Source organism: Longimicrobium sp. (assembly GCF_036399255.1).
In the GTDB taxonomy this organism is placed as follows: Bacteria; Gemmatimonadota; Gemmatimonadetes; order Longimicrobiales; family Longimicrobiaceae; genus Longimicrobium.
Genome location: NZ_DASWNM010000091.1, coordinates 57672 through 109149, shown reverse-complemented (window position 1 = coordinate 109149; position 51478 = coordinate 57672). Strand labels below are relative to the sequence as shown.

42 protein-coding genes and 1 pseudogene (1 of these 43 running past the window's edge) are annotated in these 51478 nt (G+C 70.6%); 21 read left to right on the top strand and 22 right to left on the bottom strand.

Annotation, left to right across the window (positions count from 1 at the left end; genetic code table 11):
• Nucleotides 1–782: 782 nt before the first annotated feature.
• A complete protein-coding gene (locus VGC13_RS16570; protein ID WP_331126388.1) occupies nt 783–4730 on the top strand; it encodes a hydantoinase B/oxoprolinase family protein in 3948 nt (1315 codons plus the stop codon).
• Nucleotides 4731–4948: 218 nt separating this feature from the next.
• Here VGC13_RS16570 and VGC13_RS16565 read toward each other — a convergent pair whose 3' ends face one another.
• Entirely contained in the window at nt 4949–5173 is a 225-nt protein-coding gene (locus VGC13_RS16565; RefSeq protein ID WP_331126387.1) for a hypothetical protein, read from the bottom strand.
• Nucleotides 5174–5876: 703 nt separating this feature from the next.
• Nucleotides 5877–6620 (bottom strand): hypothetical protein, encoded by a 744-nt coding sequence (locus VGC13_RS16560; RefSeq protein WP_331126386.1) that lies wholly within the window; start codon nt 6618–6620, stop codon nt 5877–5879.
• Nucleotides 6621–6829: 209 nt separating this feature from the next.
• On the opposite strand from VGC13_RS16560, the gene VGC13_RS16555 reads away from it, so the two are divergent.
• Nucleotides 6830–8140, top strand: a complete 1311-nt coding sequence (locus tag VGC13_RS16555) for a divalent metal cation transporter (RefSeq protein ID WP_331126385.1) — start codon at nt 6830–6832, stop codon at nt 8138–8140.
• A 109-nt stretch (nt 8141–8249) separates the two neighbouring features.
• Nucleotides 8250–8933, top strand: a complete 684-nt coding sequence (locus VGC13_RS16550; RefSeq protein ID WP_331126384.1) for a metal-dependent hydrolase — start codon at nt 8250–8252, stop codon at nt 8931–8933.
• 38 nt (nt 8934–8971) lie between these two features.
• On the opposite strand, the gene VGC13_RS16545 is transcribed toward VGC13_RS16550, so the two are convergent.
• The 5 genes and pseudogenes from VGC13_RS16545 to VGC13_RS16530 form a co-directional block, all read right to left on the bottom strand.
• On the bottom strand, nt 8972–9793 hold the full coding sequence (locus tag VGC13_RS16545) for an SDR family oxidoreductase (protein WP_331126383.1): 822 nt from the start codon (nt 9791–9793) through the stop codon (nt 8972–8974).
• 207 nt (nt 9794–10000) lie between these two features.
• The gene (locus VGC13_RS16540; protein ID WP_331126382.1) at nt 10001–10384 is read right to left on the bottom strand and encodes a hypothetical protein; all 384 of its coding nucleotides are present in this window, start codon (nt 10382–10384) and stop codon (nt 10001–10003) included.
• Nucleotides 10385–10504: 120 nt separating this feature from the next.
• Nucleotides 10505–10849, bottom strand: a pseudogene (locus VGC13_RS33665) (DUF3037 domain-containing protein); the annotation flags it as partial.
• 8 nt (nt 10850–10857) lie between these two features.
• Nucleotides 10858–11652 (bottom strand): hypothetical protein, encoded by a 795-nt coding sequence (locus tag VGC13_RS16535; protein WP_331126381.1) that lies wholly within the window; start codon nt 11650–11652, stop codon nt 10858–10860.
• Between the two features lie 201 nt (nt 11653–11853).
• The gene (locus VGC13_RS16530; protein ID WP_331126380.1) at nt 11854–14304 is read right to left on the bottom strand and encodes a zinc-dependent metalloprotease; all 2451 of its coding nucleotides are present in this window, start codon (nt 14302–14304) and stop codon (nt 11854–11856) included.
• 140 nt (nt 14305–14444) lie between these two features.
• Here VGC13_RS16530 and VGC13_RS16525 point away from each other — a divergent pair, with 140 nt between their 5' ends.
• The 4 genes from VGC13_RS16525 to VGC13_RS16510 all read left to right on the top strand — a co-directional run bounded on the left by VGC13_RS16525 (nt 14445) and on the right by VGC13_RS16510 (nt 18902).
• Complete coding sequence (locus VGC13_RS16525; protein WP_331126379.1) at nt 14445–15239, top strand: AraC family transcriptional regulator; 795 nt, start codon at nt 14445–14447, stop codon at nt 15237–15239.
• A 122-nt stretch (nt 15240–15361) separates the two neighbouring features.
• On the top strand, nt 15362–15841 hold the full coding sequence (locus VGC13_RS16520; protein ID WP_331126378.1) for a hypothetical protein: 480 nt from the start codon (nt 15362–15364) through the stop codon (nt 15839–15841).
• 672 nt (nt 15842–16513) lie between these two features.
• The gene (locus VGC13_RS16515; protein ID WP_331126377.1) at nt 16514–18064 is read left to right on the top strand and encodes a serine hydrolase domain-containing protein; all 1551 of its coding nucleotides are present in this window, start codon (nt 16514–16516) and stop codon (nt 18062–18064) included.
• A 466-nt stretch (nt 18065–18530) separates the two neighbouring features.
• A complete protein-coding gene (locus tag VGC13_RS16510; RefSeq protein WP_331126376.1) occupies nt 18531–18902 on the top strand; it encodes a type II toxin-antitoxin system HicB family antitoxin in 372 nt (123 codons plus the stop codon).
• Between the two features lie 57 nt (nt 18903–18959).
• Here the strand turns inward: VGC13_RS16510 and VGC13_RS16505 are convergent, their stop codons facing one another.
• From VGC13_RS16505 to VGC13_RS16490, 4 genes are all read right to left on the bottom strand, one after another.
• On the bottom strand, nt 18960–19790 hold the full coding sequence (locus VGC13_RS16505; RefSeq protein WP_331126375.1) for a PDZ domain-containing protein: 831 nt from the start codon (nt 19788–19790) through the stop codon (nt 18960–18962).
• Nucleotides 19790–20467: an anti-sigma factor family protein gene (locus VGC13_RS16500; protein ID WP_331126374.1), complete on the bottom strand. Its 678-nt coding sequence runs from the start codon at nt 20465–20467 to the stop codon at nt 19790–19792. Before VGC13_RS16500 ends, VGC13_RS16505 begins: the two co-directional genes overlap by 1 nt.
• Entirely contained in the window at nt 20464–21003 is a 540-nt protein-coding gene (locus tag VGC13_RS16495; protein WP_331126373.1) for an RNA polymerase sigma factor, read from the bottom strand. The genes VGC13_RS16500 and VGC13_RS16495 overlap by 4 nt, the downstream gene beginning before the upstream one ends.
• 583 nt (nt 21004–21586) lie before the next feature.
• Nucleotides 21587–22159, bottom strand: coding sequence for a pyridoxamine 5'-phosphate oxidase family protein (locus VGC13_RS16490; RefSeq protein WP_331126372.1), 573 nt, complete (start codon nt 22157–22159; stop codon nt 21587–21589).
• A 212-nt stretch (nt 22160–22371) separates the two neighbouring features.
• Between VGC13_RS16490 and VGC13_RS16485 the strand changes: the two genes are divergently transcribed.
• On the top strand, nt 22372–23298 hold the full coding sequence (locus VGC13_RS16485; RefSeq protein ID WP_331126371.1) for a DMT family transporter: 927 nt from the start codon (nt 22372–22374) through the stop codon (nt 23296–23298).
• A 302-nt stretch (nt 23299–23600) separates the two neighbouring features.
• Here VGC13_RS16485 and VGC13_RS16480 read toward each other — a convergent pair whose 3' ends face one another.
• The 3 genes from VGC13_RS16480 to VGC13_RS16470 all read right to left on the bottom strand — a co-directional run bounded on the left by VGC13_RS16480 (nt 23601) and on the right by VGC13_RS16470 (nt 26277).
• On the bottom strand, nt 23601–24359 hold the full coding sequence (locus tag VGC13_RS16480; protein WP_331126370.1) for an energy transducer TonB: 759 nt from the start codon (nt 24357–24359) through the stop codon (nt 23601–23603).
• 290 nt (nt 24360–24649) lie between these two features.
• The gene (locus VGC13_RS16475) at nt 24650–25420 is read right to left on the bottom strand and encodes a TonB family protein (protein ID WP_331126369.1); all 771 of its coding nucleotides are present in this window, start codon (nt 25418–25420) and stop codon (nt 24650–24652) included.
• Between the two features lie 185 nt (nt 25421–25605).
• Nucleotides 25606–26277 (bottom strand): uracil-DNA glycosylase, encoded by a 672-nt coding sequence (locus tag VGC13_RS16470; RefSeq protein ID WP_331126368.1) that lies wholly within the window; start codon nt 26275–26277, stop codon nt 25606–25608.
• Between the two features lie 253 nt (nt 26278–26530).
• On the opposite strand from VGC13_RS16470, the gene VGC13_RS16465 reads away from it, so the two are divergent.
• On the top strand, nt 26531–26707 hold the full coding sequence (locus VGC13_RS16465; protein WP_331126367.1) for a hypothetical protein: 177 nt from the start codon (nt 26531–26533) through the stop codon (nt 26705–26707).
• 495 nt (nt 26708–27202) lie between these two features.
• On the opposite strand, the gene VGC13_RS16460 is transcribed toward VGC13_RS16465, so the two are convergent.
• The 3 genes from VGC13_RS16460 to VGC13_RS16450 form a co-directional block, all read right to left on the bottom strand.
• Nucleotides 27203–28228, bottom strand: a complete 1026-nt coding sequence (locus VGC13_RS16460; RefSeq protein ID WP_331126366.1) for a carboxypeptidase-like regulatory domain-containing protein — start codon at nt 28226–28228, stop codon at nt 27203–27205.
• A 797-nt stretch (nt 28229–29025) separates the two neighbouring features.
• Nucleotides 29026–30441: an amidase gene (locus VGC13_RS16455; protein WP_331126365.1), complete on the bottom strand. Its 1416-nt coding sequence runs from the start codon at nt 30439–30441 to the stop codon at nt 29026–29028.
• Nucleotides 30438–30809 (bottom strand): hypothetical protein, encoded by a 372-nt coding sequence (locus VGC13_RS16450; RefSeq protein WP_331126364.1) that lies wholly within the window; start codon nt 30807–30809, stop codon nt 30438–30440. The genes VGC13_RS16455 and VGC13_RS16450 overlap by 4 nt, the downstream gene beginning before the upstream one ends.
• Nucleotides 30810–31283: 474 nt before the next feature.
• Between VGC13_RS16450 and VGC13_RS16445 the strand changes: the two genes are divergently transcribed.
• The 12 genes from VGC13_RS16445 to VGC13_RS16390 all read left to right on the top strand — a co-directional run bounded on the left by VGC13_RS16445 (nt 31284) and on the right by VGC13_RS16390 (nt 45370).
• Complete coding sequence (locus VGC13_RS16445) at nt 31284–32630, top strand: HD domain-containing protein (protein WP_331126363.1); 1347 nt, start codon at nt 31284–31286, stop codon at nt 32628–32630.
• A 103-nt stretch (nt 32631–32733) separates the two neighbouring features.
• Nucleotides 32734–33870, top strand: a complete 1137-nt coding sequence (locus VGC13_RS16440; protein WP_331126362.1) for a sensor histidine kinase — start codon at nt 32734–32736, stop codon at nt 33868–33870.
• A gap of 32 nt (nt 33871–33902) precedes the next feature.
• Nucleotides 33903–34763 (top strand): dienelactone hydrolase family protein, encoded by an 861-nt coding sequence (locus VGC13_RS16435; protein WP_331126361.1) that lies wholly within the window; start codon nt 33903–33905, stop codon nt 34761–34763.
• Nucleotides 34764–35084: 321 nt separating this feature from the next.
• Nucleotides 35085–35834: a hypothetical protein gene (locus VGC13_RS16430; RefSeq protein ID WP_331126360.1), complete on the top strand. Its 750-nt coding sequence runs from the start codon at nt 35085–35087 to the stop codon at nt 35832–35834.
• Between the two features lie 545 nt (nt 35835–36379).
• Complete coding sequence (locus tag VGC13_RS16425; RefSeq protein WP_331126359.1) at nt 36380–36868, top strand: Rrf2 family transcriptional regulator; 489 nt, start codon at nt 36380–36382, stop codon at nt 36866–36868.
• Between the two features lie 102 nt (nt 36869–36970).
• Nucleotides 36971–37366 carry a carboxypeptidase-like regulatory domain-containing protein gene (locus VGC13_RS16420; protein ID WP_331126358.1) on the top strand — a complete coding sequence of 132 codons (396 nt, stop codon included), beginning with the start codon at nt 36971–36973 and terminating at the stop codon, nt 37364–37366.
• A gap of 111 nt (nt 37367–37477) precedes the next feature.
• Nucleotides 37478–38617, top strand: coding sequence for an alkene reductase (locus VGC13_RS16415; RefSeq protein ID WP_331126357.1), 1140 nt, complete (start codon nt 37478–37480; stop codon nt 38615–38617).
• A gap of 77 nt (nt 38618–38694) precedes the next feature.
• Nucleotides 38695–38877, top strand: coding sequence for a hypothetical protein (locus tag VGC13_RS16410; RefSeq protein WP_331126356.1), 183 nt, complete (start codon nt 38695–38697; stop codon nt 38875–38877).
• On the top strand, nt 38874–39884 hold the full coding sequence (locus tag VGC13_RS16405) for an SDR family NAD(P)-dependent oxidoreductase (RefSeq protein WP_331126355.1): 1011 nt from the start codon (nt 38874–38876) through the stop codon (nt 39882–39884). The genes VGC13_RS16410 and VGC13_RS16405 overlap by 4 nt, the downstream gene beginning before the upstream one ends.
• 453 nt (nt 39885–40337) lie before the next feature.
• Complete coding sequence (locus tag VGC13_RS16400; protein ID WP_331126354.1) at nt 40338–41708, top strand: MFS transporter; 1371 nt, start codon at nt 40338–40340, stop codon at nt 41706–41708.
• 466 nt (nt 41709–42174) lie between these two features.
• Nucleotides 42175–44028, top strand: coding sequence for an ABC transporter ATP-binding protein (locus tag VGC13_RS16395; RefSeq protein WP_331126353.1), 1854 nt, complete (start codon nt 42175–42177; stop codon nt 44026–44028).
• Between the two features lie 211 nt (nt 44029–44239).
• A complete protein-coding gene (locus tag VGC13_RS16390; protein ID WP_331126352.1) occupies nt 44240–45370 on the top strand; it encodes a tetratricopeptide repeat protein in 1131 nt (376 codons plus the stop codon).
• Nucleotides 45371–45480: 110 nt separating this feature from the next.
• Here the strand turns inward: VGC13_RS16390 and arsS are convergent, their stop codons facing one another.
• The 5 genes from arsS to VGC13_RS16365 all read right to left on the bottom strand — a co-directional run.
• Entirely contained in the window at nt 45481–46533 is a 1053-nt protein-coding gene (gene arsS / locus VGC13_RS16385; protein WP_331126389.1) for an arsenosugar biosynthesis radical SAM (seleno)protein ArsS, read from the bottom strand.
• 141 nt (nt 46534–46674) lie between these two features.
• Nucleotides 46675–47022 (bottom strand): arsenosugar biosynthesis-associated peroxidase-like protein, encoded by a 348-nt coding sequence (locus tag VGC13_RS16380; RefSeq protein WP_331126351.1) that lies wholly within the window; start codon nt 47020–47022, stop codon nt 46675–46677.
• A 768-nt stretch (nt 47023–47790) separates the two neighbouring features.
• Complete coding sequence (locus tag VGC13_RS16375; protein WP_331126350.1) at nt 47791–48465, bottom strand: DUF5666 domain-containing protein; 675 nt, start codon at nt 48463–48465, stop codon at nt 47791–47793.
• A 310-nt stretch (nt 48466–48775) separates the two neighbouring features.
• Nucleotides 48776–49561 carry a DUF5715 family protein gene (locus VGC13_RS16370; RefSeq protein WP_331126349.1) on the bottom strand — a complete coding sequence of 262 codons (786 nt, stop codon included), beginning with the start codon at nt 49559–49561 and terminating at the stop codon, nt 48776–48778.
• Between the two features lie 157 nt (nt 49562–49718).
• On the bottom strand, nt 49719–51478 hold the 3' portion of the coding sequence (locus VGC13_RS16365; protein ID WP_331126348.1) for a transglycosylase SLT domain-containing protein. Its footprint extends 682 nt past the window's final position; only the last 1760 of its 2442 coding nucleotides appear in the window; its start codon lies beyond the right edge, outside the window; the stop codon is at nt 49719–49721.

Here is a 51478-nt window from a genome sequence, read left to right as displayed (position 1 = left end):
GAGTGCGGGAGTGCGGGAGTGCGGGAGTGCGGGAGTGCGGGAGTGCGGGAGTGCGGGAGTGCGGGAGTGCGGGAGTGCGGGAGTGCGGGAGTGCGGGAGTGCAAAGGTGATGATTCGAGTCGATGGATGACGTGCCGTCCGCCCGCGGGAGCGAATGAATTCGCCGCGGGAAATTCGCAAAGTCCGCCTTCGCGGACTCGGCGGCCCGGCGGTGTGCGGCGTCCCACGCACCTGCGCGTCCGCAGCCAGACAGGCCAACATCCAGCCGCCTGACTTCCTGAGGGAGCGCCGCGCAGAACCTTCCTGCACTCCACACCCGGCGCGCGACCGAAGGACCTCGCCTCGGCCCGCGCGTGGCCGGCCAAGAGCACGACGAGGCTGCGGCTACAGTCCGCGGAGGCGGACTTTGCGTCCTTCCAGCGGCGAATTCATTCGCTCCTGGTGCGGACGCCCGCCGATCTTTCCGCTCCCACTGGCATCTTCCGCTCCCATCGCCTCTTCCGCACCCACCGATTCTTCCGCTCCCACCGATCCTTCCGCTCCCCCTGGTATCTTCCGCTCCATCGGCTCTTCCGCACCCATCGCTCCTTCCTCAATCGTCCGACCTTTCCATCAACCACTCCGATTCCATGAACCACCCGACTCCCCCCGGACCCTGATTCTCTCATCCGCGATTCTCTCATCCGCCGGGAGGCCGCGCCTCCTGCAATCACGTCGTCCATCCGCTATTCTGTCCGCGCTCTCACTTCCGCACTCACGCACTGACGCACTCCCGCACTTCCTTGCCCTGGCACATCTGGATCGACACGGGCGGCACGTTCACCGACTGCCTGGCGCTGGACCCGTCAGGCGCGGTGCGGCGGGCCAAGGTGCTCAGCAGCAGCGCTCTGCGCGCCGTGGTCGCGGAGATCGAATCCGCCGACACGCTGCGCATCAGCGAGGACTGGGGCGCGGCGGCGGGCGTGGTGGACGGGCTGGAGCTGCGCGCGCTCTCGGGCAATGCGCCGCCGGTGCGGATCGCGTCGTACGACGCGGCGAGCGGGCGGATGCGGCTGGAGCGCGGGATGGAGGGGCTGCGGCCCGGCGCGGCGGTGGAGGTGCGCTCGCCGGAAGAGGCGCCAGTGCTGGCGGCGCGGCTGGTGACGGGCACCGCGTACGGCGCCCCGCTGCCGCCGCTGGCCATGCGCCTGGCCACCACGCGCGGCACCAACGCGCTGCTGGAGCGGCGCGGCGCGCCCACGGCGCTGTTCATCACCCGCGGGTTTGGCGACCTGCTGCGGATTGGCACGCAGCAGCGGCCGGACCTGTTCGCGCTGGACGTGCGCCGGCCGGAGCCGCTCTACGCGGAGTCGATTGAGATCGACGAGCGGCGCGCGGCGGACGGCGCGGTGCTGCTGCCGCTGGACATGGAGGCCGCGCGGGCGGCGGCGGAGCGCGTTGCATCCGCAGGCATCTGCTCCGCGGCCGTCGCGCTGGCGCACGCCTTTCGCGACCCCGCGCACGAGCGGGCGCTGGCGGAGGTGCTGCGCGCGGCGGGGTTCCAGCACGTGTCGCTCTCGTCGGAGCTGGCGCCGTTCATCGGGCTGCTGGCGCGGGCGGAGACGGCGGTGGTGGATGCGTACCTGGGGCCGGTGATCGGCGGATACCTGGACGGCGTGCGGCGCGCGCTGGGCGGCGGGCGGCTGCACGTGATGACCAGCGCCGGCGGCCTGGTGCGGCCGGAGGACTTCCGCGCCAAGGACTCGCTGCTCAGCGGCCCCGCGGGCGGCGTGGTGGGCGCGGCGCTGGCCGGGCGGCGCGCCGGTCACGCGCGGGTGATCGCCTTCGACATGGGCGGCACCAGCACCGACGTGGCGCGCGTGGACGGCGACTTCGAGTACGTGTGGGAGCACGAGGTGGGCGGCGCCCGCATCGTTGCGCCCGCGCTGGCGATCGAGAGCGTGGCGGCGGGCGGCGGCTCCATCTGCGCCTTCGATGCGCAGGGGGTGCGCGTGGGGCCGGAGAGCGCGGGCGCATCCCCCGGCCCCGCCTGCTACGGGGCCGGCGGCCCGCTGACGGTCACCGACTGCAACCTTCTGCTGGGCCGATTGGACCCGGCGCGCTTCGCCATCCCCGTCGATCCCGCCCCTGCCGCCGCGGCCGCAGACGCCCTGGCCGCCCGGGTCCGCGCGTCGGGCGAAGCGGTGGAGCGGCAGGCGCTGCTGGCGGGGTTGATCGACATCGCGGACGAGCGGATGGCGGACGCCATCCGGGGCATTAGCCTGCGGCGCGGGTACGATCCGTCGGAGTACGCGCTGGTGGCGTTTGGCGGGGCGGGGGCGCAGCACGCGTGCGGCGTGGCGTCGCGCCTGGGCATCGGCACCGTCATCGTGCCGACGGACGCGGGGCTGCTGAGCGCCATGGGCATTGGCCACGCGCCGCTGGAGCGCTTTGCCGAACGCCAGGTCCTGCGCCGCCTGGACGAGGTGCAGGATGAAATCGCGTCGGTGTTCGATGCGCTCAGCGCCGAAGCCGCCGACGCCGTCGCGCGCGAGGGCGTGCCGCGCGACGAGATCGCCGTCCGCCGGCGGATCGCGAACCTGCGCTACGTGGGCCAGGACTCCACGCTGACGATCGAATGGAACCGATCGGTCCCGCTGCGCGACGCGTTCGAGGCGCGATACGCCGCCGTCTACGGCCACCGCCCCGCATCGCGCCCCATCGAGGTGGAGTCCCTCCGCGCCATCGCCTCCACCACCATGGCGGACGATCCGCCGCCGCCGGCCCCGGAACCCCACGACGCCGCCCCCGCCGCCACGCGCGAGACGTGGATCGGCGGCGCGTGGGTGCAGGTACCCGTCTACGAGCGAGACCGACTGGTCCCCGGCGCCCGCCTCGCCGGCCCCGCGCTGATCGCCGAGCGCCACAGCGCCACGTACGTCGCCGCGGGGTGGAGTGCAAGCGTCGACGGAGCGTCAAACTTGATCCTGATTGACGAAACACCCCTCCCCCGCAGTTTGGGGGAGGGGTCGACCGCCGTCGCGAGGAACGAGCGAAAGGACGGTCGGGGGAGAGGGCCCGCCGTTCCCCAAGCCATCCGCCTGGAGCTCTTCGTCTCCCGCTTCCGCGCGCTGGTCGGCGAAATGGGCGAGATGCTGCGGCGCACCGCGCTGTCCACGAACGTCAAGGAGCGGCTGGACTTCTCCTGCGCGCTGCTGAACGCGGCGGGGGAGCTGGTGGTGAACGCGCCGCACATCCCCGTGCACCTGGGCGCCATGGGCCTGTGCGTCCGCGCCGTCCGCGACGCCGTGCAGATGCGCCCCGGCGACGTCATCGTCACCAACCACCCCGGCTTCGGCGGATCGCACCTGCCCGACGTCACCGTCATCACCCCCGTGCACGACGACGGGGCGGTGCTGCTGGGCTACGTCGCCAGCCGCGCGCACCACGCGGAGATCGGCGGCACGCGGCCCGGATCCATGCCGCCCGCCGCGCGCACGCTGGCGGAGGAAGGCGTCGTCATCGCCCCCATGCACCTGGTGCGCGGCGGCGAGGCGCGCTGGGATGCCATGCGCGACGTGCTGGCCGGCGGGTCGCATCCCTCGCGATCCATCGACGACAACCTGGCGGACCTGGCCGCCGCCGTGGCCGCCAACCACCGCGGCGCGGAGCTGCTGCGCGCGCTGGCCCGCGAGCACGGGTGCCGCGCCGTCGCGGACTACATGGACGCGCTCAAGCAGCGCGCGGAAGCGGGGATACGCGACGCCCTGCGCCGCATTCCCGACGGCGCGTACACGGCCGAGGAGCGGCTGGACGACGGCGCGCCGCTGTGTGTCCGCATCACCGTGGAAGGCGACCGCGCGACGATCGACTTCGGGGGATCGGCGGGGGTGCACGCCGGAAACCTGAACGCCACGCCGGCCATCGTGCGCAGCGTGGTGCTGTACGTGCTGCGCCTGCTGGTGCGCGAGCCGTTGCCGCTGAACGAGGGGCTGCTGCGCGCGGTGGAGCTCATCGTCCCCCCCGGCCTGCTGAATCCGCCCTTCGGGACCGATCCGTCTCTCGATCCCGCGGTCGTGGGCGGCAACACCGAAGTGAGCCAGCGGCTTACGGATACGCTGCTCAAGGCGCTGGGCCTGGCCGCCTGCAGTCAGGGGACCATGAACAACGTGCTGTGGGGATCGGACCGCTTTGGCTACTACGAGACGGTGTGCGGCGGTACCGGCGCGGGGCCGGCGTGGGACGGCGCGAGCGCGGTGCACAGCCACATGACCAACACGCGCATCACCGACCCCGAGGTGGTGGAGCACCGCTACCCCGTGCGCGTGGAGCGCTTCGGCATTCGCGCGGGCAGTGGCGGCGCCGGCGCGCACCGCGGCGGCGACGGCGCGGTGCGCGAGCTCACCTTCCTGGCGCCCATGTCGCTCTCCGTGCTCACCCAGCACCGCGCCGAGGGCCCCTACGGCGCGGCTGGCGGAGCCCCCGGCGCCCCCGGCCGCCAGCGCCTCATCCGCGCGACCGGCGAGGTCGTCGAGCTGGGCTCGGTGGATGGAACGGAGGTGGAGGCCGGCGACCGGCTGCTGCTGGAGACGCCGGGAGGCGGCGGGTGGGGAGCGCCGGGTTATGCCTTCAGGATTACACCACAGGATCACCCTCCAGCTTACCTCTGCGCCGGGCGTTTGCTGTACCTGCTGATGTCGTCGTGCGAAACGACATCCACCAGGACGAGATGTGATCCTTCGGGAATGTAGATGATCCGGTCTCCCCTGTTCACGTAGGCTTCCCAGTAATGCTTGTCCGGCTTGATGGAGTGCGCCTTCAGGCTGGGGTGAGCCGGATTGTCGAATAGTAGCCTGGCGCGTGCACTGACTTGCCGTCGCGTGCCATCCTGCAGCTTCGCGACGGCCCCTTTGTACTGCTGGGTGATTTCGAGCGTCTGGAACGCCGGTGCAGGCTGACGCACCGGTGTTCAGGCGAGACTGTCGAGGTGAGCGAGTGCCGCCTCGCGAGAATCGAACTTCTCGACTCGTCCCTCGCGGCGGTCCGCCTCCGCCTTTTGGATGCGTGCCTGCATCTCGGGATGGTCGAACCAGTGCCAGTCACCGTGCCTGATGCGTCGAAGCGCTGCGGCAAAGCGGGTCTGCCACGACTGCTTCAGGACCGGCTTCGTCGGCTCCCGCTTGGTCTTCTGCATCGGATTCTCCTCAGACCGGGCTCGCCAAAGGCGTTCAATGGTTGAACACCTTCGGGTTGAATGCTATTCGAACTGGAACGTCTCTGTCAACGGGATATCTCCAGCCACCACGCGCCTGCCCGTATCTGTAGCTGGTTGCAGGCCAAAGTGTTCCGCGGATCTCCCGCGATCGATCTGGTGAAGTACCTGGCCGATGTGACTGTTGGATACGTGCGCTTCAAGCAGGGGGCGCCCGCCGTGGCCCGCCCATCGACATCGCCGCGATCACAACGCATCAGGGCTTCAAGTGGGTGGAGCGGAAGCATTATTACCGGCAGGAGTTGAATCCGGCTATCATTGAATGAACCTCGAGACCTGGGATGCTCATGGACGATCATGCCGGAAACCCGTCAGGCCCGGGACGCTCGACCTCGACGCCCAGAGGGGGATCAAAGCCGCCGATCCCACCCGTGCCCAAACTCAGCGAAGGCCAGGTGAAGGATCTGCAGGATTGGGCTCGCAAGCACCTTCCCCCAGCAAAGATGAAGTAAGCATTGGCCCTCTCCCGGCACTGGAGCGGGCCGATTTTCATGCCTCGGCGATCGGCGGTTGGTGGGTCTACCCGTCCCCGGACGCTCAGCCTCTGAATCCGGCAGAATCCCCGAGGTTGATGCGGGCCCCCACCGCGGCTGGTGGGGGCCCGCGTTTTATCCGCCGGTCCGGCTTACCGCGTCTCCGGCAGCGTCTGCACCACGTTGCCCTGCGCGTCCAGGAACTCCAGTCGCGGCACGTCCAGCGAGTCCACGGCCATTCGGATGCGCGTGCGGCCGGCATGGTCGTGGATCCGCATCCCCGCGACGCCCTGCTCCTGCCCCACGAACACGCGGTTGATCTCCCACTTTCCCTCGCGCTGAAACCGCACGCGGAGCGCCCGCCGCGCCGCGTCGCGCTCCGCCTCGGGAAGCCGCTCGATGGAGTCCTGCGCGGCGAGCCACTCCTTGGTGGTCCCGATGGGAAAGTCGGAGATGCGCAGCCCCGCGCCGTAGTAGCCCGGGCGCTCCATGTAGTTGAGCGCCACCACCTGGTCGCTTTCGAACCGGTCCATCGACAGGTGCCCGCCGGCGCTCACCCCGTCGGGCGTGCGCTCGCTCCAGTGCATCAGCCCGCCGGACTCGTCGCCTTCGCCGTTGAAGAAGATGATGCCGTTGTAGCCCTCGCGCTCCCCGTGCTCCCGGCCGTCCATCCACACCCCCGGCAGCCGGTGCTGGTTGGCGATCACCAGCGCCAGCCGCCCGTCCGGCTCTACCACGTTGATGCGCTCCACGTCGATCTCCTGGAACCGCTGCCGCTGCGCCGACTGGAACGCGGTGCCGCCCAGCAGCAGAAAGCCCAGCAGCGACACGGCGGCGTAGCGGCGCAGAAAACTGACTTCGCGCTCCAGGCGGGCGAGCGTGGCGTGGTCATGCATGCGGGCGTTCTCCGGGATGGGTGGATGAGGTGCGGGCGGTTGCCGCGCCGTGAAGAGTGCGATGCGTGCCGGACGCCGGACGTTTACATCCGCGGGAGGGATCCGCTCATCCGTTCCCGGCCGGGCGGAGCAGATGCTGGCGGCGTGCCCCGCCGCATGCATATCATGTCGCCACATCCCGCCGTACGTCCTCCCCAGCGTCCCGCCGCATGAAGCGCTTCCTGCAGATCCTGTTCTGGTCCGTGATCCCGGCCGCGTTCATCGGGCCGGGGACGGTGACCACGTGCGCCTCCGCGGGTGCGGGGTTCGGCTACGCGCTGCTGTGGGCGCTCACCTTTTCCACCATCGCCACGGTGGTGCTGCAGGAGGCCAGCGCGCGGGTGACGGTGGTTTCGGGCCGCAACCTGGCCGAGGCCATCCGCGACCGCTTTCGCGGCGGCGCCACGGGGCTGCTGGTGCTGCTGCTGGTGCTGGGCGCGGTGGTGCTGGGCAACGCCGCGTACGAGGCGGGCAACGTGCTGGGCGCCTCCGCCGGCGCGGCCCTGGGCTCGCCCGTGGACGCGCGCGTGGCCACGCTGCTCATCGGCGTGGTGTCGGCGGCGGTGCTGTGGGTGGGCACGCCGCGCGTGGTGACCACGGTGCTGGCGGCGACGGTGGCGTTCATGGGCATCGCCTTCCTGGCCACCGCGTTCCTGCTGCGGCCGCCCGTGGGCGAGGTGCTGCGCGGCAGCCTGGTGCCGGCCGTCCCCGCGGGGTCCGGGCTGCTGCTGCTGGGGCTGGTGGGCACCACGGTGGTGCCCTACAACCTGTTCCTGGGCTCGGGGATCGCGCGCGGGCAGAACCTGCGCGACATTCGCTTCGGCCTTACGGTGGCGGTGGTGCTGGGGGGATTGATCTCGATGGGAATCCTGGTGGCCGGCGCGGACGTGGAGGGCACGTTCAGCTACGAGGCGGTGTCGGCCACGCTCTCCACGCGGCTGGGGGGGTGGGGCGGGCCGCTGTTCGCGTGGGGCCTGTTCGCCGCCGGCTTCTCGTCGGCGATCACGGCACCCCTGGCCGCGTCCGTCACCGCGCGCGGCCTGTTTGGCCAGGACACGGACCGGTGGGAGCCGCGCGGATGGCGCTACCGCGCCGTGTGGATGGGGGTGCTGGCGGTCGGCGTGGGGTTCGGCCTGGCGGGGATCCGGCCCATCCCCGCCATCATCCTGGCGCAGGCGCTCAACGGCGTGCTCCTTCCGTTCGCCGCGGTGTTCCTGCTGGTGATCGTCAACGACCGGGGGTTGATGGGCGACGCGGGGATCAACGGCCCGGTGGCCAACGCGGCCACCACCGCCGTGGTCGCCGTTACGCTGGTGCTGGGCGTCTCGGGCGTGCTGCGCGCCGCGGCCACCACCCTGGGCCGCACGGCCACGGAGGGGCAGATCCTGGGCACCGCCGCGGTCATCGCCGCGCTGCTGCTGGTCCCGCTGTTCCTGTGGGTGCGGCGCGCGCGGTCGGGCGCGCGCGCGGCCCTGGCCTGACGGCGGAGGAATCCCGGCGCGGTATCGGGCGATTCCCTGCATCGCCAGTGGCCGGGCGCTGGCTAGATTGGCGCGCTCGATCTTCCCCGTCCACACATCCACGAGACTGATGCTCCTGGGTCACTACGGCGCCGCGTTCGCCGCCCGCCGCACCGCTCCGCGAACCTCGCTCGGTGCGCTCACCTTCGCCGCGCAGTTCCTCGATCAGCTCTGGCCAATCCTTCTGCTGACGGGCGTGGAGCACGTGCGCATCGTACCGGGGCTGATGGCGGCGAGCCCGCTGGATTTCGTCTCGTATCCCGTCTCGCACAGCCTGCTGACGGCCGCAGGATGGGGCCTGCTCCTGGCCGGCATCTACTACGCCCTGCGGCGCGACGGGCGCGGCGCCGCGGTTCTCGGCGCGCTGGTGGTGAGCCACTGGCTGCTGGATGCGCCCATGCACCGGCCCGACCTTCCGCTGTGGCCGGGCTCGCCGGTGCTGGTGGGCGGCGGCGCATGGAACTCGGTACCACTCACCATCCTGCTGGACGGCGGCGTGTTCGCGGCGGGGCTGGCGCTGTACCTGCGCGGCACCCGGGCCCGCGACCGCATCGGGAGCTGGGGGCTGTACGCCATGGCCGCGGTGCTCGTCTTCTTTTTCGTCAGCGGGTTCCTTGCGCCCCCGCCGTCCGGCGAGCGGGAGCTGGCGTTCGGGGCACTGGGCTTGTGGCTGTTCGTCCCTTGGAGCTGGTGGGTGGACCGGCATCGCGTCCCCCGGCACGCCGCCGCGCGGCCCGCGGGCCTCTCCGGCTGACGACGATTCGTGCGCGAAGGAGGCCGCGCCAGGGCGATTCACCCGATGCCGTACAGGCGCATCACCACGCGCTCGAAGGCGCGGCCGGAGAGCAGCGTCCGTCCCAGCACCGTCGCCAGCCGCTCGCTTGCGGGCCCCACCATGTAGCGCATCCGGGGCGAGGGCGTCCGCAGGATGCGGTGCACCAGGCGCGCGACCTCCTCGGGCGGCGCGCCGCGCTGCTCGTCGCGCGCCACGATCTCCAGCGCCTTGCCGAACGTCCCCGCGTACGGCGAGCCGTCCCCCGCGCCCGCGGCCACCCGGCGCGTGGCGGTGATGCCGGTGCGGTAGTTCCCCGGCTCCACCAGCACCGCCCGGATGCCGAACGGGCGCACCTCGCCGCTCAGCGCCTCGGTGAACCCCGCCACCGCGAACTTGCTGGCGCTGTACGCCGCCTGAAACGGCAGCCCGATGCGCCCGCCGATGGAGCCGATGTTCACGATGTGCCCGCGCCCCGCGGCGCGCATGGCGGGGAGCACGGCGCGGCACACCCGCCACACGCCCAGCAGGTTGGTCTCGATCTGCGCCCGGGCCTCGTCCGCCGTCGTGTCCTCCACCGCGCCGGCCAGCGCCCAGCCGGCGTTGTTCACCACCGCGTCGATGCGCCCCGCCCGCTGCAGCACCGCCGCCACCGCCGCATCCACCGAGGCGTCGCTGTCCACGTCCATCACCACCATCTCCACGCCCCCGTGCGGAGCCGCGGCTTGGCGCCGGCTGGTGCCGAACACCCGAAAGCCCTGCTCCGCCAAGTGCCGCGCGCACGCCTCGCCAAGCCCCGAGGAGGCACCCGTGATCAGGACGACTCGGCCGCTTGCGTTCATGGGATGTAATCTCCTGGATGTGGATGGACGATGGCCCAACGTGTCGCGCGTGCCCTGCTTTGCGTGAACGGGAGTGCGTATCCTGTGCGAACCCGGCCGGAAGATGCATCCGGCGGCCCGATGCGAAAAGGAGGGTGGCGGCCACGAACAGAAAACGGCTCCAGCGGTGCTGGAGCCGGGTTTCTCGGTCACGGCGATTCGCTCTGCTTAGAAGGCGGTCGTCTGAAGAATCTGAAGTTCGCGCGCGATCGTGTCGAGTTCCCCTGCGGCAGAATATGTGTAGACTTTGGGTTGCGTCCCATTGAATGCTCCTTCACTGCTGATTATCTCGCGGGCCATCTTTCCTAACTCATTCCCTTCTCTTGATCTGACGATAACAGAAATCGCCGATGAGGCCGTAGCCCTAAGAGTTTGCTCAATTTTTTGAGCGATCAGACGTGCATCGTCCAACGTCTTTCGTTCATTTGAATCATGTGTTTCCATTGCATCTACAAGAATCACGTCCTTCAACCGCAAAGGATACCAGACGGGAACACTAAGATCTGAGCGCGTTTTTCCTTCGATCTGTGCGTTCTCCGTAAAATCCCGCACCGGTTCATATCCAAGTCGTTGAAGACGCGTGCGAACGGACCGTACCACTCGACTGCCGCGGCGCCGACGGGGTGCCGCGGTATCTGATACTGAATGGAGATGTAACTCCACGTATCGCGAGAAAAGATTGTCGGCTGCCACACCAGCATCCACGGCCAAGATGCTACGAACGCGAGAAAATCGGAGGACGCTCGTCCACTCTTGATGAGCTCGCGTCAATGCGTCAACACCACTCTCTCGGATTGCTTCTCGGACACTCTCGTACGCGTTTTCCAACAGAAGTTGCGCATGCCGTACCGGTACATTGGGGAGGGTCGATTCAACACGCCTAAAGTCATTAGTGATCCGTAGCGCGACATCTTCCGTGCTGGGGTCGTATACGATTAACCCAACGTTCAGCGCTTCATCACGCTGATCGTCAGCGCACTTGATAATCGCATAGTTGATATACCTTTCTCTAGTCATTTCAGATCTCAGCAGTTGAGATCGATACTCGGGAAACGATCCATTACTCGGGTTACAACGGTGCGCGTCTGTGATCCGCGCCAAACTGCCTCCTCTGGTACTTCACTCGGCGGAATCGCTGGATCAGCCCACTCCTGAAGTGGGGCCAACTCAAGATGCTTAGCCAACACTTCACGATCGAGTCCCTCTACCATGACAAAATACGACCCGAACTCCAACTCGTTTTGTACGATCGACCGCATTGCATAGCTCTGAGGGAGCATTGCAGCAGGCAGAGTTCCGCTTTGCCTGAACTGCCCCCATGCAAGCCATCCGTTGTCGATGTACATCAGCAAGAACTTCTCGCCACTCGCGTCAAAGTCCGGCAAGACAAGCAAGTTGTCCTCCCTGCGGTCGTTGTTGAACTGCACAGTGTCGAGTACTGTCACGCCAGCTACAGATTCCGGGTTTGCGATTGCAGACCTTGAAGGCATGAATGGGAATTCGAATTTCCCTTCCTGCCATTCGCACCAAAACGCGGTTCCCGCTCGCACATCCGCAAGTTGCCCGCCAGTTGAATCTAGAAATTCCCGCGTCAAGTTTATCAAGCCATACGGGGGCGTGGGCAAGTTTATAGATTCGGCGATTTTATAACCCAGCCATTCGCCTAACAAGCGGCCCCCGCTTTCCTCTGCCCTGCTGAGAATCTGTGGTTTTACGCAGAGATGCAGGGTCTTCCCCAAGCTGTCTCGGGCGTATGCCTCGAAAGTTAGATTTCCACGCACGATTACCCGGACAAACTCGGTCGGGATCAAAGACTCCATGATGCCAGGCGGCTGAGAGGGCAATTTTCACGTCACACCTGGACGCAACTTGCCAAAGTTACAGCCCCTTGCACACCGCTGTCCACAAAGGCCGAAGAAATTATCCGCGTTCCGAAGATAAGCCGAAGACAATAATGCCTAGTCCGAGCGGAGAAAGCAAGGGGCTTGGGGTCGTCAAGACGTATCCTCCAGCTACATCGGTCATTCGGGTTCCGCCTCGTCGCCAATGGGTTGGCCGGGGGGCAGGTCGGGGAGCGGAGCGCGCTGGTCGGGGACGTACGGGCGGTCCAGGAACCGGCCGATCTCGCCCGCCAGCAGCGCGCGGTGGGCGCCTTCGGCGTTCTCGGGGATGGCGTCGCGGGTCCAGTGCGCGCGAATCCCCATCAGCTTTTCCTGCGCCAGCGCGCGCACCTGCGGCATGGGCGCATCCGCCGCCAGCGACATCAGCCGCCGCACCACCACGTACTCGATCCCCCGGTCGATCTCGGCCAGGTACGGATCCGTCTGCTCGCGCCCAAAGGTGGCCGCCATCAGCCGGTCCAGCGTCCACTCCAGCCCGGGAAGCGAGCGGTCCATGGCGTTCTGCTCCACCAGCCGGGCGGCGCGCTCGGGGTTCAGGATCAGCCCCACCGTCAGGTCCGCCGCCGACACCGCCGGCGACACGGCGTCGAACGTCATCCCCGTGTAGCGCCCGAACATCTCGCGGTGCGTGTCGTAGGTGAACGGCCGCGGGGGGATCAATCCCAGGATGGTGCGCGGCATGGCCAGCTCCGCCGGGTCCATGGTCCCCAGCAGCGCCTCGAACGCCGCCCGCTGCACGTCGCCGCTCACGGTGCGCAGCGGCACCTGCTCGTCGCCGCGCAGGGCAAAGGTGTACTCCTGCCCGCCCAGCACCTTGGCCGCCGCCTCGGTGGCGTAGCGGTGGTGCAGGTACAGCGGCACCAGCACCTCCTCGAGCGTGGCCAGGGGCCGCCCCGCCCGGATGGCCCGCTCGCCGAAGCGGTCCAGCGCCACCCGCCGCACCCGCAGCACGCGCCGCAGCTCCTCGGCCGCGTCGGTCCCGTTGTCCCACAGGTGCGCCTGCGGGTGCACGCTCCCCGGCGAGCGCGCGTCCTGGTCCGTCAGAAAGGTGATGCCACGCGCCCGCGCCTGGGCCAGCATGGCCTCCAGCGCCGGCCGCTCGTCCGTCCCCGCGGGAAAGTCCTGGTACCCCCAGGTGATGGCCAGCTTGTCCCAGTCCCCGATCTGTGCCGTGTACGCCTCGCTCAGGTCCAGCGTGCCGTCGGGCCGCAGGCGCACCAGGGGATGGGGATAGTCCATCACCGAGGCGCGGTTCTGCGTGCTGCTGACGTAGTTGTGCGCCAGCCCCAGCGTGTGCCCCACCTCGTGCGCGGACAGCTGGCGAATGCGGGCCAGCGCCATCCGCTCCAGCTCCGGCGGCACCTCGGTCCCGGTGGTGTACGGCGACAGCAGCCCCTCGGCCAGCAGGTAGTCCTGCCGCACGCGCAGGCTGCCCAGCGTGACGTGGCCCTTGATGATCTCGCCCGTGCGCGGGTCGGTGACCGTGGATCCGTAGCTCCAGCCGCGGGTGGAGCGGTGCACCCACTGGATCACGTTGAAGCGCGCGTCCATGGGGTCCACGCTGTCGGGCATCACTTCAACCCGGAACGCGTCGCGGTACCCCGCCGCCTCGAACGCCTGGTTCCACCACCGCGCCCCCTCCACCAGCGCGCTACGGATGGGCTCCGGCGCCCCCGCGTCCACGTAGTAGACGATGGGCTCCACCGCCTCGCTGACCGCCGCGTTCGGATCCCGCTTCTCCAAGCGGTGCCGCGAGATGAAGCGCTGCACGATCTCTTCGCCCACCGGCGTGGAGAAGTCGTAGTAGTTGATGCCGAAGTAGCCCGCCCGCGGGTCGCTGCGGCGCGGCTGGTACCCCGGCGGCGGCAGCGCCACGAACGAGTGCCGCTGCCGCAACGTCAGCGCCTCGGGCGTGGGCGCCACGTCGCGCACGTACCCGCCGGGGTTGTCGCCCGTAAACGTCAGCGTCGCCTCGATCTCGGTGTTGCGCGGAAAGGCCCTGGTGTTCTGCAGGTACAGGGCGCTGCGCGTCGCGTCCAGCCGGTAGTCGCCCTGGCGGGCACGCTTGAGCGCCGGGACCACGCCGTGCGCGTCGCGGAGCACGAAGTCGGTGGCATCCACCAGCACCCGGCCGTCCTGCTCGGCCTTGACCTCGAAGCCCCACAGCACCGACTGCGCGAACGACTCTTCCACCGCGCGCCGCTCGGCCGGGTTCTGCGTGGAGGCGCGGTAGCCCTGGTTGGGCTGCACCATCAGCACTCGCGGCCCCACGCGGTCGAAGCGCACCAGCCGCTCGCCCTGCAGCTGCCCGCGGTCCAGCCCGATGTCGTTGGAGCCCAGCCCCGCCGGCAGCGAGACCACGTAGATCAGCTCCTCGCCCGTGCGGGGGATCTCCATCCACACCCTCCCCGTGGACGCCTCCCAGTAGACGGGAAGAAAGCCGTCGCGCTTCTCCATCGTCCGCGTTTTTTCGGCGATGGAGGGAAGCGGCGCCTGCGCGCGCAGCGAAAGCGGGGCGAGCGCCGCCAGGCACAGCGCCGCCACGGCCGTGAAACGCGGGATGGATTGCATCGTAGAGTGCGGGGGACCGGGTCGTCGAACGGGTGTACGAAGCGCAAACAATAGGGTGCAACCCCGTGCTCGGCAACGGCTTTGACGTCCCGTTGCAGATGACCGCCACGGAATGGACACCGCGCGAGACAAGTGGACGCATGCAGATCGATTCCGAGGGCCTGCGGCTGGTGGTCACCGACTACCGGGGCGGGGAACGGATGGCGCCGCACTGGCATCCCGGCACGCAGGTCAGCATGGTGCTGCGGGGGGCGGTGGAGGAAGGCGTGGGCGGCCGCGAGCACCAGGGCACGGCCGGCGCGGTGCTGGTGAAGCCCGCCGGCATCGTGCACCGCAACGTGTTCGGCCCGGGAACCACGCGCATGCTGAGCATCAACCTGCTCCCCGGGGCGGTGGATGCAGAGGGGCGCGTCGAGGCGCTGCGGGCGTGGCGGTGGATGGAGGGCGGCCCCGCCTCGCGCGCGCTCTGGCGCCTGCTCTCCACCGCCCGCGCGGAATCGGCTGATGCACCGCGGCTGCTGGCCGACTGCCTGTGGGAGATCATCGACGCGCTGGGCGAAGACGGCGCACCCCACGCTCCATCCTCGTCCCCGCCGCTCTGGCTGCGCACCCTGCACGACCAGCTGCACGACTGCGCCGGCGTCGCGCCGCCGGTGCGGGACCTGGCTGCGTCCGCCGGGGTGCACCCGGTCTACCTGGCCCGCGCCTTTCGCCGCGCGTACGGCGCGCCGGTGACGGAGTACGCCCGCCGCCTGCGCGTCCGCGCCGCCGCGGACCGCGTGGCGTCCACCGGACTGCCGCTGGCGCGCATTGCCTGCGACGCCGGCTTCGCGGACCAGGCCCACCTCACGCGCGAGCTGCGCCGCGAAACCGGCCTTACCCCCGGCGCCCTTCGCCGCGCCGCCGCCACGCCACCGATCGCCGCCACCGGCTAACCCCACGCGGGGCGTCCCAGCGGGGCCACTTGCTTCCCGTGCCGGACCTCCCGTAAAATGCCGTACCAGGTATTCTCGCGAGAGCCGTGCACCTTCCGGCTCCCTCTACTCGCGCAGATCCGATGACCTTCCGCGCCACTGCCTCGATCCTGCTCGCCGCGTCCCTCGGTGCCCTTGCCACCGCGTGCGCGTCCAACGCGCGCCCGATCGCTCCCGTAGCGCCGTCGCGCAGCTGCAACTTCACCGGGGAGGTCAGAGGCAGCCTGACCTTCTGGCGCTTCGCTGACACCACGGCGATCCGGGGCACGGCCGGGGAGGCGCTGGACACGGCCGCCGCGGTGCTCCGCCGCGAGGGCTACACCGTCGCGAGGCGCGCGCCAGGCACGACCGTGGTCACCTGGGCCGCCCCAGTCGGCCTCCGGTGGCCGCTGGCGGTGCGCGTGCAGGCAGCCGGCGCGCAGCAGGTCGCTTTCTGTGCGCTGTGGGGCGGCCGCAACGCCGGTTTGCTGGCCGACCAGCCGGGATTTTCGCCCGAGCCGGCGCGCGTGGAGGCGCGAGCGCTGTACGCGCGGATCCGGGACGCGGTCCTCGCGGGCCGCTGACGCTCCCGCGTTGCCCATGCGGAAGCCGCCCGCCACGGGAGCAGGGATATCTGGCCGGACGTCCACTCTGGCCGGTTTTGTCAAGTACCCAATTGCCAATTAAAACGGCTGCCGAATCAATGACGGCCCAAGTTGCGGGGCCGTACTTCCGGATGGTGTACGGTCCTCCCGGCCCGTTGTTCCCGGCTCCCCGGCTCTTAGGCTCCCCGGCTTTCCCGTCCCCCGGCCTTCCGGCTTTCCGGGCTCCCGGCTAACCCTGCTGTGCGCGCGGGTGTGCGGCTGCTGTGCGGCCGTACGTGCGTCGGGGTTGAGCGCGTAGCGCGAAGCCCTTCCCACTCGCCCGGCGCCAGCCGGGGCGGGGCCGTATGGTGCTAGCACCATACGTATCCTGCATTCGCGGTTGTGCCCCATTCGCGGGTAGTGCCGCGCTGCCAGACGCACACGATGAACGGGCCGGGAGAGGGGGGCCGCGTCGGGCGCAGTGTGATGCCGTTCGCCGATCCTCTACCGCCCGCCCGAATCCTGCATCACCTCCACACCGCCGGAATCGACAGAGCGCACGGAAGGTTTCATCCGTTCAATACAGACGCACCCGGGCAGTGTAACCTCGGGGAAGCGGACCGGGCCCGCGCAGGCCCGCCCCGACCCTCGAACCCAACCGGAGAGTCCTTCATGCGCATCCATCCAGCACTCGCCATGGCCGCCGCACTCGCCGCCCTGACCGCCGCCTGCGGCCCCCGGCCCAGCGCCTCGCCCGCCCCCGCACCGTCCGCGTCCGCCGGGATGGACGTGCTGGCCGACAGCCTGGATCCGTTCGTCCGCGGGCTGGTGGCCGACGGGTTCATCCCCGGCGTCGCCATTGCCGTGGTCACGCGCGACGGACCGGCGTACCTGCGCGGCTTTGGCGTGCGCGACGTCCACACGCGCGAGCCGGTAACGCCCGAGACCGGCTTCTACATCGCCTCGTCCACCAAGTCGTTCACGGGAATGCTGGCGGCCATCCTGGACCAGCGCGGCGTCATCAGCCTGGACGCGCCGCTCAGCCGCTACCTTCCCGAGCTGCGGATGAACGCGCCCCTCTCCGCCGACTCCATCACCCTGCGCGCGCTGCTGACGCACACCAGCGGGCTGCGCAACGACGCCGTCGTGTTCCGCACCGCCTTCAGCGGCGACCACGACGACGCCATGCTCGTGCGCCTGCTGGGGCAGAGCACGCCCATCCCGCGCACCTACCGCTACGACAACCTGGGGTACGTGGTGGCCGCGCTGGCCATGGAGCGCGCCACCGGGCGCGAGTGGCAGGACCTGCTGCGCGACGAGCTCTTCCGGCCGCTGGGGATGATGCACACCACCGCACGCATCAGCGAGGCGCGCGCCGCCGGCTGGCCCCTGGCGTCGCCGCACCTTACCGGCGCCGACAGCGTGGTCCGGCTGACGATGGAGAAGCAGGACAACACCATGCACCCCGCCGGCGGAATGGTCACCACGGCCGGGGACCTGGTGCGCTGGCTGCAGGCGCAGCTGAACGAGGGACGGGTGGATGGGCGGCAGGTGGTGCCGCAGGCGGTCGTCCGGGCCGCGCACACCCCGCATGCCATGCACACCGACACCTTTTACCGCTACGTCCGCACCGGCTACGGCCTGGGCTGGCAGACGGCGGACTACGAGGGCGAGCGGATGGTGCACCACTTCGGCGGGTTCCAGGGATGGCAGGCGCACGTCTCGTTTCTGCCGGACCGCGGGATCGGCGTGGTGGTGCTGATCAACGACTCGTCGCCCATCGGCGGGCCCGCGCCGGACCTGATCGCCACCTGCGCGTACGACCTGCTGCTGGGCCGCCCCGGCGTGAACGCCCGCTACGCCGCCGAGCGTGAGCGCCTCGTGGCCAACGCCGCGGAGACGCGCCAGCGCATCCGCGCCGACTGGGAGCGCCGCGCCGCTCGCCCGCCCACGCCAGACGAGCGCAAGCCGTTCTTTGCGGGCACCTACGAGAACGAGATGATGGGGACGCTGGACGTGCGGCTGCGCGACAACCGGGAGCTGTGGGCCACGCTGGGCAACCTGTCCGCGCGCCTGGACCCGTTCACCCGGCCCGATGCGCTGCGGGTGGAGCTCCTGCCCGGCAGCGGTCAGCCGGTGCTGTTCTTTTTTCGCGACGACCGCACCCCCGCCGACAGCGCCAACCTCAACGGCATGGTCTTCCGCCGCCGCCCCGGCGGCTGACGGCCATCCACCATCCGTCGAAGCGCCCGCCGCTCCCTGTCGAGCGGCGGGCGCTTCGTTTCGTTTCGGATGCGTTTGACCACTTCTGTGCCGCTGTTGGCCGTGTTCTGACGCTGCATTGACGCGGGATTTCTCCGCCGCGTATTCCCATTCCTCAGCCCGTCCGGGCCGGCAGCTTTGGCCCTTGATCCTGATACCACGGAATAGTACTATGCATGAGCCACCGACACCGTCGTACGCTGGAGGCTGTCTTCCGGGATCCGGTCAGCGCGACCATCGTCTGGTCAGAGATCGAGTCGATGCTTCTTTCGTTCGGAGCCCACATGCGGGAGGGGAGCGGCTCGCGCCTGGCGATCGAGCTGAACGAGCAGGCCGCGCACATCCATCGGCCTCACCCTCGGAAGGAAGCTTCGCAATTCACGGTTCGCGAAGTTCGCGACCTGCTTATCAGAGCCGGGATAACGCCATGAAGTACAAGGGATACACGGGCTCCGTCGAGTACCACGCCGACGAGCGGCTCTTCTACGGACGCGTGGACGGAATCACGGATCTCGTATCGTTTCAGGGCGATACGGTGGAATCTCTCGAAGCCGATTTCCGCGCGGGAATCGACGATTACCTCGCCTTTTGCGAAGAGCGCGGCGTGGAGCCGCAACGCCCCTGCTCGGGCCGCTTCGTCCTGAGAATCTCTCCTGAGCTGCATCGCGATGCCGCGCTTGCGGCGCGCACACAGCGCGAGAGCCTGAACACGTGGATCACCAGTGCAATTCAAGCACGGCTTGCCGCAAAGGAGCGCCCTGCAGCCAAACGAGGCGCAGTCGTGAAGCCAGCCGCATGAGCAAAGTGGGCCGAGGACGCTGTTGTCCCCGGCCTGCTTCCCATCCTCCGCCGCGCATCACGTCCCGCGGCGTACCTCGGGGACGATGGGGATGGTGAGGGTGCGGGTGCCGCGGCGCACTTCGAAGCGCACCGCCTGCCCGGGCGTCAAGCGGTCGAAGAACCGGCCGGCGCCGCGCTCCGTGAGCTCGTGGCCGTTGATGCGCAGCACCACGTCGCCGGCGCGAAGGCCCGCGCGCGCGGCGGGGCTGCCGGGCACCGCCGCCTTTACCCGCATGGGCTCGGTGCTGTGCCAGCGAAAGTCGCCGCCCTCGCGCCGCCAGCCGCAGTCGCCGCAGTCCAGCTCCATCCCGAAGTAGATCGCCGGCCCCGCTTCCGCCGCCGCGTTCGCGTCCGGGCGCGCCGCGGTGGGGGTCACCGCCAGCGCCGGGGTGTTGCACCCGGGCCGCGGCGTCACCGACACGCGCATCTCCGCGCCGCCGCGGCGAATGCGCAGCGCCACCGGCACGCCCGCCCGCAGGTTGGCCAGCCGCCGCCCGCCCTCGGGCGTGGTGATGAGCGCCCCGTCCACGGCCAGGATCTGGTCGCCGTCGCGCAGCACGCCGTGCGCGGGGCCGTCCGGCTCCAGCCGCCAGACGCGCGGCTCGGTGGAAAAGTCGTGCGTGCGGCCCGCGCCGTCGCGCGCGTTGAGCGTGCACGATCCCCCCACGCACTGCAGCTGCCCAATTCCCAGCGTCGCCGTGCGGGGAACGCCGTCGCCGCACGACTGCGCCTGCGCCGCGCCGGCCGCCAGCGTCAGCGCGAGCGCCATCGACAGCCGCCGGGCGAACATCGATCGAAACGCCGCGCTCGCCACCATCTCCATCGTCCCCATCATCCCCGGCGTCATCAGAACATCACCGAGGCGGAGGGCGTGTCGGGCTGCACGGCGCGCGTGGTGGCCGCGGTGCGGAACAGCCGCACGGCGGAGCTGTCGTCGTTGCGCAGGCGCGTAAGCTCGCGCGAGGCACCGTAGCACGCGGCAATGGTGGCCTCGCGCCCCTGCGCGGCCACCAGGCTGTCGCCGCCGCGCGTGGCGGCCACGAAGTGCGCCACCGCCGCCACGTACTCCGTCCCCGCGCGCTGCACCCGCACCGCCGCCTCCATCGCCGTCGCCACCGTGTCGGCCGCCACGAGCACCGCCGCGCCCCCTTCGGGCGACCCCGAGAGCCGCCCGCCGCCAAAGCCGATGGTGAACACCACGGCGGCGGCCGCCGCGTGCGCCGCCCACGCGGGAAGCGCGCGGCGCTTCCGGTGCGCGTCCAGCGAGATCACCCTGGTCACCGGCACCTGGCCCGGGCGCATCTCGGCCGCCAGGCGCGCCTGCAGCGCGGGCCACAGGTCGCCCGCGGAGTCCGCGTGGCGCGGCAGGGTGGCCAGGCGGGCGGTGAGGGCGATCAGCGGCTGGGCGGCGGCGCGGCAGCTGGCGCAGGCGTCCAGGTGCGCGGCCGCCTCTTCCATCCGCCGCGGCGAAAGCTCGCCGCCGGCAAAATCGTGCAGCTCTTCTTCGGAAAGGTGCATGGTCATCGCTCCAGGGCCTCCATCATCAGGCGCCGCGCGCGGTTCAGCTGGCTTTTTACCGTGCCCAGGCTTACGCCCAGCATCTCGGCGATCTCGTGGTACCGGTAGCCGTTCACGTCGTGCAGCAGCAGCACGTTGCGCGCGCCGGGCGGCAGGCCGGCGATGGCGCGCTCCAGGTCCACCGCCGTCTCGGGCATGGCGCGCCGGGCCTCGGCGGCGTAGCGGCCGGGCTCGTCCGTGGTGATTACCCGCGCCTGGCGCCGCGACTCGCTGCGCATGCTTTCCAGCGTGGTGCGCACCGCCACCGTGTGAATCCAGGTGCTGAGCGCACTTTCGCCGCGAAAGGTCGACAGCTTTTGCCACACGCGGACGAACACCTCCTGCGTCAGGTCCTCCGCGCGCGACGCATCGCACGTCATCCGCAGCGTCACCGCGTAGACGTGGCGGTAGTGCGTGCGGTACAGCGCCTCGAACGCGGCGGGATCGGGCGGCGCGGCGGCGGGGGCGTCGAGCAGGGCGGGCTCCGGCGGTGCGGTTGTCACGGGCTCGGCTCGGGGACTCGCATGGTGGTGTTCGGAGGATGAGTTGCCGCTGAAGGGAAGAATGTTGGAACCGGCGGATTGCGCCAGCGGACGGAGGGGTGAGGAGGAGGATCGTAATCGGCGTCTAATCCCTGGAAGAGTGGCTTAAAAGTGTGTTTAAGAATCCGACGCTGCACATCCAGGCAGATACACCAGCGCTGTCATTCCGAGGCCCGCCCACGCCATAGCCTGCTTTCACACCAGAGGTTGCAGGGCCGAGGAATCCCCTGCCGGATTGCTGGAGGGCAGAGGCGGTAGCCCGTGCCTGCTTCGCGGCTACGACACGGGCGGACAGGGCCAGTGCCGGAGCGGTGCGGCGGGGCACCAGCAGCAGACAGTAGATTTCTCAGTCGGCGCGCCGGATTTCGTGCGAGCTGATGGTGCGGTGTGGCGCCTCCTTCGAAATGACAGACGGGCGCGAGCGCAAGGGATTCTTGAACACACTCTAACGCAACGACGCGGAGGCGCGGAAAGGAAGAAGAGGCAGAGAACTCTTCTCGATCCTCTCCGCGCCTCCGCGTCTCCGCGTGAGGCAATCCGTGGATCAGGCGCCGCGGTGCAGCTCGCCCGCGTTCAGCACGTGCGTCTCGCCCACGTCGGGCTGCTGGCCGGTGATGATGCCCTTCACCACCTCGAACAGCACCACCGGGCGCGGCGTGTTGCTCACCATGTAGACCACGGTGTCCGCATCCACGGCGATCAGCGTCAGGCGCGGGTCGTCGGGCCCGCCGTCGCGGCCGGGGCCGTCGTCGGGGAACCACGCCTTCCAGTCGGGCCGGTACAGCTCGTGGATCCTGGCGCGGTCGTTCACCATGCGCGCCGTGCCGCTGACCGACACCCACTCGCGGGTCTTGTCGCGGTAGTAGCTCACGTTCACGTGGGCGTCGTGCTCCAGCTCGTCCATCTTGTGCGTGTCGCCGTCGGTCACGAACCACAGGTCCGCGCCCGCCGCGCGCGCCTGCGTGGCCATGGGGCGCGAAACCAGGTGCCCGTCCGGGCGGCGGGTGGTGAACATCGCGATCTCGATGCCCTCCACCAGCCCGTACATCTGGTCCACCTTCTTTTCCGCCGAGGCCGGCGTGGCATCGTGCGGCATGGAGGTGCTGCCGTTGCTCATCCTGGATTCTCCCGCTTGTCGAATGTTGGTACAGCGTTTGGAGGCGGCGGGTCGGTGCAGGGTGTGTGCCGGAAGGAAGGTGAACGGGTGAACGGGTGAACGGGTGAACGGGCGAACGGTGATGCCAACGGGTGATGGGCATCCTTGCCGCTCCGGGCGCGGGGCGGCATCCTTCCGGCTCACCAATCGTATCCCTGCTCGTGCGAGGGCCGTTGGCCAACCGAACCACGTGGCGGCTGCAGGTGCTGGGCGCCGCGCTGCTGTTTTCCACCGGCGGCGCCGCCATCAAGGCCACCACGCTCACCGCGTGGCAGGTGGCGGGGTTCCGCTCGGCCGTCGCGGCGGCGGCCGTCTTTCTGCTGGTCCCCGCGGCGCGGCGCGGGTGGACGTGGCACGTGGTGCCGGTGGGCGTGGCGTACGCGTCCACCCTGGTGCTGTTCGTAACCGCCAACAAGCTCACCACGTCCGCCAACGCCATCTTTCTTCAGTCCACCGCGCCGCTGTACATGCTGCTGTTCGGGCCGCTGCTGCTCAAGGAGGCGGTGCGGCGGCGCGACCTGGTGTTCATGGCGCCGGTGGTGCTGGGGCTGCTGCTGTTCTTCGTGGGCTCCGAGGCGCCGGTGCAGACGGCGCCCAACCCCCCGCTGGGCAACCTGATGGCGGTGGCCAGCGGCGCCACCTGGGCACTCACGCTGGTGGGGCTTCGGTGGATGGGGAACCGCGCCGGCGGCGACGGATCGGCCCTCCCCACCGTGGTCGCGGGCAACCTGATCGCCTTCCTAGCCTGCCTTCCCGCATCGCTGCCGGTGGTGGATGCGGGCACCGGCGACTGGCTGGCCGTGGCGTACCTGGGCGTGTTCCAGATCGGCGCGGCGTACCTGCTGCTGGCGGCCGGCATTCGCCACGTCCCTGCGCTGGAGGCGTCGGTGCTGCTGATGCTGGAACCCGCGCTGAACCCGGTGTGGGCGTGGCTGGTGCACGGCGAAACGCCGGGCCCGTGGGCCATCACCGGCGGCGTCCTCATCCTGGGCGCCACCCTCCTCCGCACCGCCGCCGACGCCCGTGCGGACCGCCGCGCTGGCGCGGATGCCCCATCCGCCACCGACCGCTCCGAAGGCCTTCGGCCAGACGGAGAGTAGAGGCTCGGCAGCCCCCGTTCGTCGAGCCCCAATCTCCCGGCATCACGCCGAGGGCCGGCAAGGGCGAATGAATTCGCTGCAACAACCACACGAAGGCCGCCTTCGCGGACTGGCGGCTCCTCGTTGCTAGGCTGAGTGTCTGCCCCGTGGCTGGCTGCGGGGGAGCGGCCGGCGTCGTAGACCGTCCGCATCGAATCCTCCCCATCCTCTTCGCCTGGTTCGCGCAGAGGCCGGTGCCAAACACCGAGGGCCCCGGCTGACTGCGCCGGGGCCCTCGAACCTCTATCTGAAAACGGATCGGTTCAGTTGGGAACCGTCCACTGAATGGGGATGGTCACCACGACGGGCACCGCCGTCCCGCCGATCTTCGCGGGGCTGAACCGGAACCGGTCCACCGCCCGCAGCGCCGCGTCGCCAAACGCCGGGTGCGACGCCTCGATCACCCGCGCCGAGCCGGGAACGGGCAGGCCCTCCTCGTCCACCACCAGCTCGATCACCACGCGCCCGCTTACCCGGCTCTGGCGCAGCACCGGGGGATAGTGCCGCTCCAGCGTACGGCTCAGCCCGTTGCGGTCCAGCACCGGCCGCACCTCTACCACGTCTACGGAGTACGGCCCCGGCTCCGCCGCCGGCGGCGTGGGCGGTCCCACCGGCCCCGCGGGCGGACCCACCGGCGGACCGATTACGGTGCCCAGCTGCCCATCGCCGTCGTAGTCCTTCGGGTCTACGGGAACCACGCCCGGCAGCTCATCCTTGACCCCCTCCGGCACGTCCGTCACCTGTTCCACCTGCAGCACCTCGCCCGGGATCGGCTTCGTATCCGTCTGGTCGGCGGCCGGCTGCGGAAGCGTGGGCTGGGGCGGAGGCGGAGGCGGCTCCTTCGGCTCGATCGGCAGCGGCGGAAGATCCACGATGCCACCCACCACCTCGTCGGGCGCGGTTTCGCCGGTGGAGGCGTAGACCAGGCCGCCCAGCAGCAGAAGGTGCACGGCAACCGAGGCCGTGATCGTGGCGGGAGTGATCGCCCTGCGCTTCTTTTCGCCGGTCAGGACCTTGAACATGCGGCACCTCCTGCGGAATGATGGCGGCCGTGGGGCCGGGGGTGTCCGGGCGCGTGCGGCGGCGGACAACGGACGGCCCTGTGCCATCCTACGTCCGCTGCTCATCAGGAGTTCCGGCGTTTGCCGCGCGGCGCCCTTCCACAGAGTCAACGAACGATCGTTCGCCGTTCTGACCGGCCGATCCCGGATCCACCTCGATCCGCGCCGCGCCGCACCACCGAAGGATGGCCCACGCGATGGGCCCCGGTGCAACGGCGCCGGGGCCCTGCCGATCATCGGAATGGAGCGGCTCAGCCGGGAACCGTCCACAGGATGGGGATGGTCACCACGGCCGGCACCGGCGTCCCGCCGATGGTTGCGGGACGAAACCGGAAGCGTTCCACCGCGCGCAGCGTCGCTTCGCCAAACGCGGGGTGCGACGCCTCGACCACCCGCGCCGAGCCGGGGATGGGCAGGCCCTCCTCGTCCACCACCAGCTCGATCACCACGCGCCCGCTTACCCGGCTGTCGCGCAGCACCGCCGGGTAGTGCCGCTCCAGCACCCGGCTCAGGTCATCGCGGGCCAGCACTGGCTGCATGTCGAACGCGTCGGGGGTGATGTCGGGCTGGACCGCCGCGGACGTTGTGCGCGGGCCCACAGGTCCCCCGGACTCGCCCCTTGGGATGTCGATGACGGTGCCCAGCTGCCCATCGCGCCGGTAGTCGAGCGGCTTTACCGTCCGCACCCTCGGCGCTTCGTCCGTAAGCCCGTCGGGCGCCGTCCTTATGTCATCCAGCCGCGGCACCCTACCCGGGACCGGCTCGGTCACCGGCTCGGCGGCCAGCCGCGGAAGCGTAGGCTGAACCGGCGGCGGCGGCGGATCGATGATGGGCGGAAGCTCGCACTCCGTCTCCCCGACTTCGGGATTGAGCCCGCAGATGGGCTGCACGACCTCGATGGGGTCGTTGCCGGCGGCGGCGAACAGGGCGCCGCCCAGCAGAAGGTGCACGGCCACCGACGCCGTGATCGTGGCGGGGCTGATCGCCCTGCGCTTCTTTTCGCCGGTCAGGACCTTGAACATGGGGCACCTCCTGCGGAGTGGTGGCGGCCGTGGGGGCGGGGAGTACGGGCGCGGGCGGACCAGGGCGGGCTGTGCCGTCCTAAGTCCGCTTCTCACCGGCAGTTCCGGTTCCGTGCATCCTTCCACAAGAGCAACGAACCATCATCCGCCGTTCTGACCGGCCGCCATCCTCCGGACCGCCGGCCTCAATCCGCCAGGCACCACTCCACGGGCGAATGGCCGGCACGCTGCAGCTCGCGGTTGATGATGGTGAACGGCGTGCTGCCAAAGAAGCCGCGTTTGGCCGAGAGCGGCGAGGGATGCGCGGACTTGTGGATGAAGTGCGGCGCGCCAATCAGCGCCTCCTTCTTTGCCGCGTATCCGCCCCACAGCACGAACACCACCGGGTCCGGCCGCGCGGCCAGCGCGCGGATCACGGCGTCGGTGAACGTTTCCCACCCCTTGCCCTTGTGCGAGTTGGGCTCGCCCTCGCGCACGGTGAGCACCGCGTTCAGCAGCAGCACGCCCTGCTCGGCCCACGGGACCAGCGAGCCGTTCTTCGGGACCGGGCACCCCATCTCCGTCTTGAGCTCCTTGAAGATGTTGGCCAGCGAGGGCGGCGGCCGCACGCCGGGGCGCACGGAGAACGCGAGCCCGTGCGCCTGGCCGGGGCCGTGATAGGGATCCTGCCCCAGGATCATCACCTTTACGCGGTCGTACGGCGTACGCTCCAGCGCGGTGAACACCTCGCCTTCGGGCGGATACACGGTGGCGCGGCGGCGCTCGTCGTCCACGAACTCGCGCAGCGCGTGGAAGTACGGTTTTTCCAGCTCGGCGCCCACGTGCGCCTGCCAGGACCGGGGAAGGGGAAGCTTCATGGGCCGGGACGGATCGGGTGGATTTCGGTCGATACAAGTAAACGTCGTGCACGGGTCCCGATGCAAGCGCAAGGCCCCTTTCCGCCTTCCCGTCGCCCGGCCGAAATGCGTACAACGAGACGCTTGTGCTCAGGCGGTGTCAGAAAGAGATTGCTAGCTGCGTTGCACCCCGCAACGCCACGGCGTGGAGGCGGCCGGCCTCTCCGGCGCCACGGATCCGCGCCACCGAAAATCGCATAAAGGAGAAACTCCCATGAAGAAGATCGCGCTGAACCTGGACGTGCTGGCGGTGGAGTCGTTCGAGATCGAGGGCGGCGACCTGGAGCGCGGCACCGTGCTGGGCAACCAGGGCACGCTGAACGACAACTGCTACAGCAAGGTGGGCTCGTGTCTGCGCACCGCGTGCTGCCCCGAGACCACCGTCTGCTGATCCACCGCGGGCGCTGAACGAGCGGGGGCGGCTCCGGAAAGGGGCCGCCCCCGCTCTGCGTCTGGTGGATCCAGGAGTGTGTTCAAGAATCCTGCGCTCGCGCCCGTATGTCATTTCGAAGGAGGCGCCACACCGCACCATCGGCTCGCACGAAATCCGGCGCGCCGACTGAGAAATCTATTGTCTGCTGCTGGTGCCCTGCCGCACCGCTCCGGCACTGGCCCTGTCCGCCCGTGTCGTAGCCGCGAGTTCAGCACGGGCTGCCGCGTCTGCCCTCCAGCAATCCGGCAGTGGATTCCTGGGCCCTGCAACCTCTGGGGTGAAAGCAGGCTGCGGCGTGGCCGGCCTCGGAATGACAGCGCTGGTAGATCTGCCTGGATGCGCAGCGTCGGATTCTTAAACACGCTCTCAGGAAGTCGAGCGCTTCCGTCAGGGACGTGGAACAGTAGACACATTCCATGACTCCGTGCCGGCGGTGGCGCGTTCCGAACGAAATCAGGGAGCGCCCGGCTCCGGCACCAGCGCCACCTCCGTCACCTCGCCGCCGGACTCGTGCACGTCGGTCACCGTCTGCACCTGCTGGCCCCGCTGCGCCCAGTCGGTGCGGCGGGCGATGTTGGTGGCGCGGATGTGCCAGCGGGTGATCACCCATCCGCCGCCGGCCAGCCGCAGAAACTCCACGCTGCCGCCCGCGGGCATGGGGCGCGCGGACCCGCCCGGCTCCGTGTACTCGTACTCCACCGCCCGCAGCTCGCCCGTGCGGCGGCTGAAGCGCAGCACGCCCCTGATGTCCACGACTCCCCGGCGGCGGACGGGCTCGAACGCCAGCCCCACCGTGTGGCGGTCGGCGGCGTCCGGATCCACGTACAGGCAGTGGGTGTCCAGGAACTCGTCGGAAAGCAGCGCCTGCGCGTCGGGCCCGTAGAAGCCCACGCTGTCGCCATCGGGCCGCACGTAGCCGCGGGAGGCCAGCTCCGCGGGCGCCAGCGTCTGGAAGGGGCGGCCGGTGACGCGGCGCGGATCGTCGCTCTGGCGGCGCATGCGTCCCGTGGCCATGACGATGTGGCTGCGGTACGTGCGCACGGTGTACTGCACGCGCTCCGCGTCCTGCAGAAACGCCGCGGAGCGCAGCGCCTTGCGCGCCTCGTCCCACAGCGCGTACGCCGCCATCCCCCGCCCCGGCCGCACCGTGCACGGGCTCTCGCCCACCACGTCCACCGTGGGAAGCACGAACACCTGCAGCGCGGTGGCGAGCCGCACCTCCTCCGTCTCTCCCGCGGCCAGGTCGATCACCACCTCCGCCGTCTGATATCCCGTGCGCTCCGCCCGGACCGTGTAGCGCCCCGGCAGCGCGGCGACCAGCGTAAAGCTTCCCCGCGCATCCGTCATGGCGCCCCGGTCCGCCGCGCCGCCCGGATAGATGAGGACCACCAGCGCACCCGGCACCGGCCGCGCGTCTTCATCCACCAGCACGCCGTGCACCGTCTGCGCACCCAGCGGCCCCGCGGCGAACAGCGCCACGACGAGTGCGAGGATGCGGAGCGCGTGGGCGAGGAGGTTTGGCGATGGAGGGGAGATCAAATCGATTCCGGTAGATAAAAGGGGACGGGGGACGATGGAGCTGGCAGAGCGCGCGGCCGCTTCACGGGCATGGACCCGCGCGCGTGCGGAGTGACGGCATTCCGCGTACCCGTGGGCGGCGGCGGTGTACGTGGTTGATGCTGAACGATTTGGATCCATCCGTATCCACGTGGCGCCCGGACGCGTTGTCCACGTGGCGGGACAGGGAGGCACGCCCGGTGGACGATCGGCAGCTCCTTATGCCGAATCCGGAAAACAACAATTCACAGGTACAGAGGAACAGAGGAACAGAGTCAGACAGAGGACGAAGATGATATTTCAGCCCGCTTTCTCTGTCTGACCCTGTTCCTCTGTACGATTATTCTTTTGCAGGATCTGATATCACCTCCCCCGGCAGTTGCGGGGGAGGTGCGAGCCCAAGCGAGCGGAGGGGGCGCCCGTGGGTCGCGCCGACACTTGCTTCTGATATGACACAGCGGTCGAGCATGGCGCCGACCGAAGAATCTGCACGCCGGGCGGCGGGATCTCGTGGTCACGCGGGGTTCCCGGGCTCTGCCCGGGAGAGGGGCTCCGCGCGAGGGGAGGGAGATTCTTCGGGCGCGCCAACTGGCTCCCAGTCTTTCCAGGAGCCTGGGGTGGGCGCTTCCTCAGAATGACAGGTGGTTCGGCGGATTCCGTATAAAACCAGGCGGAGGCGGCGGATGGAGATCCGCCACCTCCCGTCGTTCATCCACCGCTCAGTAGCCGGGGGGGATGCGGCGGTGCCAGTCGGTGCGGCGCTGCACCTCGCGGGCAAGGGCGATCAGCCGGCCCTCGCTCCAGGCGCGGCCTGTAAAGGCGATGGACGTCGGCAGGTTTTCGCGGCCGAAGCCGTTGGGGAGCGCAATGCCGGGCAGCCCCACCAGGTTGGCCGCGCCGCTGATCCCCTGGCCGCCCCCGGGTGCGTCCGTCCACGCGTCGTCGAACGGCTTGCCCACCGGGTACGACACCGTGTCCCAGGTGGGATGCACCAGCGCGTCGAATCCGCCATCCACGAACAGCCGGTCCAGCGCCTCGCCGGCCGGGCGGCGGACCCGCATGGCACGAAGGTAGTCCTTTGCCAGCACCACCTGCCCCGCGTATCCCCCGATGCGGTCTTCCGGCGCGCTGAGCTCGCGCACGCGGCCGCTGCTCACCAGCTCCTCGAAGATGCTGGCCGCCTCGGCGTCGATGATGAGCGACGCCGCGGCGCCGTACGGGTACTCCGGCAGCGTGACGTCGCGCACCAGGTCCGCGAACTGGCCCAGCACCTCCAGCGACGCCTCGAAATTGCGGCGCACCTCGGGCTGCGATCCTTCGGCGTTGCCCTTGAGGATGCCCAGCCGGGGCCGCCCCGGCAGCCGCGCATCGAGCTCGTGCCGATTGGGACGCGCCACCGTGGACTCGTCGCGCGGGTCGGGGCCGGCGATGGCCTGCAGCACCACGCCGCAGTCTTCGGCGGTGCGGCACATGGGGCCGATCTTGTCCATGGTCCACGAGAGCGCCATGGCGCCCCAGCGGCTCACGCGGCCGTACGTGGGCCGCAGCCCCGTGACGCCACTGAGCGCCGCGGGGGCAAAGATGCTTCCCCACGTCTCGCTGCCGATGGCGAACGGCACCAGCGCCGCGGCGACCGCCGCGCCGGGCCCGCTGGACGAGCCGCCGCTCCAGTAGTCGCGGTTCCACGGCGTGCGGCCGGGCCCGGTGAACGACGCGTCCGCCTGCTCGTAGCCAAAGCCGCCGGCCAGCTCTACCGACGCCAGCTTGGCCACCAGCACCGCGCCCGCCGCCTTCAGCCGCTCCACCACGGCGGCGTCGGGCAGGCGCTGCTCGCGGTACGGCTGCGCGCCCCAGGTGGTGGCGTATCCCTCCGCGCCGATGAGGTCCTTGGCGCCGTACGGCACGCCGTGCAGCGGGCCGCGGTAGCGCCCGGCCGCGATCTCGTCGCGCGCCTGCCGCGCCTCGGCCAGCGCCCGCTCGCGGGTGACGGTGACCAGCGCGCCCAGCGCCGGGCCAAAGCGCTCCAGGCGCGCCATGTACGCCTCCGCCAGCTCCACCGGGTCCAGCCGCCGGGTGCGCACCTGCTCCGCCAGCTCCGTCAGCGGAAGGTGCAGCGTCTCGTCCGGAATGCTCACTGCGCGCCTCCCGGCACGCGGTACACGAACGTGGGCTCGGTGGCGATGGGGAGCGGAAAGCGCCGCAGCCGCTCGGCCGTGGCGAGCACGCCCGAGATGCCGCGCTGCACCTTGGCCATCTCCGCCTCCGTCATGCGGTCGCCGTACTGCACGCGGACGGCCTCCGCCAGCGCGCGCGCCAGCGGCGTGGGCTCCTGCTGGGCGCCGGCGGACGCGGGCGCTGCGGCCGGAGCGGGCGCAGGAGCGGCGAGCGCGGAGGCAGGCTCGGGCGCGGCGGCGGCGCACGCGGCCAGCGCCGGCGCCACCGCCGCGGCCATGGCGGCCTTCGCGAAGCCGCGGCGGGTAAGCTCGTTGGATTCGATCGCCATCGGGAAAACCGGGCGGAGTGTGGGCTGCCAGGGATCGTATGTTTGGGACAGGATACGCGGGCGGCGGGCGGGGCGACAGGGTGGGCGTCGCGCTTCGACGGGCACGGGGCTGCGTCCGCCAGCGCCCCCTCCGGGCTCGCATTACTCGCCCACCTCCCCCAAAACTGCTGGGGGAGGTTGGGGTGGGGCCGGGATCACTGCTCGGCGACAGGAATCACGCTGGCGCCCGGCCCCCCGGCCTCTCCCCCGCAAACAGCGCGGGAGAGAGGTGACGCGCACGACAAGCGTTCGACGCGGGATCGAAGTTCAACCTCCCCCAGGGTTTTTGGGGGAGGTGCGAGCCTAAGCGAGCGGAGGGGGCGCCCGCGGGTCGCGACGAACCATCCCCATCCCCATCCCCATCCCCCATCCCGCATCCCCCCCACCCCCAAAACTTGACAGCCGCCACGCCCCGCGGGTACACTCCCGCCCCTGATGCACCCAGAAATCCCTCCCCAGCCGCACGAGTTCGAGGTCGTCCGCGACCCGCTCTGGAACACCATCCGCCTGGACGCGGCGGCGGTCCAGATCATCGACACCCCCGAGTTCCAGCGGCTGCGGCTCATCCGCCAGCTGGGGCTGGCGTACCTGGTGTATCCCGGCGCCACGCACACGCGCTTCGACCACGCGCTGGGCGTGTACCACCTGGCGCGGTGGGCGCTGGGGCTGCTGGCGGACCGCGGCGAGCTGCAGCGCGTCGACCCAGTCGACTGCCGGCTGGTGCCCTACGCGGCGCTGCTCCACGACGTGGGCCACTACCCCTTTTCGCACGCGCTGGAGGAGTTGGGCGAAGAGCTGATCCCCGCCCACCACGAGCAGCTGGCGGAGCGATTCCTTCAATCCGACGGCATTCGCGCGGCGCTGGAGGCGCTGGCGCCCGACGCCCCGGCGCGCATCGGCGAAATGATTCGCGGGGCGTCGGGATCCCCGCTGCAGGGGCTGGTGTCGGGAAGCCTGGACCTGGACAAGATCGAGTACCTGCGCCGCGACGCGCGCTTCTGCGGCGTGCCGTACGGCGAGGTTGACGTCGACCGCCTGCTGCACTCCATCACCCTGCTCCCCGACCCCGAGACGGGGCGCGCGGAGGTGGGGATCCACGAAAAAGGCCTGTCCGCGCTGGAATCCCTGCTGTTCTCCAAGTACCAGATGTTCCGCAACGTCTACTGGCACCACGCGGTCCGCGCGGCCACGGTGCTGTACAAGCGGCTGGTGCAGGACGCGCTGCGCGGCCGCGTGGTGGATGCGGACGAGCTGGTAGGCCAGTCCGACGAGCGGCTGCTGACCATTTTGGAGCTGCGCGCGGAGGAGCGGGACGATCCGGCGGCGCGGCGGGTGGCGGAGCGGTGGATTCCCGCCGTGCGCCGCCGCAAGCTGCCCAAGCGCGCGCTGGAGGTGCCGGGCGAGGCGCTGCGCGGGCTGCCGGGCGATGCGTGGATCGGGCAGGATTCCGGGCTGGTGGAGGCGCTGGAGGCGCGGCTGGGGGCGGAGCTGGGGCTGGAGGAGGGATGCGTGATGGTGGACTATCCCGAAAAGCCGCGGATGCTGGGGCTGGACCTGCTGATGCTGCGCCGCTCCGGCGCGGTGCAGCGGCTGACGGAGACAGGGCGCGCGGGGCTCATCGACCTGCCGCGCGTTTCGGGCGAGCTGTACCACACGGCGCGCGCCTTCCGCATCTTCACCATGGACCGCCGCGAGATGGACCCGGACCGGGTGCTCTCGATCCTTGCCCTGGCGCCCGACGCGGCGCGCGAACGCATCTCCTCTCCCGAGCCGCTGCTGTGAATCGCCATTCACAAACAAACGGGATGGATACGGAGCTGCGGAGAAGCGTTTCTCCGTGTCCTCCGTGTCTCCGTGTGAGGTCCGGCCGTCGTGGAGCGCGGGGATGAGCGATCCGAATCCCCACGCGGGGCTGATGCAGCGCGGCGCGGGCGAGCACGTGCTGATCGCGGAGGACGACGCGTCGGCGGCGCGGGTGCTGCGGCTGCTGCTGGAGCAGGCGGGCTACCGCGTCACCGTCGCGGCGGACGGCGAGCAGGCCATGCGCATCCTGGACGAGCAGGGCGCGCCGGACCTGCTGCTGCTGGACTGGATGCTGCCGCGAATCAGCGGGCTGGAGATCTGCCACGCGGCGCGCCAGCGGTGGGACGCGCTGCGCCTGCCCATCCTGATGGTGACGGCCAAGACGGACCCCGAAAGCGTGTACGCCGCGTTCGACGCGGGGGCCAGCGACTACGTGGGCAAGCCGTTTCGCGGCGCGGAGCTGCGGGCGCGCATCGACGCGCACCTGCGCACGCGGCGGCTGATGGAGGAGCGCGCGCGGATGGAGGGGCACCTGCGCGAGCGCGACAAGCTGTTCACGCTGGGGCTGCTGGCCGGCGGCGTGGCGCACGACCTCAACAACCCCCTGGCCGTCATCAGCGCCCACGCGCAGATCCTGCTGCGCCGCGCGGCGGATGAAGACTCTGCCGAGCAGCTGCGCGACATCATCGGCGCGGTGGACCGCTGCTCGCGCATCGTCAACGACATGCTGAACTTTGCCCGCCGCCATCCCGTGGAGCGCGGGCCGGTGGACGTGGCCGACGTGCTGCGCGCCACCGTGGGGATGCGAGAGCGCAAGCTGTCCACCTCGGGCGTGGACGTGCAGGTGCAGCTGCCGGACGAGCTTCCGCTGGTGGCGGGCGACTGGCACCAGCTGCAGCAGGTGTTCCTCAACGTGCTGGTGAACGCCGAGCAGGCGCTGGGCGAGCGCGGCCGCACCCTGCGTGTATCCGCCGCCCCTGTCTCCGAGCCGGCGCCGTCCGTCGTCGTCGAACTGTGGAACGACGGGCCGCCGATTCCGCCGGACGTGCTGCCCCACATCTTCGATCCCCTGTTCACCACCAAGGCGGGGGACGAGGGGACGGGGCTGGGATTGTTCATCTGCCGGCGCATCATCCGCGAGCACGGGGGGTGGATGGACGTGCGCAGCGGCGACGATGGCACCGCGTTCGCGATCCGTCTGCCGGTGTACCCGGATTGACCTTTTCGACCCGCGACCCGGAGCGTTTCGCGATGCGCAGATCCGTCGTTCTGCCGGCCCTGCTGGCCCTGTCCGCCGCCGTTGCCTGCAGCCCCTCCCCCGCGCCGGGCGGCAACATGAGTGCGGGCGCGCAGTCCGGCCTTCCCGCGGGCGCGGCGGATGCGACCGCGCGGCTGGCCGCGTCCCCGCGCCACGGCGAGTGGGCGATGGTGAGCGCCGGCGGCGGCGACAGCGTGCGCGCCTGGGTGGTGTATCCGGAGCGCAGCCAGAAGGCGCCGGTGGTGATCGTGGTGCACGAGATCTTCGGGGTGAGCAACTGGATTCGCGCGGTCGCGGACCAGCTGGCGGCGGACGGCTTCATCGCCGTGGCGCCCGACTTCCTTACCGGCCGCAACGTGCCCAACGGCCCCGACGGACAGCCGGTCGCGGACAGCGCCGTGGCCGCCGTCCGCTCGCTGAACCCGGCGGACGTGCAGCGGCGCATCGACGCGGTGGCGCGCTACGCCACCGCGCTGCCGGCGGCGAACGGACGCTACGGCATCGTGGGCTTCTGCTGGGGCGGATCGGTGTCGTTCGCGCACGCCGCGCACTCGCAGACGGTGGGCGCATCCGTCGTGTACTACGGCACCTCGGCCCCCACGGACCAGCTGGGGCGGATCCGCGCGCCGGTGCTGGGCCTGTACGGCGAGAACGACGCGCGCGTGAACGCCACCGTCCCCGCCGCGGATTCGGCCATGCGCGCGCTGGGCAAGACCTTCGAGCACGAGACGTACGCCGGCGCCGGCCACGGCTTCCTGCGCCAGCAGGACGGCCAGAACGGCGCCAACCTGGCCGCCACGCAGGCCGCCTGGCCCCGTACCGTCGCCTGGTTCCGCCGGCACCTGGGCGGCTGAGGCGGGAACGGCAGTCAGCATCTCCGGAGGATGCAGAGCAAGCGGCCGGCGCCCCACGATCGTTTCTCGCGACCTCCCCGCAAACTGCGCGGGGGAGGGTGACGCGCTCGACTGGCTGTCGAAGCGGGATCGAATTCTCCTCTCCCCATGGGGTTTATAGAGGAGAGGCCGGGAGAGGGGGGCCGCCAGCGGACGCAGTTCAAACCATCCGAAGGACGATCGAATTCTCCCCTCTCCCCGAGGAACGACGGGGGAGAGGCCGGGAGAGGGGGCCGCCCGCGGACGCAGTTCGATCGATTTCGCCGAGCCTCAGTCCTTTTCATGCCAACCCTCCAGCTCGATCCCTTCCACAAGCGCCCGGACGGCGTAAGTTTCCAGTCCGCGCCGCACCCGTCCCCCGTCCTGCCCATCTTCGTGAAGTCCACCTACCGGATGACCCTGGCCGACCGGCTCGGCCCGGACGCGTACCTGCTTCTTCGTTTTGCGGTGTGGGGCGTGGCGATGGGCATCATCGCGGCGGTGATCGCCGTGATCCAGGCGAAGGGCGAAGGGGCATCTGGCTCCGTGGTGCTGGTGCGCGCGGTGCTGGCGGCGTTGACGGTATGCGTGCTGGTCACGGCCGGAACGGCGGGATGCGTGTACGTGGCCGCCGCCGCCGTAGCCCTGTGGGTGGCGCCGCGCGGATCGGGCCGCCCGGTGGAGCCGGACTTTTCGCTGCAGGACGCCATGCTGATGCGCGGCGACGTGGCGGGCGCGCTGCACGCCTATGAGCTTCTGATCGCCACCACGCCCGCGGACCCCCGGGTGCGCATCCGCGCCGCGGAAGTGTACGCCGGCCCCGGCGCCCGCCCGCGCCGTGCACGCGAGCTGTTCGAGGAAGCGCGCGGGCTGCCCGGGGTGCCGGCCGGCATCGACATCCACGCGACCAACCGGCTGGTGGACCTGTACCTGGGTCCGCTCGACGACGGCCGCGCCGCCCGCGCGGAGCTGCGCGGCCTGGCGCACCGGCACCGCAACACACCCATCGGCGCCCAGGCGGAGGAGGCGCTTCGACGGCTGGGGCCGGCGTAGCGGGACGCGGGCAGGCAAGTATTCCCCCGTCGATGAGGCGGTGAAACCGAAGGGTTGCAACGCGTTGCCGTGGGTGTGGACGCGAGAGGGTGAGCCGCCCCCCACCCCGGGCCTCCCCGCAACTGCGCGGGGGAGGGTGACGCGCTCGACAGCCTGTCCGGAGCGGGATCGAATTCTCCCCTCTCCCGAGGAACGCCCGAGGAACGAGGGGGGGGAGGGGCCGGGGAGGGCCGCCGGCGGACACAGATCGAGTCTCTTCGTCGAGCCCCGATCCCTCGGACACCCAACCTCCCCCAGCAGTTTTGGGGGAGGTGCGAGCCTAAGCGAGCGGAGGGGGCGCCCGCTCCTCGCGCCAAACCATCCGCAGCACGTTCGAATTCTCCCCTCTCCCTGAGGAACGAACGGGGAGGGGCCGGGGGAGGGGCACCCCGCCGACGCAGTTCAACGCACGCCAATCCACCCCATCCCCACCTCCCCGCACACAACCGTTGACATCCGCCGACTCCGTACCTAGACTTGTTACAGTTACACCAACCGGAGTCCAGATGTCGACGATCAGCAGCAGGATGGCGGTGGCGGTACACGTGCTGGCGTACTTGGCGTGGCGGCGCGACGAGCCCGTCACGTCCGAGCGCATGGCCGGCAGCGTGAACACCAACGCGGTGGTCGTCCGGCGCATCATGGGATCGCTGCGCAACGCCGGGCTGGTCTCGGTGCAGCCGGGGGTGGGCGGCGGCGCGCAGCTGGCCCGCGAGCCCGAAGACATCTCGCTGCTGGACGTGTACCGCGCGGTGGAAGAGAAGGAAGAGCTGTTCGCCCTTCACGCGCAGCCCTGCCACCACTGCGACATCGGCAGCAACATCCGCCAGGTGCTCCAGGGCGTGTTCTGCCAGGCGCACACGGCCATGCAGGGCGTGCTGGGCGGCGTGACCATCGCCGACGTGTTCCGCCTGGTGCAGCAGGGCAAGATGCACGGCGGGTGCGGCGGGGCGCAGGCGGCGGACGCCGAGGCCGGGATGGCGCACCACGCGTAGAGCGGCCCGCAAGCCGTTTTCGCGTCAGCGGATCTGCAACCGGTCCGGATACAGATGTAGTCGAGCGGGAAGGGTCGTACCGTTTTGATGCGGGAGGCAGGGATGACACGGATGGCGAGTGCGCGCAGGGCCCTGGGGGCGGTGATGCTGGCCGTCGCGGGGATGATGGCGGGGGCGGACGAGGGTGCCGCGCAGGACGCGCGGGTGCTGGGGCGGGTGACGGACGGCGTGGGCAACCCGGTGGCGAACGCCGCGGTCACGCTGGTGCCGGAGGGCGGGGGAGCGGGGCAGTCGGCGGTCAGCGGGCCCACGGGCGGGTTCCAGTTCCAGGCGGTGGCGCCGGGAACGTACACCCTGCGGGCGGAGCGCGGCGGGTTTGCGGTGCAGGAGCAGCGCATCACGGTGCGCGCGGGACGGGTGGTGACGCCGGTGCTGCGGCTGACGGGTGGAGGTCGGGTGGGGCGGGGGACGGTGGCCGCGCGGGCACCTGCCCGCTGAGCGGCGCGGGTACGCCGCCGCGGGCGAAGTGCGCCCCAATCTGTAACTTAAGCGGTTTCAGTTAGCCCGCGAGCGCGGGCGATCGACAACCAACGTGAGGGGATGACGAAGATGAGCGAGCGTACGCCGAACCTGTTCACCCCGTTCCGGCTGGGGCCCTACGAGCTGCGCAACCGGGTGGTGATGGCGCCCATGACGCGCAGCCGCGCCGGCGAGGGCGGCGTCCCCACGCCGCTGATGGCCGAGTACTACACCCAGCGCGCGGGCGCCGGGCTCATCGTCAGCGAGGGGTCGCAGGTGTCGCCGCAGGGCGTGGGCTACCCCGGCACGCCGGGCATCCACACCGACGCGCAGGTGGCGGGGTGGCGCCGGGTGACGGACGCGGTGCACGCCAAGGGCGGGCGCATCTTTCTGCAGCTGTGGCACGTGGGGCGGGTCTCGCACCCCTCGCTGCAGCCGGGCGGCGCGCTTCCCGTCGCACCGTCGGCCATCGGCGCGCCGGGCGAGCTGTACACCGGGCAGGGGATGAAGCCCTTCGTTACGCCCCGCGCGCTGGAAACGGACGAGATCGCCGGAATCGTGGAGCAGTATGCGGAGGGCGCGCGGCGGGCGTACGTGGCGGGGTTCGACGGGGTGGAGCTGCACGGGGCCAACGGCTACCTGATCGACCAGTTCCTGCGCGACGGCACCAACCACCGCACCGACCGCTACGGCGGCTCGGTAGAGAACCGCGCCCGCTTCCTGGAAGAGGTGACGGCGGCGGTGGTGGACGTGTGGGGCGGCGAGCGCGTGGGCGTGCGCATCAGCCCCATGGGCCTGGTGAACGGGATGAGCGACACGGACCCCGTGGCCACCTTCGGCTACGCGGCGTACGCGCTCAACCGCTTCAACCTGGCCTACCTGCACGTGTCGGAGACGATCGGCGAGCAGGAGCGTCGATCCGCGGACGGCTCGTTCGTCGTACTGGGTAGAGCGGGCGCGGAGCCCCGCGTCTCGCCCGTGCTCAAGGCCATCTTCCGCGGCCCCTTCATCGCCAACGGGGGCTACGACGGCCAGACGGGGAACGCGGCCATCGCCGACCGGCAGGCGGACCTGGTGGCGTTCGGGGTGCCGTTCCTGGCCAACCCCGACCTGCCCGAGCGGCTACGGGCGGACGCCCCGCTCAACACGCCGGACCGCGCCACCTTCTACGGCGGCGACGAGCACGGCTACACCGACTACCCGGTGCTGCAGACCGCTGGCGCGGCCTGACGCACCACCCGCCCACCGGCCGGGGGGCCGGCGGGCACACATGGAACGGGATCCGAGGGAAGGGAAGGGTTCTCCACATGCTGGCACTGCTCTCCGCGCCGCGCGGCCGCGTATCCGCCGCCCGCCTTGCCGCCCGGTCCGCCCAGCGCGGCGCGGACCCGGACGCGTACGGCATCATCATCCGCATGCCCCGCGCGCCGGCCGACGCCGAGCCCGCGCACGTCCTGACGGCGCTGCCGGAGACGGGAGGCGTCCAGTGAGCGCCGCGCCGCTGGACGGCAAGGTGGCCCTGGTCACGGGCGGCACCGGCGGCATTGGCCGCGAGACCGCGCTGGGGCTGGCCAAGCTGGGCGCCACGGTGGTGGTCGTGGGCCGCAACCGGGCGCGCGGCGAAGCGGCGGTGGAGGCCATCCGCTGCCAGAGCGGCAACGCGCAGGTGGAGCTGATGACGGCGGACCTGTCGTCGCTGGACGAGGTGCGCGCTCTCGCGGAGCGGTTCTCGGCGGCGTACGACCGCCTGGACATCCTGGTGAACAACGCGGCGGGGATGTACGCGGAGCGCCAGGAGACGGCGGACGGCCTGGAGGCCACGCTGGCCGTGACGCACCTGTCCCCCGCCCTGCTGACGCACCTGCTGCTGCCGCGGCTGCGTGCCTCGGTGCCGGCGCGCATCGTCAACGTGGGAAGCGGCGTGCACCGCCACGTGCGCATGCGCTGGGACGACCTGCAGTCCGCGCACGGCTACCGCGGGCTGGACGTGTACGGCCGGGCCAAGCTGCTGAACCTGATGTGGACGTACGAGCTGGCCCGCCGGCTGCGCGGCACCGGCATTACCGTGGTGGCCGCGGACCCGGGGAGCGCGTGGACGCCCATGACCGAGGCGATGGTGCCGGCGATGCTCCCGGTGCCGCTGCGGCTCACCTGGCCGCTGCTGCGCCGCGTGCAGCGCAAGCAGACGCCGGAGGCCGCCGCCCGCTCGTCGGTGGTCGCCGCGACCTCGCGCGAGCTGGTGACCGGCGCGTGGGTCGACCCGCGTGGCCACGCCGCCCGTTCGTCCCGGGCGTCGCACGACGGCGAGGCCGCGCTGCGGGCGTGGGAGACCACGGCGGAGCTGCTGGGGATTCCGGTGGCGCAGTTCGCCGCCGCCCCGGCCACCCGCAGGCGCACTGCGCGTCACCCCGCGTCCCGCAGCCGCGTCGCGCGGAGCGGATGGCCCGGTGCGGTGTACCGGGAGGATTCCGCCCCGGGCAAGGCCACGGCGGCCTGACTGGACGCCGGGATTCGCGGGAATCGCCGCGAGCCCCGGCGGAGCGAGTGAACTCGCCGCAACGACTGCGGAAAGCCCCGTAAACCGCGCGGGGCTTCACGGGCTCGGAAGATCGCGCAACACCCGTCCGCGAAGGCGGACATCGCGTTTCCCCAGCCGCGAATTCATTCGCCCCGGCGGCCTGACGGAGGACACCCGGCTCGCCGTCATCATCGCGAGCCCGGCTAGAGCGAGTGAACTCGCCGCAACAACCGCGGAAAGCCCCGCAAACCGCGCGGGGCTTCAGGGGCTGGGACGATCGCGCAACACCCGTCCGCGAAGGCGGACATCGCGTTCTCCCAGCCGCGAATTCATTCGCCTGAGGCGGCGCCCCCGGATCGTGGAGATCCCGGCCGCCGCATCCGGATCTCCCGGATTGTGAATCGTGGTACAGGAACCTTGAAACGGAGCAGGATGGCGGGTCTTCGCCTTACGTCGAACGTATTCAACCGGCGCGAGTGGCTTCTGCTGCTCGTGCTTACCGCCGTGCAGTTCTGCCACATCCTGGACTTCGTCCTGATGATGCCGCTGGCGCCCCTGCTCATGCGCTCGCTGCACATCTCGGCGCGCGAGTTCGGGCTGCTGGTGTCGGCGTACACCTTTGCGGCCGCGGCGTCGGGGCTGGTGGCGGCCGCCTTCATGGACCGGTACGACCGCAAGCGCATGCTGCTGTTCCTGCTCGCCGGCTTTGGCGTGGGAACGCTGCTGTGCGGACTGGTGGACGAGTTCTGGATGCTGATGGCCGCGCGCGTGGTGGCCGGCTCGTTCGGCGGCGTGCTGGCGGGCGTGGTGTTCGCCGTGGTGGGCGACCAGATTCGCCCCGAGCGCCGCGGCACGGCCATGGGCGTGGTGATGGGCGGCTTCAGCGCCGCGTCGGTGCTGGGGCTGCCCTTTGGGCTGGCGCTGGCGGAGCGCGGCGCCTGGGAAACGCCCTTCCTCTTTCTTGCCGCCGTGACGGCCGTGGTCTTCGTCATCACCGCCGTGGCGCTGCCCAGCATGCGCGGGCACCTTACCGGGCGCCGCAGCGACGATCCGTCGCCCTTTGCCCAGCTGTGGCAGGTGGCGCGCGAGCCGCGGCACGTGCGGGCGTACCTGCTCACCACCGCCATCATGTTCTCCGCCTTCACGGTCGTGCCGTTCCTGAGCGCGTACCTGGTGGAGAACGTGGGGATGCCCGAGACGCAGCTGGACCTGATGTACCTGGCCGGCGGGCTGGCCACCATCGTCACCGGGCCCATGCTGTGGGGGCCGCTTGCGGACCGCTTTGGCCACAAGCGGGTGTTCGTGCTGACGGCGGCGCTCAGCACCCTCCCCATCATCGCCGTCACCCACCTGCCGCGCGTGTCGCTGCCGGTGATCCTGGTGGTGACCACGCTGATGATGGTGATGGCGTCGGGGCGCATGATCTCCGTCACCGCGCTCATCACCGGCGTGGTGGAGCCGCGGCGGCGGGGCAGCTTCATGAGCCTGAACTCGTCCATCCAGCAGGGCGCGGCCGGCGCCGCGGCGTTCGTGGCCGGCATGCTGATCGGCGGCGGCGAGGGCGAGGCGCTGACGGGCTACCCGCGGGTGGGATACGTCGCCGTGGCCGCCACGCTGGTGACGCTGCTGCTGGTGCGCGGGCTGCGGCAGGCCCGCGTTCCCGACGCGCACTCGCCCTTCGAGGCCGCCGGCGCTCCCCCGCTCGCCGAGCCCATGGAGTCGCCGCAGCCCGCCTCCGACGACGCGCCCCGCCGCCCCGTCGACCGCCGCCGCCGCCCCCACGCCACCGCGGCCGAAGACTGATCGCGATCGGCAGGGCGGGGCGGGGTGGCGGACGGAGCGGAACAACGCTCGGCTGTCCAGGAGGGTGCCGCTGAACTTCTGGGATGGTAAAGGAAGCGCTGACTTCCTGAGATGGTGTTGCTAAACCTCAAATCCATAACGAAGCGGTGACTTCCTGAGGGAGCGCATACGTTTAACCAGAAGTCACACTACAGGTTGCGCGCGACCGAAGGACCTCGTCTCGGTGGCGCAGGGGCCAGATCAGGGCACGGGACCAGCCCCGTCGTTCTGCTGGCGAGGTCCTTCGGTCGGCGCCAAAGCTCATCGCAAGGCAGGGTGCGGAGCGGCGCCTCCCTCAGGAAGTCAATCTGGGTGGGAGTCGGGGAATACACCCCTCTCCGTCCCGATCGGACAGACACGGTTGTCGAACTTCGAAAATCCACCTCCGCGCTTCTCCGCGTGAGACCCCCTTGCATGGGATGACGTGATGGCAGAAGACGCTACCAAGGCCGCCAAAAAGCCCAAGCCCCTCCGCAGCGCCGAAGCCTGGGCCGAGGCGCGGCGGCTGATGTGGTCGCACCGCCGGTACCTGGGCATCGGCCTGGTGCTCATGCTGGTGAGCCGGGTCGCGGGGCTGGTCCCCGCCGCCAGCTCCAAGTACCTCATCGACAACGTGCTGGCCAAGCAGCGCGCCGACCTGCTGCTGCCGCTGGCGGGCGCCGTGCTGGTGGCCACGCTGGTGCAGGGCGTGACCTCGTTCGCGCTGTCGCAGGTCATCAGCGTCACCGCGCAGCACGCCATCACCAACATGCGCCGCCGCGTGCAGCGCCACATCACCCGCCTGCCCATCCGCTACTTCGACGGCACGCAGGTGGGCGTGCTGGTGTCGCGGGTGATGAACGACGCCGAGGGGATCCGCAACCTGGTGGGCACCGGCATCGTGCAGCTGGTGGGCAGCCTGTTCACCGCCGCCCTGGCGCTGGTGGCGCTGCTGTACCTGAACTGGGCGCTCACGCTGGCCATCGTCGTCATCCTGGGCGCGTTCGGCTTTACCATGAGCACCACCTTCAAAAAGCTGCGCCCCATCTTTCGCGAGCGCGGCGAGATCACCGCGCAGGTCAACGGCCGGCTGACGGAAACGCTGGGCGGAATCCGCGTGGTCAAGGCGTACGGAACGGAAAAGCGCGAGCAGCGCGTGTTTGCCCAGGGCGCGCACCGGCTGTTCCGCAACATCGCCAGCTCCATCACCGGCGTCTCCGTCGTATCCTCCGTGGGCACGGTGGTCATCGGCGCCGTGTCGCTGGCCGTCATCGTCATCGGCGGCCGGGCCATCCTGGCGGGGACGATGACGCTGGGCGACCTGTTCGCCTTTGTCTTCTTTACCGGCCTGCTTGCCGCGCCGGTGATGCAGATCGCCTCCATCGGCACCCAGATCAGCGAGGCGTTCGCCGGGCTGGACCGCATCCGCGAGGTGATGGGGATGCGCACCGAGGACCAGGAGGACAGGGACCGCGAGCCGCTGGGCCGCATCGAGGGCGACGTGCGGCTGCAGGACGTGTGGTACGAGTACAACGAGGGGCAGCCCGTGCTGCGCGGCATCGACGTGCACGTGCCGGCGGGGACCACCACCGCGCTGGTGGGCAGCAGCGGCAGCGGCAAGAGCACGCTGGTAAGCCTGGTGATGGCGTTCAACCGGCCCACCGCGGGGCGGCTGCTGATCGACGGGCGCGACCTGAACGGCCTGAAGCTGGCCGACTACCGCGCGCAGCTGGGCGTGGTGCTGCAGGAAAACTTCCTGTTCGACGGCACCGTGGCCGACAACATCCGCTTTGCCCGCCCCGACGCCACCCGCGCCGAGATCGAGGAGGTGGCGCGCATCGCCAACGCGCACGAGTTCGTCCGCGACTTTCCCGAGGGATACGACACGGTGGTGGGCGAGCGCGGCATCAAGCTGAGCGGCGGGCAGCGGCAGCGCATCGCCATTGCCCGCGCGCTGCTGGCGGACCCGCGCATCCTCATCCTGGACGAGGCCACCAGCTCGCTGGACAGCGAGAGCGAGTACAAGATCCAGGAAGGCCTGCGCCGCCTGCGCCAGGGCCGCACCGCCTTCGTCATCGCGCACCGCCTGTCCACCATCCGCAGCGCGGACCAGATCCTGGTGCTCGAGGCGGGCGAGATCGTGGAGCGCGGCAGCCACGCGCAGCTGATGGCGCTGGGCGGCCGCTACCGCGAGCTGCACGACCGGCAGTACGAGCTTGAAAGCGACCGCTTCATCAACCCCGGCGAAGACTTTACCCCCGACCCCGACTTTGCCGCCGCCGCTTCGGCTGGCGACGACTGACGGCCCCTGAACGGCGAGGGGTACAGAGGAGCAGAGAACCGCCAGAGGAGCAGAGGAGACCGATCTTCCTCTGCTCCTCTGGCTTTTGTCTGCCCCTCTGTACCCCTCGCTTTTGTCTTTGGACCCGGGATCATCATTGCCCGCCGGCGGAAACGCGTGTATCGTGAGATCGCGCTCTCCTCAGGCCAATCCCCCATCCCGCCCCCCCTCCATGCGCAAACCCCTGATCCGGCTCGTGCTGGCCATGGCCGCCGCGCTGCTCCCCGTGGCCCTCGCGGCGCAGGCGCAGCCGCCGCGGCCCAGCCTGGGACGCAACGCGGACCCCAACGACTGGGAAGCGTACTTCGAGCACGGGCAGCGGCTGTTCGACCGCTCTCCGGCGCAGGCCGCGGCCTCGTTCTACTGGGCATCGCGGGTGGATCCCACGCGCGCCGAGCCGCTGTTCGCGCGCTGGGCGGCCTTCTTCAAGCAGGACTACGGGACGTGGCTGGCGTACCTGGAAGGCGACCAGGAGATCCTGCGCCGCGCCAACGTCATCGAGAACGAAGCGCTGCTGACGTGGGCGTACCGCCGCAACCCGTTCGTGCACCGCGGCTTCGAGGCCGCGCTGTTCTCGGGGCTGGGCCGGCGGCTGCGCTGGGACGGCGCCACGGCGGCCTTCATGGAGTACGGCCGGGGCGACTTTCCCGACGCCGCGCAGGAGTTCGGGCGGCTGGTGCGCTCCAACGAGCGAAACGTGCGTTTTCGCTACTGGCGCGCGCTGGCGTTCGTGGGCGGCAGCCAGCTGGACAGCGCCGCGGCGGAGCTCACCCACCTGCTGGACGCGCTGCGCGCGGAGGATGCGCAAGTGGTGCGCTACCACTACGAGTCCAAGGCGCTGATCGAGTACGCGCTGGGCCTGCTGCACGAGGCGGCCGGGCGCCCCGCCGAGGCGCGCCGGGCGTGGGAGCGCGCGCTGGAGGAGGACCTGTCGATGTACCCGGCCCGCGCCGTGCTGGCGCGCCTGGCCCTGCGCGAGCGCAAGGCGGCCGAGGCCGTGGAGCACATGGCGCAGGCGGTGGAGATTGCCCCCGGCGATGGGGTGATGCAGTACGAGTACGGCAACGCGCTGATGTCCGCCAGCCGCCGCGACGACGCCATCGCCGCCTACCAGCGCGCCCTGCAATTGGAGCCGCACTGGGCCGATCCGTACCTGCGGCTGGGCGTGGCCTTCGACAACGCCCAGGAGCCCGGCAAGGCCGCCGCGGCGTACCGCGCCTACCTGGAGCGCGCCCCGCGCCGCCAGGCGACCGAGATCCAGCGCGCCACCCAGCGCCTTGCGGCCCTCGCCCCCGGCGGCTGACAAAGACAGGGCCTCACACAGAGTCAGCAGAGTCAACAGAGGAACTTGCACTCTGTTGACTCTGCTGACTCTGTGTGAGGCCTTCTTCTTTTGGTGGATCGCGATGATTGCTACGCGGTCGCGCCGCCGCAGCTGGAACCGGCGCCGGCGGTGCAGCCGTAGCAGTGCGGGCCCAGCACGATCTCGCGCCGGGACAGCGCCTCCAGGTCGAAGTCGAAGATGGTGCGCGCCGCGGCCGGGTGCACCGGCATCTCCAGCATCTGGTTGAAGTCGCAGTCGTACAGCGTGCCGTCCCACCCCACCGACAGCGTGTTGCGGCACATCACCCCCGCGGCCGCGGCGGGATTGAACGCCGTCACCAGCCGCTCCATGTACTCGTCCAGCCGCCCGCTTTCATCCAGAAAGTCCAGAAAGCGGCTGATGGGCATGTTGGTGATGGTGTACAGCCGCGTAAAGCGAATGCCGTACAGCCGCTCCATCTGCCGCTTCCACTCCGCCTCCAGCCCCGTCTGGTCGCCCGGCAGAAAGGTGCCGACCGGGTTGGTGACCAGGTCCAGCTGCAGCCCCGTCCCCTCCTGCCCGTAGCCCAGCGCGTTGAGCGCCCGCAGCGCGTCCAGCGACTCGGTGAACACGCCGTCCCCGCGCTGCGAATCCGTCCCTTTTTCGCGGTAGTGCGGCAGCGAGGCCACCACGTGCACGCCGTGCTCGGCAAAGAATGCCGGCAGGTACGCGTAGTTGGGCAGGCGGGTGATGGTCAGGTTGCAGCGGTCCATCACGTGCTTGCCCGCCTTCCGCGCCCGCACCACCAGCTCCCTCCAGCGCTTGTGCAGCTCCGGCGCGCCGCCCGTGATGTCGACGGTGGGGATGTCGGTGCCTTCGATGACCTCGAGGCAGCGGTCCATCACCGCGTCGGGCATCATCTCGGTGCGGTCCGGGCCCGCGTCCACGTGGCAGTGGCGGCAGGTCTGGTTGCACTTGCGCCCCACGTTGATCTGAAAGATGTCGATTCCCGTGGCGCGCAGCGGGTACAGCCCCGCCCCGTCCAGCGCCGCCGCGAAGCTGCGCGCCACCGGCACGCGCCCCAGCACCGCCTGCTGCTGCATGGCGGAGGCAAGCGGCACGTGGCGCTTCTGCAGTGTCGGCAGGACGCGGTGGCGGGACAGGGTAGGGGACATCGGCGTCGGGCTTCGAGGTGGTGGAAAGCGATGGGGTAAAAGTGCCTAGTACCTAGTACCTGGTACCGAGTCTGTTACTAGGCACTAGGCACTAGGCACTAGGCACTCGACACTTGGCACTGCCTTTTCCTACATCCCCAGGTGCTCGGCGTGGTTCCGCATCTGGATGCCGTGCACCAGCGATGCGCCGCCGCGGATGGCGGCGGCCACGTGCACGGCCTCCGTCATCTGCTCGGTGTCGGCGCCCTTCTGCAGGCAGTCCTGCGAGTAGGCGTCGATGCAGTACGGGCACTGCACCGCGTGCGCAACCGCCAGCGCGATCAGCGACTTTTCGCGCTGCGTCAGCGCGCCCTCGGCGAACACCGCGTTGTACCAGGCAAAGAACTTCTGCGCCAGCTCCGGCGCGTCCTTGCCGATCTCGGCAAAGCGCGGCAGGTCCTGGGCGTCGTAGTAGTGCGGGGCGGCGGCGGTGTGCATCGTCGTTCTGATGGCGCGAGAGGTTTGGGCAACGTGAGGTGGCGTACACCCAATCTAGCATTCGATCGCCATGAGAGACATTGGGCGTACGTTGTACATTGCCCGCACGATGCAGGCCGCCCCGCCCACACGCCGGATACCATCCCCATCCCAAACCCGCGGAAGCACCTGTCATTCTGAGGGAAGCGCCCCCCGGGCTTCCGGGAACGCCACGGAGCCTGTTGGCGCGACCGAAGAATCTCCCTCCCCTCGCGCGGAGCCCTCTCCCGGGCAACGCCCGGAACACATCGTGACCGACAGATCCCGCCGCCCAGCATAAAGATTCTTCGGTCGGCGCCAAGCCCCGGGGCGTACAGAGAGCACTGCGCGGCGCCTCCCTCAGAATGACAGTTTGGGCGGATGTGGTACCATCCCCATCTCCAATCCGCGGAAACACCTGTCATTCTGAGGGAAGCGCCCCCCGGGCTTCCGGGAACGCCACGGAGCCCGTTGGCGCGACCGAAGAATCTCCTCCCCTCGCGCGGAGCCCTCTCCCGGGCAACGCCCGGGAACACACCGTGACCGACAGATCCCGCCACCCAGCATAAAGATTCTTCGGTCGCGCCACTGGCTCCGCAGTTTTCCCGAGAGGCCGGGGTGGCGCTTCCTCAGAATGACAGTTTCGTCAGAGTTGTATATCCCCAGCGCCGGGCTCGAAAACATCAACGGAGCCGGCGGAGACCCTCCTCCGCCGGCTCCGTTGACTCCGTATGAGCCCAAAATCCTGGATTACCGGAACGAATCCATCTGAAAGCGCCCGTTGGCCACGTACCGCCCCGACACGCGCACCCGGTCGCCCTGGCGCAGGCGCCCGAAGCGCTCGCGGACCCCGCGGCTGGCGTTGGACGAAAGGTTCACCCATACCGTGCCGCGATCGGTGTGCAGCTCGAAGCGCCGCGCGCTACGGTCCACCCGCCCCACGCGTCCCTCCGCCGCGCGCGCATCGTACCGCTCGTCCCGGCGGTCGTCCCATCGATCATCTCGACGGTCACCGCGCCGGTCGCCGCGCCGGTCGTCGTAGCGGTCGCGGTCGCGGGAGTCGCGCGCGATCCGGCGCACCGTCACGTGGCGCGTGTACAGCTCTCCGCGCGAGTCGCGGCTCACGCGCATGCTCACGTAGTCCCCGTGGTTCAGCGCCGTGGGACGGGCGCGCCGGTCGCCGTACACCACCTCGGTGCGCCCGTCGTAGCGCACCTGCGCCGTGCTTCCGTTGTCCCGCTGCAGGCGGATCACGCGGTAGCGCTCGCTCACGTCGCGCACCTCGCCGCGCATCTCGGTGGCGCCGCCCCATCCATCGCGCCCGCCGTACACCACGTCTTCCCAGCCGTTGCCCGCGCACCCGCCCGTTGCGGCGGTCAGCGCGAGGGCCGCGCAGGCGGCCAGACCTCGCATCATCCTGTTCATCTCACACTCTCTGCTCTTCAGGGGTACCACGAAGCCCCGTCCTCTACCACGGGACGGCACGCCAACCCGGAAGAGCAAATGCCGGCGCGCGGCGAAATCGGCTTCCTTGCTGGATTCTGATCGATCTGCCGCACGCCGTCTGTCCGAGCGCGGGGACGATGGATGTCCGCTCCGGCGAGGGCGCATCGACGCCTATTCATCATCTGCTACGCGAATGCGGCGCAAGCAGATGCGGGTGGATGACGAGAGTGCCCAGCCGGATGCATCCAGCTGGGCACTCGATCCTCATCCACCCGACTCCGCCGGCGGTCTACTTCGCGGGGATGATCAGCACCTGGCCCGGGACGATGCGGTTGCTGCGCATGTCGTTCGCCGCGCGCAGCCGTTCCACGGTGGTGTCGTTGCGGCGCGCGATGCCCCACAGCGAGTCGCCCTGGCGCACGCGGTAGGTGGCGCGGCTGGCGGACGCGGTGCGCGTGGTGCGTGTCGACGACGTACGCCCCTCGGAGGGAGCGTCGCCCCCGCCGCCCGAGTTGCTTACGTAGCGGCGGTACTGGGTGGGAAAGATGGCCACGTGAAAGTGCGGCGGGCGGTTCTCCTCCGTCGCTTCCAGCACGCCCTCGTCCTCCAGCGACAGCAGCGTCCGCCGCAGCCAGGCCAGGCAGTCGCGCCCCCGCGGCTTGCGGATGTCGATGGCCATTCCCGTGGGGTGCACCGAGCGGTCCGCCGAGTTCACCAGCCGCAGCGAGGTGGGCCGCGCCGCGCTGGTGATGACCAGCCGCTCGCCGCACCGGTCATGGTACTGCGCCGCCAGCCGCTGCACGAAGATGCGCGCGCTGGGCAGCACGTACGGGTACGACACGCCCGACAGGCGGTAGTGCTCGTTGCCGCTGAGCCGCACCAGGTCACCCTCGCGCGCCGCGCCGCGCACGCCCGTGCCGCTGCGGTAGAACGTAAGGTCGTGGTTGCGGGCCTGCTGGTACATCCGGTCGATGCTGGGGCGCGAACCGCGCAGGCTTTGCGCGGCGGCCGGCGCCGCGCCCATGCCGAGCGCCGCCAGCAGCACCACCAGGGCTGTCGGTCGGGGGATTCGCATCATCAAAGCCAGAAAGCAGGGGCCGGCGGAACCAGAGGGCCGGCCAGAGCGGAAGCGCGGGCGCCGTGTCGCACCATGGTAGGCGCGCGCACGGCGGCGGTCAACGTTTACCCCGGCACCGGCGCCGGGTTTCCGTACGTGCGGGGCACGAGAAAGGTTACGAGCCGCCGGCCGAGAGCCCGGGCGAGCGGCCGCCGCCGTACAGCCGGCGGTACACCACCGCGTTGCGCAGCACCAGCTTTACGTACTCGCGCGTCTCGTCGAACGGGATCTTTTCGCGGAATGCGTCGGGGTCGCCGCCGTAGCCCAGCTCGCGGCGCCAGCGGTCGGCGCGGCTGGGGCCCGCGTTGTACGCCGCCAGCGCCAGGTCGCGCTTGCCGCCGTAGCGCCGCAGCTGGTCGCGCAGGTAGCGGGCGCCCATCCGCAGGTTGATCTCGGGCACGGCCAGCAGGCTGGGATCGAAGCTGCTGACCCCCGCGCCCGGCGCCAGCCACTGCCCCGTGGCGGGCATGATCTGGCTGAGCCCCGTGGCGCCCACCCACGAGCGCGCCCGCGGGTTGAACGACGACTCCTGCCGCACCAAGCCAGCCAGCAGGTACGGATCCACGTCCACCCGGTTGGCCTCTTCCAGCACCAGGTCGCGGAAGGGAAAGGGAAAGACCACGCGCAGCAGCCGCCCGTCCCACTCGCCGCCGCGGCGCGCCAGCAGCTCGCGGCCCAGGCGAATGCCCTCCACCGGGTGCCCCGCGTCGCGCAGCCCCTCGGCCAGCGCGATGAGCGCCCCCGGGCGGCGGTCCAGCCGGCGCTGCTGCCAGTCCAGCTCCTGCTTCCACGCGTCCGCCAGCCCCGCGCGGTCCAGCGCATCCAGCCGCGCCAGCGCCGCCTTGGCCTCGCGCGCGTCGCCGGGGACGGGCGACCAGCCGCGGTCGTTGGCCAGCGCCGCCGCCAGCGGGTCGGCGCCCAGCCGGTCCGCCGCGCGGATGGCGTAGTACGACACGGGATCGCCGGCGATGGCGGCGCCGTACAGGGCGCGCGCCCGCTCGTCGCGCCCCGCGCGCTCGTGCAGCACGCCGGCGCGGTACGCCGCCTCCGCCGTCTGCTCGCCCGTGGGATAGCGGCTGGCGTACTGCTCCCACGCCGCCGCCGCGCCCGCGGGGTCCTTGTTCTTCAGCCGGCGGTCGCCCACGCGGTACAGCGCCTCGCGCGCGTCGGGCGAGGCCGCCACGTCCGCCGCGCGGCGGTAGTAGCTGATGGCCGCCTCGCGGTTCTCCGCCGCGTCGCCCAGCAGAAAGAGCGCGCTGCCGGCGGCGGCCGTCCCCGGCCGCTTCTCCACCAGCCGGCGCAGCTCCGCGTAGCCGTCATTGCTCCCCAGGCGGACGAGCGCGCGGGCGGCGTACAGCTCCGCCTCCGCCGCCTGCGCGGGGTCCGCCAGCCGTGCCGCCGCGTCCGCCAGCACCTCGCGCGCGGGGCGAAAGTCGCGCTCCTCGAACAGCAGCTTGCCCAGCCGCAGCCGCTGCGCCGCATCGTCCGGCGCGCCGGCCCGCAGCGCCGAGCGCAGCGCGCGCGCCGCCAGCCCCGGGCGCTTGCCGGCCTCGAACGCGGCCGCGCGGGCCAGCTCCTCGTCCGCCGTGCGCGTCCCCGCCATCTCGCCCAGCCGCGTGGCCGCGCGAACACGGAGCACGCCCGGCGCGCGCGGGTCCACCGCCACCTTGCGCAGGTGCGTCCGCGCCTCGGCGTCGCGCCCGCTGGCGTCCAGCAGCCGCGCATGGTCCAGCGCGATCTCCGCCGCCTCCAGCGACGCCTGTGCGGCATCCAGGATCGGCGCCTCGGCCGCCAGGCGGCTGAGCGCACGGGCCGTGTCGCCGCGGTCCAGCCACAGGCGCGTCTCGGCGCGGGCCAGGCGCAGGCGCACAGGGC

What these genes read in the sequence shown, in the direction of transcription:
- VGC13_RS16560 (WP_331126386.1), bottom strand. Translation starts at nt 6,620, where the DNA reads ATGCATGACCACGCCACGCTCGCCCGCCTGGAGCGCGAAGTCAGTTTT.
- VGC13_RS16555 (WP_331126385.1), top strand. Translation starts at nt 6,830, where the DNA reads ATGAAGCGCTTCCTGCAGATCCTGTTCTGGTCCGTGATCCCGGCCGCG.
- VGC13_RS16550 (WP_331126384.1), top strand. Translation starts at nt 8,250, where the DNA reads ATGCTCCTGGGTCACTACGGCGCCGCGTTCGCCGCCCGCCGCACCGCT.
- VGC13_RS16450 (WP_331126364.1), bottom strand. Translation starts at nt 30,809, where the DNA reads ATGGCGATCGAATCCAACGAGCTTACCCGCCGCGGCTTCGCGAAGGCC.
- VGC13_RS16535 (WP_331126381.1), bottom strand. Translation starts at nt 11,652, where the DNA reads ATGGAGTCTTTGATCCCGACCGAGTTTGTCCGGGTAATCGTGCGTGGA.
- VGC13_RS16530 (WP_331126380.1), bottom strand. Translation starts at nt 14,304, where the DNA reads ATGCAATCCATCCCGCGTTTCACGGCCGTGGCGGCGCTGTGCCTGGCG.
- VGC13_RS16545 (WP_331126383.1), bottom strand. Translation starts at nt 9,793, where the DNA reads ATGAACGCAAGCGGCCGAGTCGTCCTGATCACGGGTGCCTCCTCGGGG.
- VGC13_RS16410 (WP_331126356.1), top strand. Translation starts at nt 38,695, where the DNA reads ATGCTGGCACTGCTCTCCGCGCCGCGCGGCCGCGTATCCGCCGCCCGC.
- VGC13_RS16415 (WP_331126357.1), top strand. Translation starts at nt 37,478, where the DNA reads ATGAGCGAGCGTACGCCGAACCTGTTCACCCCGTTCCGGCTGGGGCCC.
- VGC13_RS16425 (WP_331126359.1), top strand. Translation starts at nt 36,380, where the DNA reads ATGTCGACGATCAGCAGCAGGATGGCGGTGGCGGTACACGTGCTGGCG.
- VGC13_RS16515 (WP_331126377.1), top strand. Translation starts at nt 16,514, where the DNA reads ATGCGCATCCATCCAGCACTCGCCATGGCCGCCGCACTCGCCGCCCTG.
- VGC13_RS16500 (WP_331126374.1), bottom strand. Translation starts at nt 20,467, where the DNA reads ATGACCATGCACCTTTCCGAAGAAGAGCTGCACGATTTTGCCGGCGGC.
- VGC13_RS16445 (WP_331126363.1), top strand. Translation starts at nt 31,284, where the DNA reads ATGCACCCAGAAATCCCTCCCCAGCCGCACGAGTTCGAGGTCGTCCGC.
- VGC13_RS16435 (WP_331126361.1), top strand. Translation starts at nt 33,903, where the DNA reads ATGCGCAGATCCGTCGTTCTGCCGGCCCTGCTGGCCCTGTCCGCCGCC.
- VGC13_RS16420 (WP_331126358.1), top strand. Translation starts at nt 36,971, where the DNA reads ATGACACGGATGGCGAGTGCGCGCAGGGCCCTGGGGGCGGTGATGCTG.
- VGC13_RS16470 (WP_331126368.1), bottom strand. Translation starts at nt 26,277, where the DNA reads ATGAAGCTTCCCCTTCCCCGGTCCTGGCAGGCGCACGTGGGCGCCGAG.
- VGC13_RS16440 (WP_331126362.1), top strand. Translation starts at nt 32,734, where the DNA reads ATGAGCGATCCGAATCCCCACGCGGGGCTGATGCAGCGCGGCGCGGGC.
- VGC13_RS16380 (WP_331126351.1), bottom strand. Translation starts at nt 47,022, where the DNA reads ATGCACACCGCCGCCGCCCCGCACTACTACGACGCCCAGGACCTGCCG.
- VGC13_RS16480 (WP_331126370.1), bottom strand. Translation starts at nt 24,359, where the DNA reads ATGTTCAAGGTCCTGACCGGCGAAAAGAAGCGCAGGGCGATCACTCCC.
- VGC13_RS16505 (WP_331126375.1), bottom strand. Translation starts at nt 19,790, where the DNA reads ATGACGCCGGGGATGATGGGGACGATGGAGATGGTGGCGAGCGCGGCG.
- VGC13_RS16520 (WP_331126378.1), top strand. Translation starts at nt 15,362, where the DNA reads ATGACCTTCCGCGCCACTGCCTCGATCCTGCTCGCCGCGTCCCTCGGT.
- VGC13_RS16370 (WP_331126349.1), bottom strand. Translation starts at nt 49,561, where the DNA reads ATGCGAATCCCCCGACCGACAGCCCTGGTGGTGCTGCTGGCGGCGCTC.
- VGC13_RS16565 (WP_331126387.1), bottom strand. Translation starts at nt 5,173, where the DNA reads ATGCAGAAGACCAAGCGGGAGCCGACGAAGCCGGTCCTGAAGCAGTCG.
- VGC13_RS16510 (WP_331126376.1), top strand. Translation starts at nt 18,531, where the DNA reads ATGAAGTACAAGGGATACACGGGCTCCGTCGAGTACCACGCCGACGAG.
- VGC13_RS16390 (WP_331126352.1), top strand. Translation starts at nt 44,240, where the DNA reads ATGCGCAAACCCCTGATCCGGCTCGTGCTGGCCATGGCCGCCGCGCTG.
- VGC13_RS16400 (WP_331126354.1), top strand. Translation starts at nt 40,338, where the DNA reads ATGGCGGGTCTTCGCCTTACGTCGAACGTATTCAACCGGCGCGAGTGG.
- VGC13_RS16430 (WP_331126360.1), top strand. Translation starts at nt 35,085, where the DNA reads ATGCCAACCCTCCAGCTCGATCCCTTCCACAAGCGCCCGGACGGCGTA.
- VGC13_RS16395 (WP_331126353.1), top strand. Translation starts at nt 42,175, where the DNA reads ATGGCAGAAGACGCTACCAAGGCCGCCAAAAAGCCCAAGCCCCTCCGC.
- VGC13_RS16525 (WP_331126379.1), top strand. Translation starts at nt 14,445, where the DNA reads ATGCAGATCGATTCCGAGGGCCTGCGGCTGGTGGTCACCGACTACCGG.
- VGC13_RS16475 (WP_331126369.1), bottom strand. Translation starts at nt 25,420, where the DNA reads ATGTTCAAGGTCCTGACCGGCGAAAAGAAGCGCAGGGCGATCAGCCCC.
- VGC13_RS16490 (WP_331126372.1), bottom strand. Translation starts at nt 22,159, where the DNA reads ATGAGCAACGGCAGCACCTCCATGCCGCACGATGCCACGCCGGCCTCG.
- VGC13_RS16465 (WP_331126367.1), top strand. Translation starts at nt 26,531, where the DNA reads ATGAAGAAGATCGCGCTGAACCTGGACGTGCTGGCGGTGGAGTCGTTC.
- VGC13_RS16375 (WP_331126350.1), bottom strand. Translation starts at nt 48,465, where the DNA reads ATGAACAGGATGATGCGAGGTCTGGCCGCCTGCGCGGCCCTCGCGCTG.